This window comes from Nocardiopsis sp. NPDC058789, assembly GCF_042745575.1.
Classification (GTDB): Bacteria; Actinomycetota; Actinomycetes; order Streptosporangiales; family Streptosporangiaceae; genus Nocardiopsis; species Nocardiopsis eucommiae.
The window spans coordinates 1-57,671 of record NZ_JBHYOW010000014.1; the positions used below are offsets into that span (position 1 = coordinate 1).

At 71.3% G+C, this 57,671-nt stretch carries 43 protein-coding genes (1 of these 43 running past the window's edge); 24 read left to right on the forward strand and 19 right to left on the reverse strand.

The features are described from left to right. Positions 1–143: 143 nt before the first annotated feature. Positions 144–1,220, reverse strand: a complete 1,077-nt coding sequence (locus tag ACFW3L_RS20545; protein ID WP_378742848.1) for a trypsin-like serine peptidase — start codon at positions 1,218–1,220, stop codon at positions 144–146. Positions 1,221–1,415: 195 nt separating this feature from the next. Continuing rightward, a complete protein-coding gene (locus ACFW3L_RS20550) occupies positions 1,416–3,071 on the reverse strand; it encodes a CocE/NonD family hydrolase (protein WP_378742850.1) in 1,656 nt (551 codons plus the stop codon). Positions 3,072–3,501: 430 nt separating this feature from the next. Here ACFW3L_RS20550 and dxr point away from each other — a divergent pair, with 430 nt between their 5' ends. The 6 genes from dxr to ACFW3L_RS20580 all read left to right on the forward strand — a co-directional run bounded on the left by dxr (position 3,502) and on the right by ACFW3L_RS20580 (position 12,207). Continuing rightward, positions 3,502–4,704: a 1-deoxy-D-xylulose-5-phosphate reductoisomerase gene (gene dxr / locus ACFW3L_RS20555; protein WP_378743073.1), complete on the forward strand. Its 1,203-nt coding sequence runs from the start codon at positions 3,502–3,504 to the stop codon at positions 4,702–4,704. A 28-nt stretch (positions 4,705–4,732) separates the two neighbouring features. After that, positions 4,733–6,088, forward strand: coding sequence for a M50 family metallopeptidase (locus ACFW3L_RS20560; RefSeq protein ID WP_378742852.1), 1,356 nt, complete (start codon positions 4,733–4,735; stop codon positions 6,086–6,088). 267 nt (positions 6,089–6,355) lie between these two features. After that, positions 6,356–7,510 carry a flavodoxin-dependent (E)-4-hydroxy-3-methylbut-2-enyl-diphosphate synthase gene (ispG, locus tag ACFW3L_RS20565; protein ID WP_378742854.1) on the forward strand — a complete coding sequence of 385 codons (1,155 nt, stop codon included), beginning with the start codon at positions 6,356–6,358 and terminating at the stop codon, positions 7,508–7,510. A 401-nt stretch (positions 7,511–7,911) separates the two neighbouring features. Next, the gene (locus ACFW3L_RS20570; protein ID WP_378742856.1) at positions 7,912–9,372 is read left to right on the forward strand and encodes an amino acid permease; all 1,461 of its coding nucleotides are present in this window, start codon (positions 7,912–7,914) and stop codon (positions 9,370–9,372) included. Between the two features lie 250 nt (positions 9,373–9,622). Next, positions 9,623–10,420 carry a carbon-nitrogen hydrolase family protein gene (locus ACFW3L_RS20575; protein ID WP_378742858.1) on the forward strand — a complete coding sequence of 266 codons (798 nt, stop codon included), beginning with the start codon at positions 9,623–9,625 and terminating at the stop codon, positions 10,418–10,420. 62 nt (positions 10,421–10,482) lie between these two features. Then, a complete protein-coding gene (locus ACFW3L_RS20580) occupies positions 10,483–12,207 on the forward strand; it encodes a flavin monoamine oxidase family protein (RefSeq protein WP_378742860.1) in 1,725 nt (574 codons plus the stop codon). Positions 12,208–12,260: 53 nt separating this feature from the next. On the opposite strand, the gene ACFW3L_RS20585 is transcribed toward ACFW3L_RS20580, so the two are convergent. Then, positions 12,261–12,746, reverse strand: a complete 486-nt coding sequence (locus ACFW3L_RS20585) for an Lrp/AsnC family transcriptional regulator (protein WP_378742862.1) — start codon at positions 12,744–12,746, stop codon at positions 12,261–12,263. Between the two features lie 120 nt (positions 12,747–12,866). Between ACFW3L_RS20585 and ACFW3L_RS20590 the strand changes: the two genes are divergently transcribed. From ACFW3L_RS20590 to ACFW3L_RS20600, 3 genes are all read left to right on the forward strand, one after another. After that, positions 12,867–14,519, forward strand: a complete 1,653-nt coding sequence (locus ACFW3L_RS20590; protein WP_378742864.1) for an alpha/beta fold hydrolase — start codon at positions 12,867–12,869, stop codon at positions 14,517–14,519. Between the two features lie 108 nt (positions 14,520–14,627). Continuing rightward, positions 14,628–15,467, forward strand: coding sequence for a GNAT family N-acetyltransferase (locus tag ACFW3L_RS20595; protein ID WP_378742866.1), 840 nt, complete (start codon positions 14,628–14,630; stop codon positions 15,465–15,467). 101 nt (positions 15,468–15,568) lie between these two features. After that, a complete protein-coding gene (locus ACFW3L_RS20600) occupies positions 15,569–16,798 on the forward strand; it encodes a multidrug effflux MFS transporter (protein ID WP_378742868.1) in 1,230 nt (409 codons plus the stop codon). Positions 16,799–16,855: 57 nt separating this feature from the next. Here ACFW3L_RS20600 and ACFW3L_RS20605 read toward each other — a convergent pair whose 3' ends face one another. Genes ACFW3L_RS20605 through ACFW3L_RS20620 form a run of 4 tightly spaced genes read right to left on the reverse strand, consistent with a single transcriptional unit; the run spans position 16,856 to position 21,996 of the window. Next, on the reverse strand, positions 16,856–18,532 hold the full coding sequence (locus ACFW3L_RS20605) for an ABC transporter ATP-binding protein (protein WP_378742870.1): 1,677 nt from the start codon (positions 18,530–18,532) through the stop codon (positions 16,856–16,858). Next, complete coding sequence (locus tag ACFW3L_RS20610) at positions 18,529–19,413, reverse strand: ABC transporter permease (protein WP_378742872.1); 885 nt, start codon at positions 19,411–19,413, stop codon at positions 18,529–18,531. The genes ACFW3L_RS20605 and ACFW3L_RS20610 overlap by 4 nt, the downstream gene beginning before the upstream one ends. Next, positions 19,410–20,345 (reverse strand): ABC transporter permease, encoded by a 936-nt coding sequence (locus tag ACFW3L_RS20615; protein WP_378742874.1) that lies wholly within the window; start codon positions 20,343–20,345, stop codon positions 19,410–19,412. Before ACFW3L_RS20615 ends, ACFW3L_RS20610 begins: the two co-directional genes overlap by 4 nt. A gap of 46 nt (positions 20,346–20,391) precedes the next feature. Further along, positions 20,392–21,996: an ABC transporter substrate-binding protein gene (locus tag ACFW3L_RS20620; RefSeq protein ID WP_378742876.1), complete on the reverse strand. Its 1,605-nt coding sequence runs from the start codon at positions 21,994–21,996 to the stop codon at positions 20,392–20,394. A gap of 717 nt (positions 21,997–22,713) precedes the next feature. On the opposite strand from ACFW3L_RS20620, the gene ACFW3L_RS20625 reads away from it, so the two are divergent. Beyond that, entirely contained in the window at positions 22,714–23,250 is a 537-nt protein-coding gene (locus ACFW3L_RS20625; protein WP_378742878.1) for an ATP-binding protein, read from the forward strand. Positions 23,251–23,589: 339 nt separating this feature from the next. On the opposite strand, the gene ACFW3L_RS20630 is transcribed toward ACFW3L_RS20625, so the two are convergent. The 4 genes from ACFW3L_RS20630 to hisS all read right to left on the reverse strand — a co-directional run bounded on the left by ACFW3L_RS20630 (position 23,590) and on the right by hisS (position 31,458). Then, entirely contained in the window at positions 23,590–24,438 is an 849-nt protein-coding gene (locus tag ACFW3L_RS20630) for an AMP-binding protein (RefSeq protein ID WP_378742880.1), read from the reverse strand. A 413-nt stretch (positions 24,439–24,851) separates the two neighbouring features. Beyond that, entirely contained in the window at positions 24,852–27,377 is a 2,526-nt protein-coding gene (locus tag ACFW3L_RS20635) for a LuxR C-terminal-related transcriptional regulator (RefSeq protein WP_378743075.1), read from the reverse strand. A 166-nt stretch (positions 27,378–27,543) separates the two neighbouring features. After that, positions 27,544–29,994, reverse strand: coding sequence for an ATP-binding protein (locus ACFW3L_RS20640; protein ID WP_378742882.1), 2,451 nt, complete (start codon positions 29,992–29,994; stop codon positions 27,544–27,546). A 150-nt stretch (positions 29,995–30,144) separates the two neighbouring features. Beyond that, positions 30,145–31,458, reverse strand: coding sequence for a histidine--tRNA ligase (gene hisS, locus ACFW3L_RS20645; protein ID WP_378742884.1), 1,314 nt, complete (start codon positions 31,456–31,458; stop codon positions 30,145–30,147). A 1,233-nt stretch (positions 31,459–32,691) separates the two neighbouring features. On the opposite strand from hisS, the gene ACFW3L_RS20650 reads away from it, so the two are divergent. From ACFW3L_RS20650 to ACFW3L_RS20660, 3 genes are all read left to right on the forward strand, one after another. After that, the gene (locus ACFW3L_RS20650) at positions 32,692–33,306 is read left to right on the forward strand and encodes an ATP/GTP-binding protein (protein WP_378742886.1); all 615 of its coding nucleotides are present in this window, start codon (positions 32,692–32,694) and stop codon (positions 33,304–33,306) included. A gap of 129 nt (positions 33,307–33,435) precedes the next feature. Continuing rightward, positions 33,436–35,742, forward strand: a complete 2,307-nt coding sequence (secA2, locus tag ACFW3L_RS20655) for an accessory Sec system translocase SecA2 (protein WP_378742888.1) — start codon at positions 33,436–33,438, stop codon at positions 35,740–35,742. A 180-nt stretch (positions 35,743–35,922) separates the two neighbouring features. Next, on the forward strand, positions 35,923–36,192 hold the full coding sequence (locus ACFW3L_RS20660; RefSeq protein WP_378742890.1) for a DUF6406 domain-containing protein: 270 nt from the start codon (positions 35,923–35,925) through the stop codon (positions 36,190–36,192). Between the two features lie 797 nt (positions 36,193–36,989). On the opposite strand, the gene ACFW3L_RS20665 is transcribed toward ACFW3L_RS20660, so the two are convergent. The 6 genes from ACFW3L_RS20665 to ACFW3L_RS20690 all read right to left on the reverse strand — a co-directional run bounded on the left by ACFW3L_RS20665 (position 36,990) and on the right by ACFW3L_RS20690 (position 43,221). After that, on the reverse strand, positions 36,990–37,331 hold the full coding sequence (locus tag ACFW3L_RS20665) for a hypothetical protein (protein WP_378742892.1): 342 nt from the start codon (positions 37,329–37,331) through the stop codon (positions 36,990–36,992). A gap of 565 nt (positions 37,332–37,896) precedes the next feature. Further along, positions 37,897–38,820 (reverse strand): cytochrome d ubiquinol oxidase subunit II, encoded by a 924-nt coding sequence (locus ACFW3L_RS20670; protein ID WP_378742894.1) that lies wholly within the window; start codon positions 38,818–38,820, stop codon positions 37,897–37,899. Between the two features lie 48 nt (positions 38,821–38,868). After that, the gene (locus ACFW3L_RS20675; protein ID WP_378742896.1) at positions 38,869–40,206 is read right to left on the reverse strand and encodes a cytochrome ubiquinol oxidase subunit I; all 1,338 of its coding nucleotides are present in this window, start codon (positions 40,204–40,206) and stop codon (positions 38,869–38,871) included. A 196-nt stretch (positions 40,207–40,402) separates the two neighbouring features. Then, on the reverse strand, positions 40,403–41,077 hold the full coding sequence (locus ACFW3L_RS20680) for a response regulator (protein WP_378742898.1): 675 nt from the start codon (positions 41,075–41,077) through the stop codon (positions 40,403–40,405). Further along, the gene (locus ACFW3L_RS20685; RefSeq protein WP_378742900.1) at positions 41,074–42,267 is read right to left on the reverse strand and encodes a sensor histidine kinase; all 1,194 of its coding nucleotides are present in this window, start codon (positions 42,265–42,267) and stop codon (positions 41,074–41,076) included. The genes ACFW3L_RS20680 and ACFW3L_RS20685 overlap by 4 nt, the downstream gene beginning before the upstream one ends. A 102-nt stretch (positions 42,268–42,369) precedes the next feature. Then, positions 42,370–43,221, reverse strand: coding sequence for a spermidine synthase (locus ACFW3L_RS20690; protein ID WP_378742902.1), 852 nt, complete (start codon positions 43,219–43,221; stop codon positions 42,370–42,372). A 165-nt stretch (positions 43,222–43,386) separates the two neighbouring features. Here ACFW3L_RS20690 and ACFW3L_RS20695 point away from each other — a divergent pair, with 165 nt between their 5' ends. Then, positions 43,387–45,120 (forward strand): proline--tRNA ligase, encoded by a 1,734-nt coding sequence (locus tag ACFW3L_RS20695; RefSeq protein ID WP_378743077.1) that lies wholly within the window; start codon positions 43,387–43,389, stop codon positions 45,118–45,120. Positions 45,121–45,207: 87 nt separating this feature from the next. Here ACFW3L_RS20695 and ACFW3L_RS20700 read toward each other — a convergent pair whose 3' ends face one another. Both ACFW3L_RS20700 and ACFW3L_RS20705 read right to left on the reverse strand, forming a co-directional pair. Continuing rightward, positions 45,208–45,693, reverse strand: coding sequence for a ferritin-like domain-containing protein (locus ACFW3L_RS20700; RefSeq protein WP_378742904.1), 486 nt, complete (start codon positions 45,691–45,693; stop codon positions 45,208–45,210). A gap of 113 nt (positions 45,694–45,806) precedes the next feature. Further along, positions 45,807–46,367 (reverse strand): hypothetical protein, encoded by a 561-nt coding sequence (locus ACFW3L_RS20705; RefSeq protein ID WP_378742906.1) that lies wholly within the window; start codon positions 46,365–46,367, stop codon positions 45,807–45,809. Positions 46,368–46,727: 360 nt separating this feature from the next. Here ACFW3L_RS20705 and rimP point away from each other — a divergent pair, with 360 nt between their 5' ends. From rimP to ACFW3L_RS20755, 10 genes are all read left to right on the forward strand, one after another. Further along, on the forward strand, positions 46,728–47,210 hold the full coding sequence (gene rimP / locus ACFW3L_RS20710) for a ribosome maturation factor RimP (RefSeq protein WP_378742908.1): 483 nt from the start codon (positions 46,728–46,730) through the stop codon (positions 47,208–47,210). Positions 47,211–47,234: 24 nt separating this feature from the next. Beyond that, positions 47,235–48,257, forward strand: a complete 1,023-nt coding sequence (nusA, locus tag ACFW3L_RS20715; protein WP_378743079.1) for a transcription termination factor NusA — start codon at positions 47,235–47,237, stop codon at positions 48,255–48,257. Between the two features lie 13 nt (positions 48,258–48,270). Beyond that, positions 48,271–48,576: a YlxR family protein gene (locus ACFW3L_RS20720; RefSeq protein WP_378742910.1), complete on the forward strand. Its 306-nt coding sequence runs from the start codon at positions 48,271–48,273 to the stop codon at positions 48,574–48,576. A gap of 237 nt (positions 48,577–48,813) precedes the next feature. After that, positions 48,814–51,912 (forward strand): translation initiation factor IF-2, encoded by a 3,099-nt coding sequence (gene infB, locus ACFW3L_RS20725; protein ID WP_378742912.1) that lies wholly within the window; start codon positions 48,814–48,816, stop codon positions 51,910–51,912. An 86-nt stretch (positions 51,913–51,998) separates the two neighbouring features. Next, the gene (locus tag ACFW3L_RS20730) at positions 51,999–52,295 is read left to right on the forward strand and encodes a DUF503 domain-containing protein (RefSeq protein WP_357762419.1); all 297 of its coding nucleotides are present in this window, start codon (positions 51,999–52,001) and stop codon (positions 52,293–52,295) included. 2 nt (positions 52,296–52,297) lie between these two features. After that, positions 52,298–52,741, forward strand: a complete 444-nt coding sequence (rbfA, locus tag ACFW3L_RS20735) for a 30S ribosome-binding factor RbfA (RefSeq protein WP_378742914.1) — start codon at positions 52,298–52,300, stop codon at positions 52,739–52,741. A 57-nt stretch (positions 52,742–52,798) separates the two neighbouring features. After that, positions 52,799–53,677 carry a tRNA pseudouridine(55) synthase TruB gene (gene truB, locus ACFW3L_RS20740; protein WP_378742916.1) on the forward strand — a complete coding sequence of 293 codons (879 nt, stop codon included), beginning with the start codon at positions 52,799–52,801 and terminating at the stop codon, positions 53,675–53,677. Positions 53,678–53,770: 93 nt separating this feature from the next. Continuing rightward, positions 53,771–54,718 (forward strand): bifunctional riboflavin kinase/FAD synthetase, encoded by a 948-nt coding sequence (locus tag ACFW3L_RS20745; protein ID WP_378742918.1) that lies wholly within the window; start codon positions 53,771–53,773, stop codon positions 54,716–54,718. A gap of 255 nt (positions 54,719–54,973) precedes the next feature. Further along, positions 54,974–55,243 carry a 30S ribosomal protein S15 gene (gene rpsO / locus ACFW3L_RS20750; protein WP_017542637.1) on the forward strand — a complete coding sequence of 90 codons (270 nt, stop codon included), beginning with the start codon at positions 54,974–54,976 and terminating at the stop codon, positions 55,241–55,243. A 285-nt stretch (positions 55,244–55,528) separates the two neighbouring features. After that, positions 55,529–57,671: the 5' portion of a polyribonucleotide nucleotidyltransferase gene (locus ACFW3L_RS20755; protein ID WP_378742921.1), read on the forward strand. 170 nt of this gene lie beyond the right edge of the window; only the first 2,143 of its 2,313 coding nucleotides appear in the window; its start codon is at positions 55,529–55,531; its stop codon lies beyond the right edge, outside the window.

The following is a 57,671-nucleotide window of genomic DNA, read 5'->3' on the forward strand; positions in this document are numbered from 1 at the left end:
CCACCCCGGCGGGGGCCCTCGGCCCCCGGGGGACCGACCTTTGGGGCCGCCGGGCGCCGGGGGGGGGGGGGGGGGGGGGGCGGGGGGCCGGCCGCCCCCCGCCCCCGTCGTGACCCCGGGGCCCCGGGCGCCGCAGGGGCCCTCTAGAGCCGCGCCGCGTGGTCGTAGAGGCGCTTGGCCTCGGCGCCCAGGCGCGGGCCGTACTGGGTGCTGCGGTCGTCGGCGTACTTGAAGCTCACCACCGAGGAGATGGTGCCCTGGCCGGTCGCGGTGTCGAAGTCGGTGAACCAGGGGCCGCCGCTGGAGCCCTGGGTCATGGTGCAGCGCACCCCGTTGGCCGTGGTGCCGCCGGTGTCCGGGACGGTCCGGCCGGAGCAGTAGTGCAGTTCGCGGCCGTCGTAGGGGGAGGCGGACGGGTAGCCGAAGGTGTAGACCTGCACCCCGTTGTTCACGTTCTGCTCGGACCACGTGGAGAAGGACAGCTTCTGCGCGCCGACCCGGTCCTGCACCGGGGTGCCGCCGTCCTCGTTGAGCACGACCATCGCGAAGTCGTAGCTGTCGTCGGCCCGGTCGGACCACTGCGGGGCGACCATGAGGTCGCGGGCGGTGAACTTGCCGTGCGGGCTGTCGCCGGAGGAGTACCCGGGGACGAAGGTCCAGTTCTGGGCCCAGGAGCCCCTGCCGTCCTTGGCGCAGTGCCCGGCGGTCACCAGGGTGCTCTTGTTGGCGGAGTCCACGACCGAGGCCGAACAGGTGAAGTCGCGGCCGTCCATGGTCAGGTACACCTTGCCGGTGGTCTGGGTGACCTTGCCGCCGTCGTTCCAGCGCTCGCCGTCGCTGTTGGGGCTGGACGCCTGCGGCTCGACGTCGGCGGTCCCCTGGAGCGGGTCGGTCAGCCCCAGGGTTGACTCCACGAGGCTGGTGATCGGCTGGGCGGCGGCCATGCGGTCGCTGGTCCAGTAGTCGAGGACGGCGGTGCGCTGTTCGCCGGTCACGGCCCCCGCCTGGTGGTGGATCCCGTCGGTCCTGGAGACCGGTGTCCGGTTCTCGGGAGCGGGGAGTTCGGGGGCGAGGGCGTCCGGAAGGACGGCGGAGGCGTGGATGGCCTGGGAGACGGCCGAGGCCGGGGCGGGCAGGTGGTCGATGAGGGCGAGGCCCCCGAAGGCGACCGCGGCTGCGGCCAGCGGGGCGAGGATCCTGCGTGCGGTGGGCGAGGTCATGACCACGATCTTCGCACACTTGGAGTAACTCGATGACTACTTTGGGTTTGTGTCGCGGCTTTCTCGGGCATGCGACCGGCCGACCCCGCGCGAGGCGGGTCGACCGGTCGCCCGGCCCGTGGTGTCCGGTTGACCGGAACACGGGGTTTCGGCGCCGATCAGGGGTGAAAACCCGGGACCGGCGCCCACCGCGGCCTAGCCGATCGGAATGGTCACCCGGGTCGGCGCCTCCTCCGGAGAGGACACCGTGACCCGGTTCCCGATCCGGCTCTCACTGACGTAGCGGGGGTCCTTGCTGTCCACCACCACGGCCAGACGGTGACCGGCCGGGACGTCCCACACCACCGACGAGAGCTCGGTCTCGACCGTCACCGGCGCGCCCGGGGTCGCGTCGCGCAGGGTGTACGGGGCGTGGCTCAGCAGGGAGCCGGTGCCGCGCTCGTTGATCGCGTACAGGTACACGAAGACCGACTGGTCAGCGGCGGTGGGGGTCACCGTGAACGTCACCTCGGGGGTCCCCGCCACGCGGACGCCCTCGGGGTGGGCGGGGCTGGTCCACACCGCGGCCCGGTAGCGGTCGACGGTGGGCAGCAGGACCCCGGTGGGCACGTCGAAGAACTGCTGGAGCGCCCCCGAGAGGATGACCGTGCCGCTGTGCGCGGTCGTGCCGATCCCGGTGCGGAAGCCGTAGTCCCAGCCCGTGGCGGGCTCGTCGCCCATCGCGCCGTCGCTCTGCCAGCGGCCCCAGGTGGAGCGGGGCTCGTCGAGGTGGTACTCGTCGGTGGACGCCGTCACCGAGGGCCAGTCGGCGTGCGAGGTCCACCCGCCGTTCCCGTTGTTGGGCCGGACACGCACCGGGTCCTCGGCGCCGACGCCGTTGTCCTCGCCCTTGAGGTGGTGGTCGAACCAGCGGCCCAGGTCCTCCCACACCTCGTTGGGCAGCCCCACCGCGCCGAACGCCTCGGGGGTGGCGTGGTCGCCGGGGGTGAGCATGAGCCGCTTGGGGCCGGACAGCTCCTCGTAGAAGTCCGCGATGTGCCCGACGGGGAACATGCCGTCGTTCCATCCGTGCGCCATCATGACGGCGGTCCCGTTGGCGTTGATCTGGTCCACCTTGGTGGCGGCGGAGCGGTCCGGGGCCATCTCCAGGATGGGGTCGACGTTGCCGCGCCGGTACTCGCGCTCCATCTCCCGGAGGGAGTCCCCGGGGGTGCCGAGCAGGTTCCCGGCCAGGAGCAGCAGTTCGGCCGACTGCACGTCGATGGTCCGGCCGGGGTAGAGCGAGGCCTCCAGGTCGGCCCAGCCGCTCATGGAGCCGACCGCCCTCACCCGGTCGTCCTCGGCGGCGGTGAGCAGGCTGATCCCGCCGCCGTAGGAGATGCCCGCCATGCCGATCCGGTCGGCGTCGGCCTCGGTGTTCTCCAGGGCCCAGTCGATGACGGCGCTGGCGTCGGCCCGGTCCTCGGGTCCGGCCACCTCGACGCCGCCGCCGGAGTCCCAGAACCCGCGCGAGGTGTAGGCGACGACCTGGTATCCGGACTCCTCGGCCAGCTTCTTGGCCGCGCCGACGTACAGGATGTGCGGGGTGGCCCAGGCGGAGGGCATGACGAGCAGCGGGCGCGGGCCCTCGGCGTCGGTGGGGGTGATGACCTTCGCCTTCAGTTCGGTGCCGTCATGGCTGACGATCGTCTCGTAGCTGATGGTCGAGGAGATCGTCACCGCCGAGGCGGGGGCCGGTGACAGCGCGGCCACGGCGACGGCGGCCGCCACGGCTGTGGCGGAGAGGGCGTGGAGTCGCGTGCCGAAGGGGGCGCGCTCTCGGGGTGGGGGAGAGATGCTGACTGAGGGCATGGCGGGAACCTCTGGGGTGGGGGCGGGGGAGGCTCCGATGGTCGCTCGCGCCAGCACCATCGGGGGAGCCGGACGCACCGGCGGTGATCGGCGTCGCACTGTACTGTGAGGTAACTTACTCGCCAGTCAAGTTAGGCGATCCACCGCCCTTTGTAAAGACCCGGGGCGCGCGCCTCCCCGGAGTGCGCTCCCGCGCCGCTGTCGCACTGTGAGGGTTTGTCCCCGTGCCCGCCGCCGGGGTGCGCTCGTGCGGCGGACCGGCTTCCACCTCGGTGCCTGCCACCGGGGCTCCCCCTCCCCGCTGCCCGCCGTGCGCCGCCCACACCGAGGGTTCGCCCGGCCGTACCCGGGGGTTGTCCACAGGGCCCCGGCGCTGGGCCGCCGGGTGCGCGACAATGGAGGGGTGCGAGAAGAACAGCAGCGAACAGTAGTGATCCTCGGCTCCACGGGCTCGATCGGGACCCAGGCCGTCGACATCGTCCAGCGCAACCCCGCGCGCTTCCGGGTCGTGGGCCTGGCCGCCGGGGGAGGCCGCGCCGACCTGCTCGCCAAGCAGGCCGTGGAGCTCGGGGTCGGGCACGTGGCCGTGGCGGACCCCGCCCGCGCCGCCGACCTCACCCGCCTGCTGCGCGAGCAGGGCAGCGACGCCGAGGTCCTGGTCGGAGCGGAGGGTGTCGCCGCGCTGGCCGCGCACCCCTGCGACGTCGTCCTCAACGGGATCACCGGCGCCCTGGGGCTGGAGTCCACCCTGGCCACGCTGCGCGCGGGGACCACCCTCGCCCTGGCCAACAAGGAGTCCCTCATCATCGGCGGGCCCCTGGTGCGCGACCTCGCCGCGCCCGGCCAGATCATCCCGGTCGACTCCGAGCACTACGCCATCGCCCAGTGCTTCCCCCACCTGCCCGAGGACGAGCTCACCAGCCCGGCGCAGGGCCTGGTCCACGCCGCCCGCGCCGACGTGCGCCGCCTGGTCGTCACCGCCAGCGGCGGTCCCTTCCGGGGCCGACGCGCCGAGGAGCTCACCGGCGTCACCCCCGCCGAGGCGCTGGCCCACCCCACCTGGAGCATGGGACCGGTCATCACCGTCAACTCCGCGACCCTGGTCAACAAGGGCCTGGAGGTGATCGAGGCCAACCTCCTGTTCGACGTGCCCTTCGACCGGATCGACGTCGTCGTGCACCCGCAGTCGGTCGTGCACTCCATGGTCGAGTACGTGGACGGCACCACCCTGGCCAAGGCCAGCCCGCCCAGCATGATGATCCCGATCGCCTACGGGATCGGCGCGCCCGACCGCGTCCCCGACGCCGCCCCCGGCATGGACTGGACCCGCGCCCAGAGCTGGACCTTCGAGCCGCTGGACCACGAGGCCTTCCCCGCCGTGCGGCTGGCCGCCGAGGTCGGCGCGGCGGGCGGCACGGCGCCCGCCGTCTACAACGCCGCCAACGAGGAGGCGGTGGACGCGTTCCTCAAGGGAAACCTCGCGTTCCCGGCCATCATGGACACTGTCTCCCAGGTAGTCTCTGAACACCGGCGGGCGGACCATCCGGGTACCTCGACCCTGACCCTGGACGACGTGTACGCCGCTGACACCTGGGCCCGAACCCGCGCGCGCGAGCTGCTCACCCGCGGCTGAGGACCGACATCGGCTTGAGGAGAGATGCATGGTCGTTCTGCTGACCGTGGTCGGGATCGTCCTGTTCGTCGTGGGACTGCTGTTCTCGATCGCCTGGCACGAGCTCGGCCACATGTCCACGGCCAAGATGTTCGGGATCAAGTGCACCGAGTTCATGGTGGGCTTCGGCAAGACGCTGTGGTCGGTGCGCAGGGGCGAGACCGAGTACGGCATCAAGGCCGTCCCGCTGGGCGGCTTCGTGCGCATGGTCGGCATGCTGCCGCCCGCCAGGGAACGGCGGGACACCGGGGCCCGGAAGATGTCCCGCTGGCGGGCGATGGCCGAGGACGCCCGCGAGGCCTCCTACATGGAGCTCTCCCCCGAGGACCAGGACCGGCAGTTCTACCAGCGCGCCCCCTGGAAGCGCCTGATCGTCATGTTCGCCGGTCCGGGCATGAACCTCGTGCTCGCGATCATCCTGCTCGGCGTGCTCTTCATGGGCATCGGCGTGCACCAGGAGACCCCGCAGATCGGGTCGGTCCGCGAGTGCGTCGTCCCCGCCGGAGTGACCGCCACCGAGTGCACCGACGAGTTCGCGCCCACCCCCTCCCACGAGGCGGGCCTGGAGCCGGGCGACGTGATCGTCTCGATCGACGGCCAGCCGGTGACCGGCGACACCGTGAACGGACAGATCCGTCAGTCCCTCGGCAGCACCGAGTTCGAGATCGAACGCGACGGCGAGCGCTTCACCACCGACGTCGACATCGTCGAGAACGAGCTGCCCGCCCGGAACTCCCAGGGCGACATCGTCTACGACACCGACGAGCGGGGTGACCTCGTCTACGACGAGCAGGGGCGCCGGGTGGCCGCCACCGAGGTCGTCGGGTTCCTCGGCGTGGTGTTCGTCCAGGAGCGCCAGCCGCTGACGGTGGGGGAGTCGGTCTCCGAGGTCGGCACCATGCTGGTCGGTGTGGGTGAGGCGATCATCGCCCTGCCCAGCCGGGTCCCCGAGGTGTTCGGCGCCGCCTTCCTGGGCGAGCAGCGCACCGAGGACTCCCCGGTGGGCATCGTCGGCATCTCCCGCATCGGCGGCGAGATCATGTCGCAGGGCCTGCCGGTGATCGACACCGTGGCGATCATGATCAGCATCCTGGCCAGCGTCAACCTGTTCCTCTTCGCCTTCAACATGCTCCCGATCCTGCCGCTGGACGGCGGGCACATGGCCGGGGCGCTCTGGGAGTCCGTCAAGAAGTGGACGGCACGGCTGTTCAGGAGACCGGACCCGGGGCCGGTGGACGTGGCGCTGCTGACACCGGTGGCCTATGTGATCGTCGGCTGCTTCTTCGTCTTCAGCGTCATCCTCCTCGTGGCCGACCTCATCAACCCCGTGCGGTTGTTCGGCTGACCCCTCGGGGGCGGCTCGGAGCCGCCCCCGAACCGTCCCCGAGGGATGAACACCGGTTGAACTGGTGTGAGCGCGGCCACGAAGGGCCGTGTGTCGCCCCAAGGGCGGGTAACCTGGAGGTCGCGTACCGGGATCGCCGCCGTGGCGGAGGCCACCGAGACGGAGCACCCGGACACGCCTCCGGGCGCCGCCGTGCGCGCCCTTCTCCACGAATCGGACGACATCAAGTGCCGCCCTCCCTCCGGCGGCAGACGAGGTGAACCAAGCGTGACCATTGATCTCGGTATTCCCGCCACCCCGCCGCGCCCGCTGGCGACCCGGCGCAAGACCCGGCAGATCATGGTCGGGAACGTGCCCGTGGGCGGGGACGCGCCGGTGTCCGTGCAGTCCATGACGACCACCCGCACCTCCGACATCAACGCGACCCTCCAGCAGATCGCTGAGCTGACCGCCTCCGGCTGTCAGATCGTCCGCGTGGCCGTCCCGACCAACGAGGACGCCGACGCGCTGCCGATCATCGCCAGGAAGTCGCAGATCCCGGTGATCGCCGACATCCACTTCCAGCCCAAGTACGTGTTCGCGGCGATCGACGCCGGGTGCGCCGCCGTGCGCGTCAACCCGGGCAACATCAAGAAGTTCGACGACAAGGTCGCGGAGATCGCCAAGGCCGCCTCCGAGGCCGGCACCCCGATCCGCATCGGCGTCAACGCCGGTTCGCTCGACAAGCGTCTGCTCGCCAAGTACGGCAAGGCCACCCCGGAGGCGCTGGTGGAGTCGGCGCTCTGGGAGTGCTCGCTGTTCGAGGAGCACGGCTTCCGGGACATCAAGATCTCCGTCAAGCACAACGACCCGGTCGTGATGGTCAACGCCTACCGGCTGCTGTCGCAGGCCTGCGACTACCCGCTGCACCTGGGCGTCACCGAGGCCGGTCCGGCCTTCCAGGGCACCATCAAGTCGTCCGTGGCCTTCGGCGCCCTGCTGTCGGAGGGGATCGGTGACACCATCCGGGTGTCCCTGTCCGCCCCGCCCGCCGAGGAGGTCAAGGTCGGCGCCCAGATCCTGGAGTCCCTGGGGCTGCGCGAGCGCGGCCTGGAGATCGTCTCCTGCCCGAGCTGCGGCCGTGCCCAGGTGGACGTGTACACGCTCGCCGAGGAGGTCACCGCCGGGCTGGAGGGGCTGGAGGTGCCGCTGCGCGTGGCCGTCATGGGCTGCGTCGTGAACGGTCCCGGCGAGGCCCGCGAGGCCGACCTGGGTGTGGCCTCCGGCAACGGCAAGGGCCAGATCTTCGTCAAGGGCGAGGTCATCAAGACCGTGCCCGAGTCCAAGATCGTGGAGACGCTGATCGAGGAGGCCATGCGCATCGCCGAGGAGATGGGCGAGGCCGGGGTCGAGGGCGAGCCCAGCGTGTCCGTGGCGAGCTGACCCCCTCCCCGTCGGGGGAGGAACCACGCTTCGAGGGGAGTACGGCGGCGGCCGTGCTCCCCTTTGTCGTGTCCTGACGCCGCCTTGACGTGGAACCCGCCGGACGGGGTGGGAACACCCGGGGCGATCGGACGCTTACACCTACGGGCGGGACCCGCGTCGTCGCTGGTCACGAGAGCCTGATCACCGTGAGTCATGTCATGTGGCACGAGTCACCACGGCGTGCGTTTTCTTGCGTCGGTGCGCATGATTCGGGCCCGGAAAGCGGACATGGGCAACGAATGTGGGTCATGTTACTCACGCAACACCATTAACGTTGCCCAAGGCACAAGTGGGGTCCCGTTGGTTCGCGACGGCGCCGATCCGGTGTGCCCACCCGCAGAACGTCGAGGAGTCATTTCGTGGTGGACCAGAAGAGCCCCGCGCGGGCGGACGCTTCCGCGCCCACGCTGGGGCGGCGTCTGAGCCGACGCAAGCCGGTCGAGAAGCTCGTGGCCGAGACCGAGGGCGGCCACGGCCTGCGCCGCACCATGGGGTTCTGGCAGCTGTCCATGATCGGTATCGGCGCCACCCTGGGTACCGGCATCTTCGTGGTCCTGGGCGAGGCGGTCCCGATCGCCGGACCCGCCGTCATCCTCGCGTTCGTCCTGGCCGGTGTGACCGCGCTCTTCTCCGCGCTCGCCTACGCCGAGATGGCCGGGATGATCCCCGCCTCCGGCTCGGCCTACTCCTACAGCTACGCCACCATGGGCGAGTTCATGGCCTGGGTGTGCGGCTGGTGTCTGATGCTCACCTACGGGGTCTCCGTGGCGGCCGTCGGCGTCGGCTGGGGCCAGTACATCAACGAGCTTTTGCACCTGACCACGGGTCTGTCGCTGCCCGGCGCGCTCCTGGCCGGACCCATGGAGGGCGGCCTGGTCAACGTGCCCGCGGCCGTCGTCGTCCTGCTGTCGATGTTCGCCCTGCTCGCCGGGGTGCGGGAGAGCACCCGCGCCAACGCCGTCATGGTCACCATCAAGATCGCCGTGCTGGTGATGTTCGTGGCCATCGCGGTCACCGCCGTCCAGCGGGGCAACTTCGCGCCGTTCATGCCGATGGGCATGGCGGGTGTCTCCGCCGCCGGCGCCACCCTGTTCTTCTCCTACATCGGCTTCGACTCCGCCTCCACCGCCAGCGAGGAGGCCCGGAACCCGCAGCGCGACCTGCCGCGCGCCATCATGTTCTCCATGATCGTGGTCACCGCGATCTACTGCCTGGTGGCCTTCAGCGCGGTCGGCGCCCTCAACTGGACCGAGTTCGCGGAGGGGCGGACCTCCCTGGCCGGGATCCTCACCGTGGTCACCGGCACCCCGATCTGGGCGGTCATCTTCGCTGCGGGCGCCGTCCTGGCTCTGGCCAGCGTCGTCCTGGTCGTCCTCTACAGCCAGACCCGCATCCTCTTCGCGATGTCCCGCGACGGGCTCATCCCGGCCGCCTTCTCCAAGGTGGACGACCGGGGCACCCCGCGCGCCAACACGATCATCACCTCGGTGTTCATCGCCCTGCTGGCCGCCCTGATCCCGCTCGGCCCGCTCGCGGACGCCACCGCCATCGGCACGCTCTTCGCCTTCGCCCTGGTCAACGTCGCCGTGCTCGTGCTGCGCAGGAACCGCCCCGACCTCACGCGCGCCTTCCGGATGCCCGGAGCCCCGGTGACCCCGGTCCTGGGCGTCCTGGCCTGCGCCTACCTGATGCTCAGCATGCCGGTCAGCGTGTGGGTCGCCTTCGGCGCCTGGCTCGTGGTGGGTCTGGCCATCTACTTCGGCTACAGCATGCGGCGCTCCGCGCTGGAGGACGAGCCCACGGTGCGGGTCGGCTCCTGACCGGGACCGGGCACACGTCGGACGTGTGAGCACGGGCGGGGCCGGGGCAATCCCCCGGCCCCGCCCCACGTTCACTCTGGGACCGTGGACGCGAGCGAACGGAGCGTGACACCGCGATTTCGCGCAACGAACCACGACGAATCGCCGCGAACTCGCAACGGAGTGCACGTCGTACACACGGTTCCCACGCACTGCTCCACCTAGAGTGGACGCGGCCGACCAGCGGCGACGCACCAGGAGGTACGCAGCGATGCCCGCACCACTGCGCGTGGCCCTCGACCAGGGCACGGGACGCAGCGGCGACCCCGCCTCCTCGCTCCAGCGGCTCCGCGAGCGGGCACGCGAGGCCGCGGCCGAGGGCGCGACCCTGCTGGTCACCCCCGAGATGTCGCTGACCGGCTACAACATCGGCAGCAGGGTCCGGGACCTGGCCGAACCGGCGGACGGGCCGCTCCTCGCCGAGGTCTCCCGGATCGCCGCCGACACCGGGGTGGCCATTGTCCACGGGTTCCCCGAACTGGCCGACGGCGACGTGTACAACGCGGTCCGGCTGGTGGACGCCACGGGGGCCTCCCGCGCGCTCTACCGCAAGACCCACCTGTTCGGAGACCTGGACCGGGACCACTTCCGCGCCGGTGACGCACTGGTCGTCCAGGCCGACCTCGACGGCCACCGCATCGGCCTCCTGGTCTGCTACGACGTCGAGTTCCCCGAGGCCGTGCGCGCGCACGCGCGGGCCGGGACCACGCTCCTCGTCGTGCCCACCGCCCTGATGGCGCCGAACACGTCGGTGGCCACCCTCCTCGTCCCCGCGCGGGCCATGGAGAACCAGATCCACGTGGCCTACGTGAACCGCTGCGACACCGAGGGCGAACTCGACTACGTCGGGTTGAGCGCCCTCGTGGGCCCGGACGGCGCCGAGCTGCTGCGGGGCGGGCCCACCGAGGCCCTGCTCGTCGGTGACGTCGACCCGGCCGCCACCGAGGCCTCCCGCGCGGAGCTCTCCTACCTGGGCGACCGCCGACCGGACCTGTACCCCGACGCCTGACATCCATCCCACCCCGCCGCGCCCGCGGCGGTCCACACCCTGCCCCAGTGAAGGAGGGCCCCATGACGTCCGCCGTGCCCACGTCCGCCGGTACCGCACCCGTGTCCGACTCCCGGACCGACGACCGTCCGCTGACCATGTCCGGGCCCGACTTCCCGTTCGCCTACGACGCGTTCCTGGCCCACCCGGCCGGACTGGGCCAGGTGCCGGCCGAGCACCTCGGCACCGAGGTCGCGGTGATCGGCGGCGGGCTGTCCGGAATCGTCACCGCCTACGAGCTCATGAAGATGGGGCTGCGGCCGGTCGTGTACGAGGCCGACCGGATCGGCGGGCGCCTGCGCACCGAGCGCCTGCCCGGCGCCCCCGACGACGTGGTCGCGGAGATGGGCGCCATGCGCTTTCCCCCGACCTCCACGTCCTTCTGGCACTACGCCGACCGCGTGGGCCTGCGTACCAGCCCCTTCCCCAACCCGCTCTCGCCCGCGACCCCGAGCACCGTCGTGGACCTCAAGGGGGAGTCGCACTACGCGACGCACCTCGACGACCTGCCCGAGCTCTACCGCGACGTGGCGCGCGCCTGGGACCGGACCCTGGAGAGCGTGGAGCACACCCGGATGCAGCGGGCCATCCGCGACCGCGACGTGGCCACGCAGAAGGAGATCTGGAACCGGCTGGTCGAGCGGTTGGACAACCAGACCTTCTACGGCTTCCTGTGCGAGTCCCCGGGGTTCGCGTCGTTCCGCGACCGCGAGGTCTTCGGCCAGGTGGGCTTCGGCACCGGAGGCTGGGACACCGACTTCCCCAACTCCATCCTGGAGATCCTCCGGGTCACCTACACGGGCGCCGACGACGACCACATGGGCATCGTCGGGGGCGTGGACCAGCTCCCGCTCCGTCTGTGGGAGGACGCCCCGGACAAGCTCGTGCACTGGGCGCGGGGGACGTCGCTGGCCTCACTGCACGGTGGTGAGCCGCGTCCGGCCGTGACCGCGCTGCGCCGCACGGCGGCCAAGGGGTCCCCGGCGGGCAACCTCACCGTCACCGACGCCTCCGGTTCCACCCGCACCTACCCGGCGGCGGTGTTCACGGCGCAGTCCTGGATGATGCTGTCCAAGATCGACTGCGACGACGACCTGCTGCCGATCGACCACTGGACCGCGATCGAGCGGACCCACTACATGGAGTCCTCGAAGCTGTTCGTGCCGGTGGACCGCGCGTTCTGGCGGGACCGGGACCCGGAGACCGGCCGTGACGTCATGAGCATGACGCTCACCGACCGCATGACCCGGGGCACCTACCTGCTGGAGGGGGAGGACCCGGACGGCCCGGCGGCCATCTGCCTCTCCTACACCTGGTGCGACGACTCGCTGAAGTGGTTGCCGCTGTCCGCCAACGAGCGCCTGGAGGTCATGCTCGCCTCGCTCGGCAAGATCTACCCGGACGTGGACGTGCGCTCGCACATCACCGGTGACCCGGTCACGGTGTCCTGGGAGGACGAGCCGTACTTCATGGGCGCGTTCAAGGCCAACCTGCCCGGGCACTACCGGTACCAGCGCCGCCTGTTCACGCACTTCCACCAGGCGGACCTGGCCGAACGGCACCGGGGTCTGTTCCTCGCCGGTGACGACGTGTCCTGGACCGCGGGGTGGGCCGAGGGCGCCGTGCAGACCGCCCTGAACGCGGTGTGGGGCGTCATGCACCACTTCGGCGGCGAGACCGACCCGACCAACCCCGGCCCCGGCGACCTGTTCGACGAGCTGGCCCCGGTCGCCCTCCCCGAGGACTGACGGGGCCGGAGGAACTCCGGCGCCCCCGATCCCCGGCGTCGGGCCGGGTGGGGTCAGGGGGTGTTCTGGTCCGACGGGTCGGGGTCGGCGGTACCGGCGAGGATGGGCTGGTCCACCAGGCGGGAGAGCACCAGGGTGCTCTTGGTGCGGACCACGAAGGGCTCGGCCCCGATCCGCTCGATGACCTCCTCCAGGTGCTGGGTGTCGCGGGCGCGCACCTGCACGATGGCGTCGGCCTCCCCGGTGACGGTGCAGGCCGAGGTGACCTCCGCGTACCCGGACAGGCCGATCCGGATCTCGCCGGGGGACGTGCGGGCGCGGCAGTACAGCTCGATGAAGGCCTCGGTGGTCCAGCCGATCGCCTGGGGCTCCACGACCACCGTGAAACCGCGCACGGCCCCGGACTCGATCAGACGGTCCACGCGGCGCTTGACCGCGGAGGGGCTGAGGCCGACCCCGCCGCCGATCTCCGCGAAACTCGTCCGCGCGTCCGCGCCGAGCATCGCGATGATCCGCTCGTCGACACGATCAAGCCGCATTCTGCCCCTTTGTCCATTTCTGATCTGACCAGGGCACATGTTACCGGGGGAGTGCTCGAATGGGGCCCGTGTCGCTTCCGGAGGTCACGCCGGGTAGCGGTGAGAATGCATGAGGACATCATGGCCGGTATCGGGGGTAAGCGAGTGCGTTCATCGGGCACACAGTGGGCAGCCGTCTCCGTCGGGGTGCTCCTGGCCTCACTGGTCGCCGTGCCCACGGCCACGGCCGGGACGGCCGCACCGCCGACCACCCGGATCGACCAGAGCGCGCTCGACTGGCGGCCCTGTGAGGACCTCGCACCGGTGAGCGGCACGGAGATGGAGTGCGCCACCCTGACCGTGCCCATGGCCAGGACCACCGGCGGCCAGCGCGTCGGCGACCTCGCGGAGACCCTCCAGATCGCCCTCTCCCGGGTCCCCGCCACCGGCACCGCCGAACACACCCTCCTGGTCAACCCCGGCGGGCCGGGCAGCGCCGGACGCGCGTGGGCCGCCCACACCCACAACCGCATGCCCGAGGAACTGCGCGAGATCTACGACGTGGTCTCCTTCGACCCGCGTGGCATGGGCGCCTCCACACCCAACGTCACCTGCGACCCCGGTTACTTCGCCCCCGTCCGCAAGGACTCCGTCCCGGCCGACGCCGCTGAGGAGCGGGCCCTGCGTGAGGACGCCGAGGCCTACGCCGCCGCCTGCGCCGAGAACACCGGGCCGCTCCTGGACCACATGCGCACCGAGGACACCGCGCACGACATGGACGCCATCCGCGTCGCCCTCGGCCTCGACCGGATCGACTACCTCGGCTACTCCTACGGCAGCTACCTGGGCACGGTCTTCGCCTCGCTGTACCCCGACAGCGTGCGCGCCGTGGTGCTGGACAGCGTCGTCGACCCGAGCCTGCCCTGGTACGACAGCAACCTCCTCCAGAGCCGGTCCCTGGACCACGCGGCCGTGAACTTCTTCGACTGGATCGCCCGCCACGACGCCGTCTACGGACTGGGCACCGACGGCGAGACGGTCGCCGCCGCCTTCTACGACCTGCGCGCCAGCCTCCGCGAGGCCCCGCTGGAGGACACGGTCGGCCCCACGGAACTGGACGGCGCCGTCTCCGTCGTCGCCTACAGCGGCAACTCCTGGCCCACCGTTGCCGCCGCGCTGGCCGCCCGGATCAACGACGCGGACTCCGCCCCGCTCCTGGAGCTCCACGGGAACTACGGCGACGACGCCGACAGCGACCCCGGCTTCGGCGGCTACCTCGCGGTCCAGTGCACCGACGCCCCGTGGCCGCGTGACTGGGACACCTGGAACAGGGACGCCCGGCAGGTCCACGCGGACGCGCCCTTCCTGGGGTGGCACAACATCTGGTACAACGCGCCGTGTGCCTCGTGGTCCAGCGAGTCCGACCCCTGGTTCAAGGTCGGTGACGGCCCGGACGAACACCCCGCCTACGACGGCGACGCGCTCGTCGTGCACGCCACGGAGGACGGCGCGACCCCGATCGCGGGCGCCTACTCCCTGCGCGAGCGCCTGCCCGGCTCCGCGCTGGTGATCGAGGACGGCGGCATCACCCACGGCGTCGCGCTCACCGGGAACGCCTGCGTGGACGAGACCGTCGTCGCCTACCTCCGGGACGGGGTCCTGCCCGAACGCGGCGCGGACGCCCCCGACGTCACCTGCGAGGCCCGGCCCGAGCCCGCCCCGCGTGACGCCCCGGGCACCGAGGCCGCACAGGTGGACCGCCTCGGACCGATCGGACTCGAAACATCCAGGTGAGTCCGGACAGACGGTCTAATAGGCTGGAATCGGCGCGAATTCGTCGTGGGCCCATGAACCGATCCGGTGACCGCCGGAGACGGTGACCGGGAAGATGGGGGAGATGCGATGCTGCGGACCTCGGCGGTACGGATTCTGGGAGAACGCGACCGGGAGGCCGTCCGCGCGCTCCTGGACGCGGACCCCGTGGGCAACGTCTTCGTCGCCTCACGACTGATGACCACGGGCATGACCGGCGGAGCCGGGGCCGAGGTCTGGGGACACACCGAACGCGGCAGACTCACGGCCCTGTGCTACTCGGGGGCCAACCTCGTCCCGGTCAACGCCGGACCCGCCGCCGTGCGCGGGTTCGCGGACCACGCGCGCTGGCGCGGCCGACGCTGCTCGTCGATCGTCGGCCCCGTCGAGGCGGTCAGGGACTTCTGGGAGCAGATCACCCCCGCCTGGGGGCCGGCCCGCGCCATCCGCGCCAGCCAGCCGGTCCTGGAGATCAACGGCCCGCCCGTCGTCGCCCCCGACCCCCTGGTGCGCCGGGTCCGCGTTCACGAGATCAACACCCTCGTCCCCGCCTGCGTGGCCATGTTCACCGAGGAGGTCGGTGTCCCGCCGGACTCCGGCGACGGCGGCGCCCTCTACCGCGCCCGTGTCGAGGAACTGGTCCGCACCGGCCGCGCCTTCGCCCGGATCGAGGACGGCCGCGTGGTGTTCAAGGCCGAGATCGGCGCCGTCACCCCCCAGGCCTGCCAGGTCCAGGGCGTGTGGGTCCACCCCGATCTGCGCGGTCAGGGGTACGCGAGCGCGGGCATGGCGGCCGTGGTCAACTACGCCCGCGCCGAGATCGCCCCCCGGGTGACCCTGTACGTCAACGACTTCAACGCCCCTGCCAGGGCCACCTACCAGCGCGTCGGCTTCCGCCAGGTCGGGGAGGTCATGTCGGTGCTCTTCTGAGCCTGACGCATCACCGTCAGGTTGCGGACCGACCGGGGCCCGGCGCCGAGGTCGCTGGGTACCGTTGACGGGCTCCCTCACCCTCGCCGCAGAGAGGCCCCATGCTCCGCAATCCGACCGGCCGCGCACGGCTGGGGCTGGCCCTCCTCCTCGCCCTGCTGACGGTGCTCGGCCCGCTCAACATCGACATGTACCTCCCGGCCTTCCCGGAGATCTCCGACGACCTCGGCGCCAGCGCCTCCCAGGTGCAGCTGAGCCTGACCACCTGCCTGGTGGGCCTGGCCGTCGGTCAGGTGGTGATCGGACCGATCAGCGACGCGCGGGGCAGACGCGGGCCGCTCCTGGTCTGCGTGGCCCTGTTCGTCCTCTCCTCGGCCCTGTGCGCGCTCGCTCCCAACACCGTGATCCTGGTACTGGGCCGCTTCCTCCAGGGCTTCACCGCCAGCGCCGGGGTGGTGCTCTCCCGCGCCGTGGTGCGGGACGTCTTCGACGGCACCGCGCTCACCCGGTTCTTCGCCCTGATCATGGTGGTGGTCGCGGTCGCCCCGATGGTCGCCCCGATCGTCGGTGGCGGGGTCCTGCTCCTGCCCTCGACGACCTGGCGGAGCGTCTTCTGGGCGCTGGCCCTGCTCGGCGCCGTGATCCTCGCGGTCTCGGCGGCGCGCCTGCCGGAGTCCCTCTCCGTGGAGCGGCGGATCCCCGGCACGCTCGGGGGCAGCCTGCGCACCATGGGCGCTCTGTTCCGGGACCGTCGCTACCTGGGGTACACGCTCATCGTCGGCCTCCTGCACGGCGGCAGCTTCGCCTACGTCGCCGGGACCCCCTTCGTCTACCAGGACCTCCACGGGGTGTCCCCGCAGGTCTTCGGGTTCCTCTTCGGGGTGAACGGCGTGGGGATCATCCTCGGGAGCACCGTCGTGGGCCGTCTCAGCGACCGCCACGGCGAGCGCTCCCTCCTCGCGGTCGCCGTGGTCACGGCGGTGGCCGCCACCGCCGTGGTGCTCGCCACCGCGCTCCTCCACGGGCCGCTGGTCCTGCTCGTCGTGCCGATCTTCGTCTACATGACCTGCATGGGAGTGGTCCTCACCGCGTCCTTCGCCCTGGCCATGGAGGGCCAGGAGAACCGTGCCGGGAGCGCCAGCTCCCTCCTGGGCGCCCTGCCGATGCTCATCGGCGCCGTGGTCGCGCCCATGGTCGGCCTGGACGAGACCACGGCGGTTCCCATGGGCCTGCTGCTGTTCGCCAGCTCCGCCCTGGGCCTCCTGGTCCTGGTCACGCTGGCCCGCCCCGCCGAGCACTCCGCCACCCGTGAGGCCGACCCCCTGCCCTGAGCGGGGTCGGGGGCGGGGCGCGTCGCGCGCCCCGCCCCCGTCACCTCCGCGTCCGGGTCAGCCCTCGGAGACGCGGTCCGTCGAGCCCTTCCGCTCGGCGTCCATGCCCAGGCGCTCGGGGGCGCCGGGGAAGGACAGCTCGAAGTCCGGGGTGTCCGCGATCAGCGCGCGGGTGTACTCGTGCCGAGGCGACGACATCACCTCGCCCACCGGTCCGTACTCGACGATCTCGCCCTTGTTGAGGATGGCGACCCGCTCCGCGATGTTGGAGACCAGAGCGATGTTGTGCGTGACGAACAGAAGCGCCATGCCCTGGTCCTGGAGCTCGCGCAGCAGCTTCACGATCTCCGCCTGCACCGACACGTCCAGCGCCGACGTGATCTCGTCGCACACCAGCAGGTCCGGCCCGGTGGCCACCGCGCGCGCGATGCACACGCGCTGGCGCTCGCCGCCGCTGAGCTGCTCGGGGAAACGGTCCGCGTAGGAAGCGGGCAGGGAGGCCCGTTCCAGGGCCCGGGCCACCACCGCGTCCGGGTCGTCGGGGTTGCCCACCAGGTGCCGGTAGGGGCCCAGGATCTGTTCGCGCACCCGCTTGCGGGGGTTCAGCGCCTCGTACGGGTTCTGGAACACGTACTGCACCCGGCGGCGCTGCTCCGCCGTCCTGCGGTAGCTGCTGGTGGCCAGCGGCTCCCCGTCGAAGAGGATCTCACCGGTGAACTGGTGGTGCAGACCCGCCACCGAGCGCGACAGGGTGGTCTTGCCCGAACCGGACTCGCCCAGCAGTGCCACGCACTCGCCTCGTGAGACCGACACGTCGATCCCCTCCAGCACCTGCGTGCGCCCGTACCCGGCGGCCAGCCCGGAGACCCGCAACAGCGGCTCCTCCACCGGTTCCGGCTCCTCGTGCCCGGAGGTCCTCAGCAGCGGCACCGCCATCAGCAGCTGACGGGTGTACGCGTGCCGGGGGGCGGACAGCACCGTCTGGGCGCGCCCGTGCTCCACGACCTCGCCCCGGTACATCACCGCGATGTCGTCGGCCAGGTCGGCCACCACGGCCATGTCGTGGCTGATGTACACACCGGCGGTGCCGTAGTCGCGGGTCATCGACCGGATGGTCTCCAGTACGTGCGCCTGCGTGGTCACGTCCAGGCCGGTGGTCGGCTCGTCGAGCACGATCACGTCCGGGCGGCCCACGAACGCCATCGCGATCGCCACCCGCTGCTGTTGCCCTCCGGAGAGCTGGTGCGGGTAGCGGCGCAGGAAGGCGTCGTCGTCGGGCAGGGCCACCTCGCGCATGACCTCGCGGACCCGGTCCCGGGTCTCCTGGGCCGTCAGCGCGTCGTCGTGCAGGGCCTCCGTGAGCTGCGTGCCCAGCCGCAGTGCCGGGTTGAGGGCGGAGGCGGGCGACTGCGGGATGTAGGCCACCGCGCGGCCGCGCAGCTCCCGGACCTCGCGCTCGTTCAGCGTGGCCAGGTCCCGGTCACCGACAAGCACCTGACCGCCGACGATCTCCGTGGCGCGCTTGCAGTGCGCCAGCAGGGACAGCCCCAGGGTGGTCTTGCCCGAACCGGACTCACCCACCAGCCCGAGGATCTCGCCGCGCCTCACGGTGATGGACACGCCGCTGATGATCTCGACGTCCGAGGGGCGGCCGATCACGGTCAGCCCGTCGACCACCAGCACGGTCTCGCCATCGTGGCGCCGCGCGCGTTCCGTGTTCTCGTCCAAGGTCACTTCTCGACCCCCCTGTCGATGCCGATCGCCGCGCGGGAGAGCCCGTCGGTGATGAGGTTGGCGCCGACGGTGAGCACCGCGATCGCCGTGACGGGCAGCGCGACCGCCCACGGCTGGATGGCCATGCCCTGGCGGTTCTCGTTGATCATCAGCCCCCAGTCCGCCGTGGGCGGCTGGAGCCCCATGCCGAGGAACCCGAGCACCGCCACGACACCGATCGAGTAGGTCAGACGCAGACCCAGCTCCACCAGCAGCGGGCTGGTCACGTTGGGCAGGATCTCCACCGTCATGATCCGCCAGCGGGGCAGGCCGATCGCCTCGGCCGCCTTCACGTAGTCCTGTTCGATCACCTTGCGGGTGGCCTCGCGGATCACCCGGGCCACGCGGGGCATGTGCGAGACCGCGATGACCGCGACGATCAGCCACACCTTCGGGCCGAGGATCGACATCACCAGCAGGGCGGCGATGAGCTGGGGGAAGGCCAGCAGCACGTCGTTGGTGCGCATGAGGACGTCGTCCACCCAGCCGCGACGGTAACCGGCGATCACGCCGATCACCGTTCCTGCGGCCACGCCGATCCCGGCGGACGCGGCGGCCAGCAGCAGCAGTGTCCAACCGCCCCACAGGAAGCGGGTGAACACGTCACGGCCCCGGTTGTCGCCGCCGAACAGGGTGCCGTCGACACCCGTCTCGAACGGCTTGGACACGAACTCGGTGGCCGTGTAGGGCGCCAGGAACGGCCCCAGCACGGCGATCAGGACGATCAGCCCGGTCAGGGCCACACCGACCTTGGTACGGCCGAACCGCCAGGCGGTCCGGAACAGTCCCGGACGCCGCCGGGGCGACTCCGTGACGGGTGTGCTCGTCGAAGGTCCAGTCATCGGTTCGCGACCCTCACCTTCGGGTTGGCGGCCAGCCCGATCACGTCCGCGACCAGGTTGACGAGGATGTAGATCCCCGCGATGAGCAGGACCACGGCCTGGATCAGCGGCACGTCACGGTTGCCGATGGCGTCCATGAGGACCTTGCCGACACCGGGGAAGTTGAACAGGAACTCGATGGCGACCACGCCGCCGGCCAGCCAGGCCAGCTGGAGGGCGACCACCTGGGCGACCGGGCCGATCGCGTTGGGCGCGGCGTGGCGCCACAGCACCGTGCGCTCGCCCATGCCCTTGAGCCGCGCCTGCTGCACGTACTCGCTCTCCAGGACCTCGATCATCGTCGCCCGCATCATGCGCACGATCGGCGGTGCCACGGCCAGCGCCAGGGTCAGCACCGGCAGGACCCACTGTTCGGGCCCGCCCTCACGGGCGTACACGGACGGGAACACGCCGAGGCCGCCCGGACCGAGGAGCAGGATCAGCAGGATGCCGACCACGAACTCGGGGACGGACGCCAGGACGAGCGTGCCCATGGACGACGTGTGGTCGAAGGCGCGGTCGCGGCGCAGGGCGCTGAACGCCCCGACGAACAGGGCGATCGGGGTCGCGACCAGGGCCGACAGACCCATCAGGGTCAGCGAGCTCCGCACCGGGTCGGTGAGGTACTCGGCGACGGGCAGCCGGTTGGAGAACGACGTGCCCAGGTCGCCCTGGAGCAGTCCCTGGAGCCACTGCATGTACTGCACGGCCACGGGCTCGTGCAGGTTCAGCTGGTCGCGGAGCGCCTCCAGCCGTTCCGGGGTGGCGTCGCGGCCCAGGATGAGCTGGGCTGCGTCGCCCGGCAGCGCCTGCGTGGCCGCGAAGACCACGAGGGACACCGCCCAGAGCGTCAGCGCTCCGAAGAAGAGGCGGACGACGATGAGTCGAGTCATGGTGAGCTTTCGATAGCGGTCTGGAGGTTCGGGAACCGGATGTCCGCTACTGCTCCAGCCACATGGTGTGGAAGGCGTAGGAACCCAGCGGATGGCCGGAGACCGCCGGCTCCAGCCCGTGCACCGAGACGTGGTAGGCGTCGAGCAGGTTCACGAAGCCCCACACGATGTAGCCGCCCTCCTCGTGCTCGATCTCCTGGGCCTTGCGGATGAGCTCGTGGCGCGCGTCCTCGTCGGCGGTCTGACGCGCCTCCTCCAGGTGCTCCAGCCACTCCTCGTGCTCGCCCCACATGGTCTCGTTGTAGGGGGCGCCCACGACCGAGCCCTGGGCGGTCTGGGTGATGTAGTTCCGGGCGCTCCAGAAGTCCTGGCCGAAGGCGTACGGGAAGCCCTCCTCCGGGTTCCAGTAGTCGCTCGGGTTGACCCGGCGCAGGGTCACGGTGACCCCGGCCTCGCGGGCCTGCTCCTGGAAGACCTCGGCGGCGGCGACCACACCGGCGCTGATGTCGGAGGTGACCAGTTCGACCTCCAGGCCGTCCTCGTGACCGGCCTCCGCGAGCAGGCGCTTGGCCTCCGCGATGTCCTGGTCGCGCTGGGGGAGGTCCTCGGGGTAGGACGGGTCCATCCGCGCGTACATGTCGTTGCCGACCTGTCCGTACCCGGCCAGTGCCTGGTCGATCATCTCCTGGCGGTCGACGATGAGACGGAAGGCCTGGCGGACGCGCACGTCGTCGAAGGGGGCCTCCTCCACGTTCATCGTGAAGGGCAGCCACATGCCGGTCTCGGACTCCAGGATGTTCACGTTGGGGTCGCCCTCCATGATGGCGACCTGGACGTGCGGGACCTGGCTGATGACCTGGACGTTGCCGCTGTTGAGGGCGTTGACGCGGGCGTCGTCCTCGGGGAAGTTCACGATCTCCAGCTCGTCCACGTAGGGCAGGCCCTCGATGTGGAAGCCCTCGTGGCGCTCGAAGACGCTGTACTCCCCGACCTTGAACTCGGAGAACTTGAAGGGGCCGGCCCCGATCGGGTTGGCCGGGTCGTAGTCCACCGGGACGACGCAGTTGTAGTACTCGGCGAGCGCCTCGGGCAGGGTCACCAGGGGCTCGTCGACCGGGATCGTCATCTCCAGGTCGCTGACGACCTCGAGCTTCTCCGGGTCGACGCCGGGCATGTCACCCGCGCCGCGCATGGGGTTGTCGGGGTCGAGGATGCGCTTGAGGGAGTACACGACCGCCTCGGTCGTGACCGGGGTGCCGTCGTGGAAGGTCAGGCCCTCCTTGAGCACCAGCGTCCACTCGGTGCCGTCCTCGTTGGGCTCGAGCGACTCCGCCAGGTAGGGCTCGATGGTGCCGTCGTTGTCGAAGCGCATCAGCGCCGCGTACAGCGCGTGGTTGCGCGCGATGTCGACGTTGTCGGTGGGGTCGTGCGCGTCCAGGGTGTCGCTGGCGCCGCCACCGGCGACACCCACCTTGAGGCGGCCGCCGGTCTGGGGCTCGCCGTCGCCGGAACCACCGGAGCCGGAGTCCCCGCCGCCGCACGCGGCCAGGACCGGGGCCACGGCCGCGCCGGCGGCACCGGCCTTGAGGAGGCTGCGGCGGGAGGTGAGGTGGTTCAGAGCGGTGGTGGGGTCTTCGGACTGGGCTGGCACGGGGACACCTCGTGTGGGGACGGGAGCTTCGGAGAGGCCGGGACCCTGGTGACAGACGGTGGCTTGGGGTGCCCCCGGGAGGGAATGTCGGGATCGGCCCCAATCGATACTTGTTCGCACTACAGGAAGCGTCAAACGAGGTCGGGGCGGTCCCGGAGGCGCTCAGGGGATTTCTTACGGAGTGTCCGGGATGGTGTGTGAGGGATTGGTGACATCTGCTGTGGCCTGGGGGTTTCAGGCCGGATGGGAGGGCGTCCGGCGTGTCCGTTCGCGAGCACCGTCCGCGCCGTGGTAGGCACCCCGGATGCGTTTTCGGCGCCCCCTGTTGTGTCCTCATCGTTGCCTGTGAGTAGTGAAAACGTGGCGTTTAGTCGTCGGTTTTCCGTCTTTACCAGGCGCTCGATCACGTAGGGTGACTCTCTCGGGGTGGCGCGGTCGGGTCTCCGGAGACCTCGTGCCCAGCGTTTCGGGGGAGTGCGCGCGCCGTGCGCGGCCGGATATGGCCACGCATTGCCTGGGTGTGGCACGTCACATGGTCCGTCCTGGGGGCCGGGCTGTTTCCTTTGTCCACATCGGGGAGGACACGGGACGAGGTTTTGTGACCAATCCCCGGCGAGAGGAACCCAGGTGTGCTGTTCTGGACCCGGCACACCCTTGTCTAAGGTGAGTGCGGGCGGCGCAACCCGCGCGCCCGTCGCGGGTGATTGGAGTGACCGGATGGCTGAGGCGAGGCAACTCCGGGACTACGTGCCCGCGGAGGCCGCAGACGCCGTGACGTCGACCGCCCCGAGGATCGACGTCGGGGACCTCACGGGTGGGGTCACCGACCACACCGTGTGGAGCTGCGCGGGAAACCTGACCGCCGTGCGGTCCATCCGCGCGCGGGTCCGTGAGTTCCTCACCAGGAACGGGCACGGCGACGGGGCCCTGGACGACGCGGAACTGGCCGTGAGCGAGCTGGCGACCAACGCCCTGCTGCACTCGCGCTCGGGGCAGAGCGGAGGCGTGATGACGCTGTTCATCCGCTCCGACGCGAACAGGCTCCGAGTGGCTGTGGCGGACCAGGGCGAGCGCGACCCGGTGGACACCGAGAGCGGGCACACCCGCGAGGACGGCGACGACTTCGGGCGCGGCAGGTTCATCGTCGACAGCTGTGCCACGCGCAACGGTGAGTACTGGAGCGAGGCCACCCACGTGACCTGGTTCGAGATCGATGACGAGACGGGCGGGAACGCGGTCGGCGAGACCGCCTGAGAGCCCCCTCAGAGGGCGTACACGGGGCCACCGGGCCCGGAGTAGCCCTGCCCCCTCCATGACGCGCTCCGTGTCCCTCCAGGGTGCGTTCAGGGACGTACGTCCCCCCAGGCGTGGGTCGGACGGCACTGGCGTGGTGTCTCCGCCTGCCGGTGGCCCGCTCTCCCCGCGGACGTCCGGCCGTGTGACCGACTTCCGAGAGGCGGCGTGCGAGACCCCCGGTCCCGCTCCTCGGGGCGCGACGTCGCGGCGAGCGGGTCCGCCCGGCCCTCCCGTCGGCGGCCACGCCGCCGGAGGAGACCGCACGACGCGGACCCGGAACTCTCCGTGGAACCCGAGCTAACGCGCGACGTCGGACTGCGGGTGGGCGATGCGTGTGGGGACGGGGTCGCAGGTGACCGTCATCCGCCGCCCCTCCGGCGGCGGGCAGTCCTCGCCCGCGACCACGCACGACCCGGTCCACAGGGCCAGTGCCACCAGGGCCAGCCTGGTGGCCTCGTCCCCGGACTCGCCCACCGCGACGACGTCGTCGGCGGTCAGGGCCAGCTCGCCCCGCAGCTCCGCGAAACGGGCCAGGAGGTCGTGGTGGGTGTGCAGCGTGGTGAGGATGTCGTCCCCGGCGGGCTCGTAGCCCAGGTGGCCGTTGTCGAAGAGGCCCCGCGCCGGGCTGTACACGTTCCCGTCCGGACTCGGCAGCAGCAGCTCCCGGAACGGGGTGGTGCCCAGGGCGCTGCCGAAGGTGATGACCTGCCGCACCCGCGAGCGCTCGGCCAGTTCCAGCCCGCGCTCCGCCAGGTCCTCGCTCACCATCAGCAGCCGGGCGTCGGTCTCGGCCAGCGCACGGCACTGGGTACGCAGGTCGGACTCGGGCGTGACCGTCAGAGCCCGGCCCCCCACGGCCATGACCGTGTACGAGGCCAGGAAGCGGTCGGGGGAGACGGGAGCCAGGACGCCGACCACGTCCCCGAGACACATCCCGCGGCGGCTCAGCCCCGCGGCGGCCTGCTCGACGGTGGCGGCGAAGGTCAGCGCGTCCATCCGTCCGGAGGCGCCGCGAATCGTCCCGCCGCGCGCGGTCCGCAGACGCAGCCGCTCACACAGCCCACCGGTGAGCGATCCGATCGGGTCGTCCCGACGCGGCAGATGACGGCCGGGTCGTCCGGTTCCTGAAGTCAGCCCTACCCCCATGCGATCCCCCACTCGAACGGTCTCCGTGTGGGCCCGCTGCCCGGGCTCGTCACGCCCCCTCCACGTGGCGAGCCCGGAAGCGCCGCGCCGGACGTTCGCCGCGAGGGACCTCCCCAGGTCTCCCCTCGCGCCAGCACGGTTGCCCACCGGTTCCGGGAACCCTCCCGGTACCGACGGCGCGACGATCCCCGGGGGTTCGGCCCGGGATTCGACGGCCGTTTCTGGGACCGGCCGAACACCGTTCGCACGGTGCCGGGAGCCCGAAGTCCCATGGCTTCGAGCCTAGCGCGTTCATGGCAATATGCACATGCATCTGGCCATGCAGATGCATATGTAGATTCGTGGTCGGGCGAGAACTACACAACCCGCGCGAGAACCGGGAGTCCCGTCCGCGCGGAGTGTTCGCGGCCCGGTCAGCCCGTACGGTGCCGCTTGATCCACGCGGTGATCTGCGTGCGGGAGTTGAAGCCCATCTTCCGGTTGATGTTGGCCACGTGCCGGGCTGCCGTCGACGACGTGATGAACAGGGTCCGGGCGATCTCGGGGTTGCTCTTGCCGGTGCTCACCAACTGGGCGATCTCCAGCTCCCGTCGGGTCAGGAGCTTCCCCGGGCTGGCCGACTCCGGCGAGGGCGGCACCGGCACGGGCGCCGGCTTGGTGGCGGCCGTCGCGGTCGCGTCCCCGCCGCGTTTCCTGCGCGCGGGCCGGGGAGCCGGGTACCGGCCCTCCTCCGCCAGCAGTTCCGCCTCACGCACCGCCTCGGACTGGCTCAGGGCGTACCCCTGCTCCCACCAGGTCACCAGCTGGCGACGGCGCCGACGTCCCCGCTCCTCGTCCTCGAAAGGCCACGGGGCCTGGCGCACGGGCAGTCCGACCCGGGAACGCAGCGCCGTGGCGGCCCCGGCCAGACGGCAGGCGGGCTCGCGCCGTCCGGAACCGAAGGCCACCCGGGCCAGCGCCACCAGACTCCGGGCCGCCTCGGCCCGCTGCCCGCTGGCGTGGCTGAGCAGCAGACCCTCGCTCAGGTAGTCGTAGGCCTGGCTGGTGTGGCCCTGGGCGTGCGCGACCCGGCCGATCCCGGCCAGGCAGCGGGCCTCCTCCGACACCGCGCCGATCAGCCGCTGGGTGTCCAGGGCCTCCCGGTAACAGCGGTCGGCGGTGATCAGGTCGTCGTTGGCCTCGGCCGCGCGTGCCTGGTTCATCAGGGTCACCCCCACCCCCCAGCGGTGGTCGATCCCCCGCAACAGGGTGAGCGCGGCGTTGTAGTGGTGGTCCGCGGTGGGGTAGTCCCCCTGCTGGGCGACCAGGGCCGCCCGGCAGCCCAGGGCGATCGCCTCGCCCCACAGGTCTCCGGCCTCCCGGCACAGGCGCAGGGCCTCCTCGACCCGGACGGAGGCGCGGTCGAGGTTGCGTTCGCGCACCTCCACCAGCGCGAGCAGGCTCAGGCAGGTGCGCACGAACACGTCGTCGCCGGCCTCGCGGCACAGCCGCAGCCCCTCCTCGCCCGCCTCCAGGGCCAGCTCGTGGTCCCGGCGCACACGTGCCAACTGGGCCCGGCCGACCAGCGCCCGCGCCCGCGAGGGCGCCTTGGCGCTCTCCTCCAGCGCCAGCAGGCGGTCCATCCAGTGCGCGCCCTCGGAGTAGTTGTTGTGGCTCACCCAGTGGGCCACCAGGCTCACGCAGAGCCGCAGTCCGGGTTCGGCGGCGCCCTTCTGGAGGGACCAGCGCAGCAGCGAACGCAGTGTGTCGTACTCGGCGATCACCCGTTGGCGGCCGGAGTCCCGCTCCGACCACGGCATGGACCGGCTCGACTCCAGGCGCCGCCCCAGGTCCTCCGCCAGGCGCAGCATGCGCGCCAGCAGGCGTTCCTGGAACACCTCGTACTCGCCCGACGCCACCAGCCGCTCCTGCGCGAACCGGCGCACCGCCTCGGGCAGCCGGTAACGCACCCGGCCCTCGAACTCACCGGTCACCGTGATCAGGGACCGGTCCAGCAGCGAGGTGAGCAGGTCGAGGATGGTCGGCTCGGGCAGGGACTCGTCCGCGCACACCTGCTCGGCCAGTTCCAGGTCCCAGCCCCGGAACACCGAGAGACGGCGCAGCAGCACGCGTTCGGGTTCGGGCAGTCCCCGGTAGACGAAGTCCAGCACCAGCGGCAGGACCTGGCTGCGCGAGACGGCCTGCCCCGGGCCGGGTTGGAACATCGGTGAGGCGAGGTGGGCGCGGAGCCCGTCCGTGAGCGCGGGGATGCCCTCCTCGGGTGCCCGGGCGCCCAGTACCTCGATCCCCAGCGGAACCCCGCCGCCCAGGTCGCACAGGGTCGCCACCGCCTCCAGTTCGGGGCCCGAGGCGGTGAACCGGGGGTCGCGGGCACGGGCGCGGTCCATGAACAGACGCACCGACTCCGCGTCGGCAGGGTCCGGGGGAGGGGCGTTGCGGGGGGTCACCGGCAGGGCCATGGCGGGCACCCGCCACACCGTGCCCCCGGTCAGCCGCACCGGCACTTCGCTGGTGAGCAGGACCGACACGGCGGGGCACTCCGCGAGCAGGGTCTCCCCGACCTCGGTCACCTCGTCCGCGATGTGTTCACAGGAGTCCAGCACCAACAGCAGTCTGCGGTCCCGCAGCGCCTCGGTCACGGTCACCCCGAGCGGCAGCCCGGGTTCCTCGACCACCCCGACCGCCTGGGCGATGCGCGCGTGCACCTCCAGGGGGGTGCGCACGTCGGTGAGATCGGCGATCCACACCCCGTCCGGGAACGACACGGTGGACTGCTCGGCCACACGCAGGGCCAGCCGCGTCTTGCCGATGCCGTCGGCGCCGCAGAGCGTCACGGATCTGCTGGAGCCGAGCAGGCGGAGCAGATCGCTCAGATCTCGCTCCCGGCCCACGAAGCTGGTGCCCGGCAGGGGGAGGTTGTGCCGCGCAGGCGCGGTCAGAGGTGCCATGGCCTTCACAAGTAGGGGCTGTTGGGGGTTGTTCTCACCACGGAGGATACGAGGGGGACGGGGACGGTCGTCATCGAGGTGGGCGAAGGGGCTTGGGCTTTCTGGTTTAGCGGGTGCACGCGCACTGTGCAAGTGCTTCGGCACGAACACCCCTGGTTCAGCCGGGTTCTCTCGGTGAAGCCCAGCCGGTCAACTGCGTCCTCGAGGAAATCGAAAGTTTTCTGAAGATGTTCGCGATATGGCGTGCCGCGGTGGCCTGGCTGATAGTGAGCCGGGTCGCGATCTCCCGGTTCGACAGACCTCTCTCGGCCAGTGTGGCGATCTCCCGTTCCCGGGGAGTGAGCGACCCCGGCCCGGTCAGTCGTGACGTGGGCGGACGGGGGAAGGCCAGGGCCCGGTCCCGTACCTGTTCGAGGGGGAGCGAACGCCAGGCGTTCCACGCCTCGGAGGCCCGGCCCGCGCCCACCCGCCGCTCCACCGCCGACCGCAGTCGCACCGTCTCGGCGGACGGTCGGTCCAGCGCGGTCCGCAGGTCGGACGCCACCCCCGCCAGGGCCGCCGCACGCGTGGGCTCCTCCTCGGCCAGAGCGAGTTCGGCCAGGGCCTCCAGGGCCTCGGCCACCGCGATCCTGCGGCCGGAGGTGAAACTCACCCGCAGGCACCGGCTGAGCGGCTCCCGGGCGGCCAGGGTGTCCCGTGCCGCCAGGTGCAGGCGGCCCAGATCGGCGGCGCACCGGACCGCGTAGGGCGCGGAGGGCAGCTCGACGAAGACCTCCAGGGCCTCGGAGAACAGCTCCCGGGCGCGGTCGTGGTCACCGGCCTCGGCCGCGATGGTGCCCAACCCGTACAGGGCGCGTGCCTCGCGCCAGCGGTCGCCCAGTTCACGCGAGGCCGCGGCGCTCTCCTCCAGGTGCGTGACGGCCTCCTCGGTGGCGCCCCGGCGCTGGGCCAGCTCGGCCAGGACGCCCCGGGTGCTCGCCTCGGTCATCGGGTCACCGGACTGGCCCGCCCAGTCCAGCGCCCGCGCGGCCTGCCGCTCGCCGTCCTCCAGGGCTCCCGTCCGCAGGGAGAGCGTCGCCAGGGTGGCCAGGGCCGAGGCGGCCGCGATCGGCTCACGGCAGGCCCGGGCGGCCTCCAGCGCGCAGGAGGCCAGGGTGTCGACCCGGGGCGCGGGGTCCACGTCCAGGCGCAGCTCGGCGTGCAGGGCCAGGGCGCGGGCACGCAGCGCCGGCTCCTGGTCGTCGGGCTGGTGCGCCAGCACGTGTTCCAGGAGCCGGCTGCCCTCCGCCGACAGGTCCCGCATCAGCCAGTGGGCCCGCAGCGCCACGCACACCCGCAGGGCGTCGTCCACGCGCCCCCGGGACAGCGCCCACTCCACCAGCCGGGCGTGGTTCTCCCGGTGGTGGTCGTACATGCGCAGTCGCCCGAGCCACTCGTCCCAGGTCTGGGAGGAGGCGGAGCTCTTGGCCGACTCCTCCAACCGGTCCACGGTGAACCGCAGGTACCGGCCCCACCGCAGGTCCGCGTCGGCGCCCAGGCGCTCGGCGGCGTAGGCCCGCACCGTCTCGGTCAGCCGGTAGTGCGCGGTCCCGTCGATCTCGGAGTCCATCACCACCAGGGACTTGTCCAGCAGGGAGAAGTGCAGGGAGAGCACGTCCGTGGAGTCCACGCCCTCGCCCGAGCACACGTCCTCCGCGACCTCCAGGTACCAGGTGGAGAACAGCGACAGCCGGTGCAGCAGGAGCCGCTCGGTGTCGCTGAGCATGTCGTGGCTCCACTCCAGCACGGCCCGCAGGGTGCGCTGGCGTGCCGGGAGGTGGCCCGTGCCGTCACTGGTCAGGAGTTGGAAGCGGTCGTCCAGTCGGCGCAGGATCTGCTGGACCGACAGCACCCGGACCCGGGCGGCCGCCAGCTCGATCGCGAGCGGCATGCCGTCGAGCATGCGGCAGATCTCCGCCACGTAGCCCGAGTTCTCCCGGGTCATCTCGAACCCGGAGCGCGCCGCGTGCGCGCGGGTGAGGAAGAGGCGCACCGACTCGTACCGCTGGGCGTCCCGACGGGGGATCGGCGCGGGGACCGCCGCGTAGGGGTCGGTCGGGGTGGGCCGCGCGGGCAGCGAGAGCGGGGGCACCCGCCAGATGTTCTCCTCGGGGACGTGCAGCGGCTGGCGGCTCGTCACCAGGACGCGCACCCGGGGGCAGTCGCGCAGTACCGCCTCACAGAGCTCCGCCATCGGTTCCACGGCGTGCTCGCAGGTGTCCAGCAGCAACAGCAGGTGCTGGGTGCGCAACGCCGTGATGACGCTGTCCATGAGCGTCGTGGAGTCGGCCGTGACCGCCTGGAGGCCCGCCGCGACCGCGCGCAGCGCCTGCTCGCGGGTGGTGGCCTCGCTGAGGTCGATGAACCGCACACCGTCCGGGAACCGGCGCAGGACGCGCTCCGCGAGATGGAGCGCGAGTCGTGTCTTGCCGATGCCGCCGGTTCCGGTGAGCGTGATCATCCTGGCCGTGCCCATGAGGCGGCTCAGGTCGACGATGTCGCGTTCACGTCCGACGAACTGGATGAACTCCCCGGCGGACAGGGGGAGGTTGTGGCGAGGAGGAGACATGGCCTCGATTACTAGGACAATCGGCCCGTGCCTGAGGTACGGCACGGAGAACAGCCTCTCCCAGTCTGGCACCCGGGCGCCGAAGCTGTCTCGCGAATGGCCGGTTCCGGCACGGGAGGTCGAAAACCGCCCGTGCCGGGCCAGAACCTGCTAAGTGGCGGGGGACCACACGGCCGGGTCGGCCGCGCCCTGCTCACCCTGGGCCATGTTCTTCACCTCGTGCTCGCCACCCTCCTCGAAGGGCGGGAACCAGACGAAGGGGATGCCCTTCTTGGCGGCGTACTGGATCTGCTTGCCGACCTTGGCGGTCGAGTGGAACACCTCGGTGTTGAAGCCGCGCTCCCGCAGCAGCTCACCGGTGCGCAGCGCGTCGGCCCGCCGCTCGGCGCTGGGCACCACGACCATCACGTCCGTGGGGCAGATCCGGCCGCCCTCGATCCGGCCCTCCGCCACCAGTTTGGCGAAGATGCGGGTCAGGCCGATGGAGATGCCCACGCCCGGCAGCCGCTTGCGGATGAACTGCCCGGCGAGGTTCTCGTACCGGCCGCCCGCGCAGATGCTGCCGTAACCGGGGTCGTCGTCGAAGGAGGCCTCGTACACGGTGCCGGTGTAGTAGTCCAGGCCGCGCGCGATGGACAGGTCCGCGACCACGCTGCCCTCGGGCAGGTCGGCCAGGTCGTCCAGGACGAAGGCGAGCTCCTCCAGTCCCTCCTCCAGCAGTTCGGAGACGACTCCGAGCGCCCGGACCTGCTCGATGACCCCGGCGCCCCGGATACGGGCCAGCGCCAGGCAGGGGTCGATCTGCTCGGCGGTGAGCCCCTCGCCCTCCAGGATCTCCCGGACGCCCTCGTCACCGATCTTGTGGAGCTTGTCCACGGCGCGGATGACGGCGATCGGGTCCTTGACGCCGAGCCCCTCGTAGAAGCCCTGGAGCACCTTGCGGTTGTTCACGTTGAGCGTCCACGCCGGGATGTCCAGTCCGCTGAGCACCCGGTACACGATGCGGGGCAGTTCGGCGTCGAAGTGCAGCGGCACCGAGTCCACGTTGATGACGTCGATGTCGCACTGGGTGAACTCGCGGTAGCGGCCCTCCTGCGGGCGCTCACCGCGCCACACGCGCTGGGTCTGGTAACGCTTGAACGGGAAGGTCAGCTCGTTGAAGTGCTGGGCGACGTACCGCGCGAAGGGCACGGTCAGGTCGAAGTGCAGACCGAGCCTGGCGTCGGAGTCGTCCTTCGCGTCGGCCTGCAACCGGTGCAGTGTGTAGACCTCCTGTGAGGTCTCGCCCTTGGCCATCAGCACGTCCAGGTTCTCCACGGAGGGAGTCTCGATGGACGCGAAGCCGAAGGACTCGAACCCGGCGCGGATATGGTCCAGCCAGCGCTGCTCCACGGCCCGGACCTGTGGGGTCCACTCGGGGAAACCGCTGATGGGAGTGGGGCGGACGACGCGCTGATCGGACATGTGGGGTACTCGGCTCCCTTGGGAGTGTTCGGCCTGTTCGGGAAGGTGCCCCTCGACCCGGACCACGGCTATCGCCGCTCGGGGAGGGGCCCGTCCATCCTACGCACCCGGGTCGCACCCCAGGGCCCACCCCGAAACCCAGCCACAGGTCGTAGGCCGGGAGCTTCCCCTCGGCCACCGTTCGGAGTGCTGTCCGGCCTCGGGTGTGAGTCCTGCCCGTGCCCCCAACCACAGCCGTGAGCCCCACCTGTCCGCCTTGGCCACCGGGGGGTGCCCGTTCGAGCGCCGGAGAGCCCGGGTCTCAGCAGGCACAGTGCAAGACGAGTCAAGCCGCCAGCGAGGAACGAGCCAGGCGTAGACGAGGATGCTGTGTTGCCTAAACCCAGATCCCTCTGCAAAGGCGCCGAACCCGGGCCGAAGCGAAGCGGAGGCCCAAAGAAAACACGTCTGAACCCCAACCACAGCCGTGAGCGCTGCTCGCCCACCTCGCCACCGGGGGTGCCCGTTCGAGCGCCGGAGAGTGCGGGCTCCAGCAGGCACAGTGCAGGACGAGTCAAGCTGTCAGCGAGGAACGAGCCAGGCGTGGACGATGATGCTGTGTTGCCTGAACCCAGATCCCTCTGCACAGCAAACACAGGGTCCCACCGGCCCACGTGGACGGTTGTGGGCCGGTGGGGCTGTGGGGGCGCCCGTCGGTGGGGTGTACGGCCGGTCCGACGTCGAAGAGCGAGGCGTCGGTGGTGGTCGTGCGCCCCGGGGCGCCGCCGGGGCCCCCGTGGTGGTCGCGTCCTCGTGCCAGGAGTCCGTGGTGACCGCGCTCAGGCGGGTGCCCTGCCTTCCACCGTAGATGGCGGGGAGGACGCCGGACAGGGATCGACGCGGCCGAAAGCGGCCGAAAATGACCGCTCTCAATGTCGTAAAGTCGACGTGCCGGGGTACAGGAGTGTGCTTGTCTGACTACGTTCCGTCGGACAGGGCGGACTCCCCGCCACGAGGTGGACATCGGACCTCGGGGCCTCTTCTGGTGTGTTTTGACCCGCTTGGGCCGACTGGTCGGGGATGTGACGTGTTCCCCCACTGTGTCGAAACCCCGGATTCCAGTGTCGGCCGGTGTTAGGTTCCAGTTGCGGTGGTTTCCGTGAAGGTTCGGAACCGGGAGCGCCGCGCCCCTCCAGCCCGGGTCGTGTGCGCCCGTCCGTTCGTGCAGGCCCGGCATTCTCGCTAGGACTAACAGTGATCCACTCAGCTAACAGTACGAACGACGTCCACGCACCCAGTGAGCTGTCCACCAAGATCATCATCGCCGGTGGCTTCGGTGTCGGCAAGACCACGTTCGTCGGGGCTGTCTCGGAGATCCCCCCGGTCCGCACCGAGGCCGCCGTGACGGCGGCCAGCGCGGGTGTGGACGACCTCTCGCACACTCCGGACAAGACGAGCACCACGGTGGCCATGGACTTCGGCCGTATCTCCCTGGACACCGACCTCACCCTGTTCCTGTTCGGTACCCCGGGCCAGCAGCGCTTCTGGTTCATGTGGGACGACCTCGTCCGTGGCGCCCTGGGCGCGGTGATCCTCGCGGACACGCGGCGCCTGGAGGACACCTTCCAGGCCCTGGACTACTTCGAGCGGCAGTACCGGCTGCCCTTCGTGGTGGCGGTCAACGAGTTCGACCCCGAGGCGGCCTACAGCGCCGACGAGCTGCGTGACGCCCTGGACCTCACCCCGGACGTGCCCGTGGTCTACTGCGACGCGCGTGACCGCAGGTCCGTGGTGAAGGTTCTGGTCACCCTCGTCAAGCACGGCATGGCGTTGGAGGCGCGTCAGCGCAACCGCCAGCTCGTGAACTGACCGCGCCGCCCCGGGCCCCCGACGAGTCCCTGGTCCAGGGTGTTCTGTCCCCGTTGGAGCCGACAAGCAGGTACCCGAGAGGAACCATTCGCTTGTGTCCGGCGTTACTCTGGCGTGGTGTTCGGACGAATGGCGGAAAGCGTCCGCCGCCTACTGGGCAAGCCCGGTGCGGTGGACCTGCGGCCCTATACCAAGCTCCTGCCGGCGATCGAGGCCGAAGAGGAGGGTCTGCGAGAACTCAGCGATGGTGAGCTGACGGAGAAGGCCATCGACCTCGGCTACGCCGAGCTTCCCTACTCCCAGAACGACCTCGTCAGTCTGTGCGCGGTCGGCCGTGAGGCCGCCCGGCGCACCCTCGACGAGCGCCCCTTCGACGTGCAGTTGCTCGGTGTGATGGCCCTCCTCGACGGCCACGTCGCGGAGATGGCGACCGGTGAGGGCAAGACCCTCGCCGGAACCCTCGCCGCCGCCGGGTTCGCCCTGCGGGGCAAGCGGGTCCACGTCCTCAGCGTCAACGACTACCTCGCCCGGCGTGACGCCGAGTGGATGGGTCCCCTCTACGCGATGCTCGGGGTCACGGTGGGCTCCGTCAGCGAGGAGTCCACCGTTGACGAGCGAAAGCAGGCGTACGGCTGCGACGTCACGTACGCCGCCGTGAGCGAGCTCGGGTTCGACGTGCTGCGCGACCGCATGGTGACCGACGTGGACGACCGGGTGGTGCCCGAGCCGCATGTCGCCATCATCGACGAGGCGGACTCCGTGCTCGTCGACGAGGCCCGGGTTCCGCTCGTCCTCGCCGGTGCGGCCGAGGCCGTGGCCGCCGACGTCGAGATGGCCGACGTCGTGCGCGGCCTCAAGCCGCGCCTGCACTACGAGGTCGACGGTGAGGGGCGCAACGTCCAGCTCACTGACGCCGGTATCGACGCGGTCGAGAAGGCCCTGGGCGGCGTGGACCTGTACTCCGAGGACGACACCTCGGTGCTGCCCCAGGTCAACCTGGCCCTGCACGCCCACGTGCTGCTCCAGCGGGACGTGCACTACGTGGTGCGCGACGGCGAGGTGCGGCTGATCAACGAGTCGCGCGGACGCATCGCCCTCCTCCAGCGCTGGCCGGACGGCCTCCAGGCGGCGGTCGAGGCCAAGGAGAAGGTCGCGGTCAGCCAGACCGGCGAGGTGCTCGACTCGATCACGGTCCAGTCCCTGGTGCTGCGCTATCCCACGCTGGCGGGGATGACGGGTACCGCGATGAGCGTCGCGGAACAGCTGCGCGAGTTCTACGAGCTCGAAGTGGCCGTCGTGCCCTCCAACAAGCCGAACGTCCGCGAGGACCACGGCGCGCTCCTGTACGCCACGCGTGAGGAGAAGGAGGACGCCCTGGTCGCCAAGGTGGAGGAGATCCACAAGACCGGGCGCCCGATCCTGATCGGCACCCAGGACGTCGCGGAGTCGGAGCTGCTGGCCGAACGGCTGCGCGCCGCCGGTCTGGAGAGCGTGGTCCTCAACGCCAAGAACGACGCGGACGAGGCGTCCATCATCGCGGAGGCCGGCACCTACGGCGCGATCACCGTCTCCACCCAGATGGCGGGCCGCGGTACCGACATCCGGCTGGGCGGCAGCGACATGACCGACCGCGACCGGGTGGTCGAGACCGGCGGTCTGTTCGTGATGGGCTTCGGCCGTTACCCCAGCAGCCGTCTGGACGGTCAGCTGCGCGGGCGGGCCGGGCGCCAGGGCGACCCCGGCGACTCCATCTTCTTCGTCAGCATGGACGACGACCTGCTGGTGAACCACGCCCCCGAGACGACCGGCTACAAGACCACGGCCGACGGTGAGATCACCGACGAGGGCTGGCTGGCCATGGTCGACCACGCCCAGCGGGTCTCCGAGGGCCAGCTGCTGGAGGTCCACCGCAACACCTGGCGTTACAACAAGCTCATCGACGTCCAGCGCGAGGTGGTCCTGGAGCACCGCGAACTGGTCCTGTCCTCGGGGCAGGGCGACCGGCACGTCGCCGCGGACCGCAGGGAGCGCCACGAGGAGCTGGTGGAGGAGCTGGACGCGGACGAGGTCGCCCGCGCCGCCAAGCTCATCACGCTCTACCACCTGGACCGGGGCTGGACCGACCACAACGCGTTCCTGTCGGAGCTGCGGGAGGGCATCCACCTTCGGTACCTGGGCCGCCGTGATCCGCTCGACGAGTTCAACCGCGAGGCGGTCCCGGTCTTCAAGGGCTTCCTGGACGGTGCCCGGGCGCGCGCCGCCGAGAGCTTCGAGGAGCTGGAGGTGGTGGACGGCGAGCTGGACGTGAGTTCGGTCGGCGTCAAGCGGCCGTCGATGACCTGGACCTACATGGTGCACGACCACCCGTTCAGTTCGGCCCTGGAGACACTCGTGGGCAGGCTCAAGGGCGGCCGGGGCACGTCGAACGGTGACTGATTAATTCGCTGTACCGCGACTCGCGCGGGTCAGGACTAAAGTCCTGGCCCGCGCATTACTTTTGTCGGCTAGTCTGCTGAAGCGCTAATCTTACCCGTTGGTTCCCTGTTTAATTGGTGCACGCGGGTTAATATGGATGCGTTTTCCAGGTTATTCGAGACGGTTGGGACTGAATCCACGGTGGTCCACGAGATCGGCGCGCAGGAGAAGATCAGTTACGGGCGCAACGACCGCTTCGCCGGCGGGCCCGTCGGCGGAGGGAGCTTCTGGGTCGACGACGACGGTCAGCCGGTCGCCAAGATCGGCGGCCCGAAGGAGTGGCGGCCCACGCCCATGATCGACGTCCGCGTCAATGACGTGTTCAGCGTCGGTGGCCAGGCCTGGCGGGTGACGGAAATCGTCGACGCCGATTCGCCCGGTGCGTATCTGCTGGCCACACGGATTAGCTGAGGTCACTCCCCGGGGCGGACCCGGGGAGGCTTTTTTCTGGCCCTCGTCGGAATCCCCTCCTGTCGCGACCGTTCCCAGGTCGTGTGTGGAACGATTCCTGTTTCGGGTTTCCCGGCGGGGGCTTCTCTGTTTTCCCGCGACGATAACTCCCGCCCCGAGGCGTCCACACGTGTGTGCGACGCCTCGGTCGCGGTGCGTCGTCGCAGGTCGGGGCGGGTCGGTGAGAGACCTCCAGGGGCAATCGAGACATTCCGGTTACCCGAAGGGGGGGTGTTCGCGTGACCGGTGCCTCGTTAACGTCTGTGGTGAAGGCGCGCCCCGGAGCGTGTGGGAGGGTCCATCGTCCACCAGGGGTACGGGTGGTCGCGCCGATCATCGTCGGTCCCAGGGGCTGTCCCCCGCCCCTGGGCCTGGCCCACTCTCCCTGCCGCGCCGGTGTGTCCCGCCCGGTGCCGCCTCGCGCCCGCCCCCGTGCCATCGCCCCGGCGCCCCCTGCCCGTCGGCATGGACCGGGCTCAACGGGATCAGGTTGCAGGGGAGTGCTGTGCCCGACGGGTCCGTACCGCTACCGTGCACGCTGGGTTTTCGAGGAGAACCGAGCGGCGTTCGGGTCTTGCGGTAGAACGTGTTCCAGTACTAGCCTCGGGGTGTGCCTCGCTCGGCGGGGGCGCCCGACCGTTCGGTCGTGAGCGTCGTCGGCGACAGGTGAGACCGTCGCCCGTCGATGTCGGATCGCGCCCCGACCTCGGCGGGCGTCGTCCTTTCCCGGGGCTTTCCGGGTGTGCTCCGGGTCGGGGTCAGCCGAGGAGCCGCGTGATCTCGCCGAAGGTCGGACAGGGCCAGGGCAGGCGACACCCCTGGCAGTGCGGGTCGTCCTGATCGTCGGGGCTGTGCAGGCCGAGCAGGTCCAGGCAGAGCCCGGCCAGGGCGGAGACCTCGTTGCGAGCGTTGGCGTAGAAGGCGACGTCGTTGATCCGCGCCAGGGCGCTGTCGGTGCGGGCGTCGGGGAGCCCGACCGTATCCGGCTCCCAGGGCACCGCGCGGTCCGAGCGCTCCAGTATCGCCTCCACGCACTGGAGCAGCCGGGCGTGTTCGGAGTCGTGGACCCTCCGTGTCGCTGGTCTCGTGAACGGCGGCATCGCTGATCGCCCCCAACGGGTGGATACGCAGCGGCTCATCCCCCAAGGAAAAGCACTGTGACATAGCGTACACACCTCGTCGCGTATTGTCGCGACTTGGGACTGTGGTCCGTCCTGGTCACGTGGCCGCCGGACCGTGGGGAGTGGGGGCGCGGGCTGTCCCCAAGGGGAGGGACAGCCCGCAGGTCGGGGAAGGCACCCGTCGCACGAGCGCGGGGCCCCGCCTGGGGAACCGGTCAGCCGCAGCGGCCGCCGCAGCCGCAGGAGCCGCCGCTCTGGCAGCCACAGCCGCAGCTCGATCCGCAGCCGCATCCGCTCAGGCCCGGCGGTCTGGTCAGGGGGTCGGTCACAGTCCCTCCTCAAGGGCTCGACGCCGTCACCCGTGCGCGATCTCGCCGGGTCCGGGATCGGATTCGGCGCCACGGGCGAGTTTCCCGCCCCAGGAAGTGCCCGCTGACCGGCTTTTCCAATCGGAGACGGGAACCTTGCCCTCCCATGACCCGGCGGGGGCTGACCGGCCCCCTCACCGGGTTCCCGGTCTGACCTGTACCTTCCGGCCCGGGGGTCAGGCGAAGAAGGTCGGGGTCGTGGCCGGGCGCCGTGTCATTCGGTAGAGCCAAACCTGGCCGAGGAGCATGACCGGAACCACGGGCAACAGCATCGACCAGACGAACGCACCGGTCATCCCGGGAGGGGCCGACAGGGGAGTCCCGACGGAGAGCGCCACCACCAGCCCGGGCACCGCGATCGCCAGCGCCGACGTGTGCCGGGACAGCATCGGACCGGTCAGCCCGCTGGTCGCGGCCAGCGCCGCCGCGAGGATGCCGACCAGGACCGCCGCGACCTCGGGGCGGACCAGGGCCGGTCCACCGAGGCCCACCCCGACCAGCACGGTCACCGCCAGGGCCGCCAACGCCGTCCTGGCCAGGGGACGGGTCGCCCGGGCCGCGGCGTCCGCGCTCTCCGCCTCCGAGGCCCCCACCAGACGCTCCGCGCCGAAGGCCGCGCCGCGCAGCGCGAACAGCGCGACGACTGTCACGGTGCCCAGGACGGTGAACGGGTCCGGGGCCAGTCCGTCACCGACCAGGGCGGTCAGGACCAGCCCCCAGCAGACGGCCAGCGTCCAACTGCCCGCCACGAGCGCCGTGTCGCACAGGGACCTCCACCGCCGGTCGTCCACCCGGGAACGGAACCACAGCCCCGCGTCCCGGACCAGCCACCCGAGCGCCAGGGCCACGAGCACCGGCCACAGGGCACCGACCAGCTCGTGCTCCAGGTCGGGGAAGAGCCCGGCCAGCACGCCGAGAGCGGCGACCAGCCACACCTCGGAGGCCAGGAAGTAGGGGGCGACGGCCGCCACCACACGGCGGCGCTCGGCCGGGGTGCGCGCCACGTGGGGCACGAGCATGCCCAGACCGACGTCGGACCCGGCGAGCACCAGGTAGCCCACGACGAACAACGCGAGGAGCGCTGTGGACAGGAGTTCCATGATGGCTGCTTCCCTTGACCGTTGACTCTCGGAACGTGCGCGTGCGGTTCAGAACGTGGGGACGGGGTCGGGGTCCTTGGATCGCTCCTCCTCCCAGTGCTCGGCGAGCGGACCTCCCTCGGGGCCGCGTCGGGCGAACCGGACCAGCAACCAGCAGGTCACGCAGGCCAGGACCCCGAAGGCGACCGTGAACAGGGTGAACGAGGTCACCGCGGCGCCCGGCGACAGAGGCGTCACCGCGTCGGCGGTGGTCAGGTGGTGCACCACCACCCAGGGCTGCCGGTTGGTCTCGCGGTACACCCAGCCGCCCACGCTCGCCAGGTAGGGCAGGAAGGGGGAGAACAGGAGCAGGGCCAGCCCCCAGCGACGCGGCCGGAACCAGGACGGCACCCGGGGCGCGGAACCCGGACCGTCCGCGCCGGTGGCCGTGCTCCCGCGCCCGTTCCCGAACCACCGCCGGGGGTTCAGCGGTCCCCCGTACCGCGCCAGCAGCATCACCGGCCCGAGGAGGAACATGACCGTCCAGGCGGTCATCATGACCAGTTCACCGGCCGTGTTGACGGCGGACACGAAGGCGCTCGGACCGGCGGCCTCGATCGCCTCGATCCGCTCGGCCGTGTAGGTCAGCCCGCTGGTGGGCGGGTCCTGACCGAAGATCCGGAACTGCGCGCCACCGAAGCTCACCACGACCATCGGCATCACGGTCATGGTCACGGCGGCGAAGCCCATGCCGCGTCGGAAGATCCCGTGCGGGTCGTCCCCCCGCAGCAGGTGGTGAGCGCTGGCGGCCGCCACGACCAGCGCACCGACCAGCATGGCGCCGCTGACCACGTGCAGGAAGGCGAACACCGCCGCCGGGTTGGTCACCAGGGCGACCGGGTCGGTCAGGTGCGCGACCCCGTCCACCATCGCGAACCCCACCGGGTGACGCAGGAACCCGTTGGAGACCAGCACCCACCACGCGGAGGAGTACGCCGTCGCGGTGACCACGGAGAAGCAGAACAGGTGCGCCCACCGGCCCATGCGGTCCCAGCCGAAGATCCACAGCCCCAGGAACGTCGACTCGACGAAGAACGCCGTCATCGTCTCGACGGCCAGGGGAGCGGCGAAGGTGTACCCGAAGGTCTCGTGCAGCCCGCTCCAGTTCAGCGCGAGCTGGAGCTCCATCACCAGACCGGACAGGACGCCCATGCCGTAGTTGACCAGGTACAGGCCGCCCCAGAAGCGCACGGCGACCATGCGGGACCGGTCCCCGCGCAGGGTCGCCACGAGCTGGGTTCCGAGGATGTACGGAGCCAGCCCCAGCGTGAGCGCCACGAACACGTAGTGCGTGGCCGCCGTCAGCGCGAACTGGAGCCGGGCGAGCACGAGGGGATCGTCGAACACGGGAGGGCCTCTGCGGTCGTCGGTGGGGACGCCCCAGCCTCCGCCGACGGTCGGGGGCGGCGCATCGCCCCCAGGGCGGCATCCGAGGGCCGTCCGGAGGGGTACTCCGCCGTCCGCTCCTACTCCCCGGGGCGTACGGGACGACCCCGAGGCGCCCTCAGGGTCGCCCGGGTGCGCGGTGGCGCCGCCCCCGCCGCTACCCGTCCCGCGACCAGCCGGGGGTCACCAACGCCGTCTCGTAGGCGAGGACCACGAGCTGGGCCCGGTCGCGCACGCCCAGCTTCACCATGGCGCGGCTGACGTGGGTCTTGGCGGTGGCCGGACTGAGCACCAGCTCCCGGGCGATCTCCTCGTTGGACATCCCCCGGCCGACCAGAGCCAGGACCTCCCGCTCGCGGTCGGTGAGCCCGTTCAGCCGGACGGAGGAGGGCGGCGCCCCCGCTGGGCGGCGGGCGAAGTCGGAGATCAGCCGCCGGGTGATCCCGGGGGAGAGCAGCGCCTCGCCCTCGAACACCACCCGCACCGCCTGGAGCAGGTCGCGCGGCTCGGTGTCCTTCACGAGGAAACCGCTGGCGCCCCCGCGCAGCGCCTCGAAAATGTACTCGTCAAGGTCGAACGTGGTGAGGATGACGACCCGGGTCCGCTCCAGCGACGGTTCCGCGAGGATGCGCCCGGTGGCGTCCAGCCCGTCCACCTCCGGCATCCGGATGTCCATCAGCACCACGTCGGGGCGTTCGGCCAGCGCGAGCCGTACCGCCTCCGCGCCGTCGGCCGCCTCCGCGACCACCTGGATGTCGGGCGCGCTGTCCAACAGCGCGCGGAACCCCGCGCGCACGAGCGCCTGGTCGTCCGCGAGCAGTACCCGGATCAACCCGTTCCCCCCGTCTCACCACGGGGGTCACCGTCGATCGGCAACCGCACCCGCACCCGGAATCCTCCACCCTCCACGGGCCCGGCGTCCACCGAGCCGCCCACGAGAGAGGCTCGCTCACGCATCCCGGTGATGCCGTTGCCCACGGCGGGCGGGCCCACCGTCCCGTGTCCGTCGTCCGTGACCTCGACGGTCAGCAGGGAGGGCCCGTAGTCGATCCGCACCCGGGCACCGTCCGCCCCGGAGTGGCGGACCACGTTGGTGAGCGCCTCCTGCACGGCCCGGTAGGCCACCCCCTCGGTGCCCACGGACAGCCGCCGCTCCTCCCCGGTCACCTCCACCTCGGTGGGCAGTCCCGCGCCCCGGGCGCCCTCCACCAGGTCCCCGACCCGGTCCAGCCCCGGGACCGGAGACCGGGGCGCCGCCGCGTCCTCGTCCACCGCGCGCAGCACCCCCAGCATCGCCCTGAGCTCGCTCAGCGTGTCCTTGCTGGTCTGCTTGATGGTGGACAGCGCCTCGACGGCCCTCTCCGGCTGGATCTCCATCAGGTAGAGCGCCGTCCCGGCCTGCACGTTGATCAGCGAGATGTTGTGGGCCACGGTGTCGTGCACGTCGCGCGCCAGCCGCAGCCGCTCGTCGGAGGCCCTGCGCAGCAGCTCCTCCTCGCGGGTGCGGGCGGCCTCCAGCTCGCGTTCGCGGTCCGCCCTCAGGTACTCCTGGCGCCAGCGCACCACCTCGGCGGCGCACAGCAGCAACATCACCCACGCCACGATCCCGACCGCCTCGGGACGGTAGGTGCCCGTGGCCAGGAACTCGTAGGCGTTGACCGCCGCGAACTGCCCGACCCCCAGGGTCCACCCGAAGGCCCGGTACCCCCAGCGCACCACGGTGTACAGCATCACGGCGGTGCACAGCATCACCATGCCGTCGGGGAAGCCCAGCGGGTAGTAGACGGTGGCGGCCACCACCGAGACCACGGCGACCGTGCGGGGGAGGGCGGTCCGCCACAGGACCGGCAGGCAGGCCGCGAGGATCAGGGCGTACCCCCACGGCCGGGGGTCCAGGTCCTCGGGGACCGGGTCGACCACCTCGACCAGCAGGGTGCTGCCCAGCGACAGGAACACGAGGGCGGCCGTCAACCGGAGGTCGGTGCGGGTGGGACGCGGAACGCGTGCGAGGAGTGCTGCCACGCCCACGACGGTACGGCGGCCGCACCGGCGGCGCCGTCCTCCTCAGGGTGACTCTTCGGGGGCGGGCCTACTCCCCCCGGAGTAGTCCGGCCTCGGAGAAGGTCAGAAGAGGTCGGTCGGCGGCGCGGGGGAGTCCTTCGCCTCCGCGTCGTGTACGGGGGAGTGGCCGGAGAGGAACCGGTCCAGGTCCTCGCCCTCCACCAGCCGGGCCATCTCGGGGTCCCGGTGCGCCAGCCGCCCCAGCTCCTCCACCGGCAGCGGCCGGTGGCCCGCCACCAGCACCAGGTTGCCGAACCGGCGCCCGCGCAGGATGCCCGGTTCGGCGGTCATCACCACGTGTGGCAGCACCGAACGCACCGTGGCCACCTGGGCGCGCGTGTGCCGCAGCGCGTAGCCGTCCCCGACGTTCACCACCAGGAACCCGCCCGGCCGCAGCACCCGCGCCGCCTCCGCGTAGAACTCCACCGAGGTCAGGCGGGCCGGGGTCCGCGCCCCGGAGAAGACGTCGGACACGATCAGGTCCGCGCCGTCCTCGTGCCTGGCGCTGATCCACTCCCGGGCGTCACCGATCCCCACTCGGAGTTGGGCCCTGCGGTCCCACGGCAGACGCCGTCGCACCAGCTCCACCAGCGCCGCGTCCACGTCCACCGCGCGCTGACGCGACCCCGGGCGCGTGTGCGCCACGTACCGGGCCACCGTCAGGGCCCCGGCACCCAGGTGCAACGCCTCGACCGGCTCACCCTCCGGCGCGACCAGGTCGACCGCGTGCGCGATCCGCCGCACGTACGAGAAGTCCAGGTATCCGGGGTCGGACAGGTCCACGTGCGACTGCGGTGTGCCCTCCACCAGCAGGAACCACGAGTTGGCGCGGTCCGCGTCAGCGAGCAGGTCGACCCCGGGCACCACCGAGACCTCCTCCTCCGCCTCGACCCTGTCACGCACACGTCTGCCCATGTCCCCCACCCCGGTCCGCACGATCCCCCAACGTTAGGCGCAGTCGGGAGCCTTCGGAAACTGGCGCGCGAACCCCCTCGAAGGAGCGCTAGCCTGGGGTTCCCCAGAAGTCCCAACCCGCGCCCTCCGGGGCGCGATCACCGAGGAGTGGCCGTGCTACTGCGGATGTCGAACCTGTTCCTGCGCACCCTGCGTGAGGACCCGGCGGACGCCGAGGTGCCGAGCCACAAGCTCCTCGTCCGCGCCGGGTACGTCCGCCGCGCCGCCCCCGGCATCTACACCTGGCTGCCCCTGGGCAAGATCGTCCTGGAGAACGTCGCGCGCGTCGTGCGCGAGGAGATGAACGCGATCGGCGGCCAGGAGGTCCTGCTGCCCGCGCTGCTCCCCAAGGAGTTCTACGAGACCACCGGGCGCTGGGAGGAGTACGGCGACACCCTCTTCCGCCTCAAGGACCGCAAGGGCGCCGACTACCTCCTCGGCCCCACTCACGAGGAGCTCTTCACCCTCCTCGTCAAGGGCGAGTACTCGTCCTACAAGGACTTCCCGGTCGTGCTCTACCAGATCCAGGAGAAGTTCCGCGACGAGGCCCGCCCGCGCGCCGGCGTGCTGCGCGGCCGCGAGTTCCACATGAAGGACTCCTACTCCTTCGACACCGACGACGAGGGCCTCCAGCAGTCCTACGACCAGCACCGGGCCGCCTACATCCGGATCTTCGACCGGCTGGGCCTGGACTACGTCATCGTCTCCGCGACCTCCGGCGCCATGGGCGGCTCGGCCTCCGAGGAGTTCCTGGCCGTCGCGCCCACCGGCGAGGACACCTTCGTGCGCAGCACGGAGTCCGACTACGCGGCCAACGTCGAGGCCGTGCGGACCCCTGCCCCGGCTGAGGGCCCCGTGGAGGGGCTGCCCGAGGCCCGGGTCCACCACACCCCCGGCACCGCCACCATCCAGACCCTGGTGGACTTCCTCAACGGCGCCGGGCTCGACCGCGACTTCACCGAGGCCGACACCCTCAAGAACGTCCTTGTCAAGACCCGCGCCCCGGGCAGCAAGGAGTGGGAGCTCCTCGGCATCGGCCTGCCCGGTGACCGCGAGGTCGACCTCAAGCGCCTGGAGGCCGCCCTGGAGCCCACCGAGGTCGCGCTCCTGGACGACGCCGACTTCGCCGCCAACACGTTCCTGGCCAAGGGCTACATCGGCCCGCGCGCCCTGCTGGACAACAAGGTCCGCTACCTCGTCGACCCGCGCGTGGCCACCGGCACCTCGTGGGTGACCGGCGCCGACCGCACCGACCACCACGTGCTCGACCTCGTGGCCGGACGCGACTTCACCCCGGACGGCACCATCGACGTCGCCGAGGTGCGCGACGGCGACGCCTCGCCCGACGGCCGGGGCACCCTGTACACGGCGCGCGGCATCGAGATCGGGCACATCTTCCAGCTCGGCCGCAAGTACACCGACGCCTTCAAGTTGGACGCCCTCGGCCCGGACGGCAAGCCCCGCCGCGTCACGATGGGCTCCTACGGCATCGGCGTCTCCCGCGCCGTCGCCTCCGTGGTCGAGCAGTCGCACGACGACAAGGGCATCGTCTGGCCTCGGGAGATCGCCCCCGCCGACGTGCACGTGGTCGGCACCGGCAAGGGCGGCGAGGTCGAGGAGGCCCTGCGGATCGGCGGAGAGCTGGAGGCGCGCGGCCTGCGCGTGCTCGTCGACGACCGCAAGGCCGCCCCCGGCGTGAAGTTCAACGACGCCGAGCTGCTGGGGATCCCGACCGTGGTCATCGTCGGCCGTGGCCTCAAGGACGGCCTGGTCGAGCTGCGCGACCGCCGCACCGGTGAGCGCACCGACGTGCCGGTCGGCGAGATCGTCGAGAGCACCGTCGCCGCCTGCGCCGGGTAGGGCGCGGCACGAACGGGGAGGGGGCTCCCGCGCCGGTGCGCTCGGGAGCCCCCTTCGTGTGTCCGGAGCGGACTCCGGCAGCGCTGGTCAGCCGTGGTCGAAGGCGGGGAGGGGGTCGAGCTCGGCGCCCCACTCCAGCGAACGCACCGTCGCCTCCTGGAGACTGCGTGCCGCCGTGACCCGCAGGTCGGTGTCGGCGGACGAGCTCAGCCACAGGTAGGCGCTCATGGTGGTCTCCTCCAGCCGAACGGCGAAGTCGTCCATGTCGCCGCCGTCGCGCCCCTCGGGCAGCGGGTAGGAGGCGAGCGCGGCCGGGGGGTCCACACCGCGCTCGACGGAGGCCGCGTGCAGGGAGTCCCGGAGCGCCTTGTGCTCGTAGGCGGACGCCGAGGCCCGCTCACGGCGGGTCCGGTCACCGGCGGCGCCGCCGATGAACTCGTGCCCGTACACGGCGGCGTGCTCGGCCCTCAGGGCCTCCGCCAGGGCCGCGCCGGTGGGGTCACCGCTCTCGGAGGGGGAGGCGTCCGCACCGGTCTCCCCGGAGCCCTGCGCGGGCGTGGGGCTCTCGCTCACCTGACTACCTTCCTTCCACCTTCACGCCGCTCGGACGTCCCTGGGATGTTCCTCGACTTCTTCCGCCGCCGTCCCTTCGGCACCGCGCGCCGCGCCGTCGCCCCCGTGACCGCTCAGGCACGCGCGAGCAGGTGGGCGTGCCCGGCCTCGCAGGCGCCGATCCCGCTCACGAGCTGGGCCAGACCGGGGTCGGTCACGGCCGCGGCCTGGTCGAGCCGGGCGCTGGTCGCGGCGGCGGCGAGGGCGCGCAGCCCCGGGACGTCGGGCACGGCCTCCAGCGCGGGGTCCGCCGCCGAGGTCGGGGCCCCGTCCTCGGCGGCCTCGGTGTCGTCGTGCGCCTCCACCCCTTCGGGCAGGGCGTCCAACAGCGCGTCCAGGTGGGTGGCGTGGTCCTCCAGCAGCCGCTCCAGCAGCTCCGCCGGGCCCGTGCCGTGTGCCAGCGCGGCCTCGTGCCGGACGATCGCCCGCTCCTTCTCCCGGATGAGCGAGCGCAGGACGGCGACGTCCGGCGTGACGTCGAACGGGTACCAGTCGGCCCCGGCGCATCCGGTCACCCCGACCGCTCCCGCGACGGAGCCGGTCACGGCGACACCCGTCAGCACGAGGCTCCGGGCCGCGAAGGACCTCCTCGTCAGCCCGGGCGCCGTGCGACCGCTGGCGTTTCCCTGGTCCACGCGCGCTCTCCTCCCGTACCCCACGGCGTCGACTGGACCGCCGTCACCGGCGGTCAGCCCCCATCTTTCCACGGTCGGGGACGGGCACGGGTCGTACCGGCACCCCCTGCCAGGACGGTGTTCCCGCGGGGCCGACCCCGGTCCGCGACCACCCCCCGTCCGCGTGTACCGACCTGGGCGCCGCTCAGGTGTGGATACCCTTGCACCACAACCGCCGTCGCACGCGACGCGCGGCGCTCACGCTGCCCGCACGGGGGCGTCGAGCGGATTCGACGAAGACTACGTACAGAGCTGGACCGCCCCGTTCAACGGCACACGGCCGAGCGGGCGGGATTTCGCCGTTTGAGGGGCTAATCACGCATGGGAGCGCAGGCGCGCAACGAGCGCATCGCCGAGCTGCTTGAGCCGGTACTGGCCGAGGCCGGACTGGACCTGGAGGCCGTCGAGCTGACACCCGCGGGCAAACGCCGGGTGCTGCGCGTGGTCGTCGACTCCGACGACGGGGTCGACCTGGACACCGTCGGTGAGGTCAGCCAGGCCGTCAACGAGAGCCTGGACGCCTCCGACGTCATGGGCGAGCAGCCCTACGTGCTGGAGGTCACCTCCCCGGGGGTGGACCGTCCGCTGACGCTGCCGCGCCACTGGCGGCGCTCCCAGGGGCGTCTGGTGAAGGTCTCCCTCGTCGAGGGCGGCGACCTCACCGGGCGCGTCACCGGGTCCGACGACCAGGGCGTCACCCTGGACGTCAGGGGCCGCCCCCGCACCCTGGCCTACGACACGATCGCCAAGGCCAAGGTCCAGGTGGAATTCCGTCGCGAAGCCGACACCGACGCGGCGGACTAGAGGGGGAGCCCCATGGATATTGACATGAGTGTCCTGCGCAGCCTGGAGCGCGAGAAGGACATCGCCGTCGAGCTCGTGGCCAAGGCCATCGAGGACGCCCTCCTGATCGCCTACCACCGCGAGGAGGGCCCCGACAAGAAGGCCCGCGTGGAGCTGAACCGTTCCACCGGCCACGTGGTCGTCTGGGTCTCCGAGACCGACGAGGAGGGCGAGGTCGTCGGTGAGTTCGACGGCACCCCCACCGGGTTCGGTCGCATCGCGACCTCCACCGCCAAGCAGGTCATCCTCCAGCGTCTGCGCGACGCCGAGGACGAGCTGACCCTCGGCGAGTTCGCCGGACGCGAGCACGACATCGTCTCCGGGATCATCCAGCAGGGCAACGACCCGCGCAACGTCCTGGTCGACCTCGGCAAGATCGAGGCCGTCCTGCCCCCGCAGGAGCAGGTCCCGACCGAGGACTACACCCACGGCGAGCGTCTGCGCGCCTACGTGGTGCAGGTCCGCAAGGGCCACCGCGGTCCCTCGGTCACCCTCTCGCGCACCCACCCCAACCTGGTGCGCAAGCTCTTCGAGCTGGAGGTCCCCGAGATCGCGGACCACACCGTGGAGATCGCCGCGATCGCCCGCGAGGCCGGCCACCGCACGAAGATGGCGGTCCGATCCAACCGGGGCGGCGTCAACGCCAAGGGTGCCTGCATCGGCCCGCTCGGCAGCCGGGTCCGCAACGTCATGGCCGAGCTCCACGGAGAGAAGATCGACATCGTCGACTACTCCGAGGACCCCGCCGTGTTCGTCGCCAACGCCCTCTCCCCGGCCCGGGTCAACTCGGTCGAGATCCTCGACATGGCCGCCCGGGTGGCCCGCGTGGTCGTGCCGGACTACCAGCAGTCGCTGGCGATCGGCAAGGAGGGCCAGAACGCCCGTCTCGCCGCTCGGCTGACCGGCTGGCGTATCGACATCCGCTCCGACGCCGAGCCCGCGCGGGACCCGGCCGAGGACGCGGACGAGGCCGTCCGGGGGGACGAAGACACCCCTTCGGCCGGTTAATCGGGTCGCGCCCATGTCCCGACGCGATAGGGTGGCCGGAGACGGTCCTGACCGCCCCGTGCGTACCTGCGTGGGGTGCCGGTCGCGGACAGTCCAGTCCGACCTCGTGCGGCTGGTGGCCGTGGGCACGGTCATCACGCCCGACACCCGAGGTCGACGTCCGGGGCGCGGCGCCTATCTGCACGACGATCGGCGATGCCTGGAGCTCGCCGAACGCCGCAGAGCATGGTCCCGTGCCTTCCGGAACCGGAACGGTGGTGGCGCCACCGGGTGGGACGTCTCACTTGTGAGGTCCCTGCTTGGTGACGCCCCCGCTTGACCGAGCTCCGCTCGGTTCCGGATAGGGTTGGAATGTCCGCGCCGACTCCGTGGTTGATGTGACCGAGGTCGGCGTGTAGTGCTGTGTCGGCACCTATGAGCTGGCCCATTGTTGTGTAGCGATGAGGAAGCAGGTCGAGATTGCGATGAGCGCCTGATGAGTACGCAGCGATGAGTAACTCGAGCTAACGACGGTCCGGCACAAGCCCATGTCCCGGACCGAAGCTGAAGGAGAAGTGTGGCGAAGGTCCGGGTGTACGAACTCGCCAAGGAGTTCGGTGTAGAGAGCAAGGCCGTGCTGGCCAAGCTCAACGAGATGGGCGAATTCGTCCGTTCGGCGTCCTCGACGATAGAGGCCCCCGTCGTTCGACGCCTGCAAGAAGCTTTCGACAACGGTTCCGACGGCGGCAAGAAGGGCGGATCGGCCAAGCCCGGTCCCAAGCCCGCCGCCGAAGGTTCGGCGCGTCCCGCGGCTCCCAAGCCCGGCCCCGCGCCCAAGCCGGGCCCGAAGCCCGGCCCGGCCGCGCGCCCCGCGGCCCCCAAGACCGAGGCCCCGGCCGAGAAGCCGGCCGCTCCGGTCGAGAAGCCCGCCGCGCCGGTGGAGAAGCCCGCGGTTCCGCATTTCGAGAAGCCCGCCGAGCGGCCCGAGTCCGCTCCGAAGCCCGGCCCCAAGCCGGCTCCGAGGGCTGCCCGCGGCGACGCTCCGCGTCCCGGCGGCCCCAAGCCCGGCGGTGCCCAGGGCGGCGCCCGTGGCGACCGTCCCCAGCGCGGTGACCGTCCGGAGCGTTCCGGCGGCCGTGAGGGTGGCGGACGCGAGGGTGGCCGTGACGGCGGCCGCAGCCCGCGTCCGGGCGGTCCCCGTCCGGGCCCGCGTCCGGGCAACAACCCGTTCGCGTCCAACGCCTCGGGCATGGGCTCCAAGCCCTCCGCCCCGCGTCCCGGCGGTGCCGCCGGTCCGCGCCCGGGTCCCCGTCCCGGTGGCCCGCAGGGCGGCGGCGAACAGCGCGCTCCCCGTCCCGGCGGCGGCGCTCCGCGTCCCGGCGGTGCCGGTGGCCCGCGTCCGGGTCCCCGTCCCGGTGGCCCGCAGGGCGGCGGCGAACAGCGCGCCCCGCGTCCCGGCGGTGCCGCGGGCGCTCCCCGTCCCGGTGGCGGTGCTCCGCGCCCGGGTGGCGGCGGCGCTCCGCGTCCCGGCGGTCCGCGTCCCAGCCCGATGAACATGCCCTCGTCCCGTCCGGCCGCGCCCGCTGGCGGCGGCCGTGGCGGTGCCGGCGGCGGTCGTCCCGGTGGCGGCGGTGGCCGCGGCCGTGGTGGCGCTCCCGCCGGTGCGGGTCCGCGTCCCGGTGGCGGCGGCGGTCGTCCCGGCGGCTTCGGTGGTCGTCCCGGTGGCGGCGGTCGCGGTCGCGGTGGCGGAACGGCCGGTGCGTTCGGTCGTCCGGGCGGTCGTCCCGGGCGTGCGCGCAAGTCCAAGAAGCAGCGGCGTCAGGAGTTCAACGACCTCCAGGCCCCGTCCTTCGGCGGCGTGAAGATCCCGAGCGGCAACAACCAGGTCATCCGTCTGTCCCGTGGCGCCTCGCTCTCGGACTTCGGCGACAAGATCGACGTCAACCCGGCGTCGCTGGTCCAGGTCATGATGCACCTGGGCGAGATGGTCACCGCGACCCAGTCGCTGCCCGACGAGACGCTCCAGCTGCTCGGCGAGGAGCTGAAGTACACGATCGAGGTCGTGAGCCCCGAGGACGAGGACCGCGAGCTGCTCGAGTCCTTCTCCATCGAGTTCGGTGAGAACGAGGGAGGCGACGCCGAGCTGCGTCCGCGTCCGCCCGTGGTCACCGTCATGGGTCACGTCGACCACGGTAAGACCCGACTGCTGGACACCATCCGCAAGAGCAACGTCGTCAGCGGCGAGGCCGGCGGAATCACCCAGCACATCGGTGCCTACCAGGTCGCGACCGAGGTGGACGGCGAAGAGCGCAAGATCACCTTCATCGACACCCCCGGTCACGAGGCGTTCACCGCCATGCGTGCCCGTGGTGCGAAGGTCACCGACGTCGCGGTCCTGGTCGTGGCAGCCGACGACGGCGTCAAGCCGCAGACGGCCGAGGCCATCGACCACGCCAAGGCGGCCGAGGTGCCGATCGTGGTCGCGGTCAACAAGATCGACGTCGAGGGAGCGGACCCGCAGCGGGTGCGCGCCCAGATGACCGAGTACGGCCTCGTGGCCGAGGAGTACGGCGGCGACGTCCAGTTCGTGGACATCTCCGCGCTCAAGGGCGACAACATCGACGCCCTGCTCGAGTCGATCGTCCTCACGTCCGACGCGGCCCTGGACCTCCAGGCCAACCCGGACATGGACGCTCAGGGTCTGGCCATCGAGGCCTACCTGGACCGCGGTCGCGGTTCCATGGCCACGGTGCTGGTCCAGCGCGGCACGCTCAACGTCGGTGACTCCATCGTCTGTGGCGACGCCTTCGGCCGCGTCCGCGCCATGCTCGACGAGCACGGCGAGAACGTGCAGTCGGCCGAGCCGTCCCGTCCGGTCCAGGTCCTGGGTCTGACCAACGTGCCCAGCGCCGGTGACAGCTTCCTGGTCGTCAAGGACGACCGCGTGGCCCGTCAGATCGCCCAGCAGCGCGAGGCGCGCGAGCGCTTCGCCCAGCAGGCGAAGTCGGCCCGCCGGGTCACCCTCGACAACTGGCAGTCCGCCATCAAGGAGGGCGAGCGCTCCGAGCTGCTCCTCCTCATCAAGGGCGACATGTCCGGTTCGGTCGAGGCGCTCGAGGAGTCGCTGCTCAAGATCGACGCCGGTGGCGACGAGGTCAGCATCCGGATCATCGGACGCGGCGTCGGTGCCATCACGCAGAACGACATCAACCTGGCGTCGTCCGCGGACGCGATCATCGTCGGCTTCAACGTTCGGCCCGAGGGCAAGAACAGCCAGCTGGCGGACCGCATGGGCGTCGACATCCGGTACTACTCGGTCATCTACCAGGCCATCGACGAGGTCGAGGCCGCGGTCAAGGGTCTCCTCAAGCCCATCTACGAGGAGGTCCAGCTCGGCAGCGCCGAGGTCCGCGAGGTCTTCAAGGTGCCGAAGATCGGCAACATCGCCGGTTCCATCGTCCGCGACGGGATCATCCGCCGCAACACGAAGGCACGGCTCATCCGCGAGGGCAAGGTCATCTCCGAGAACCTCAACGTCGAGTCGCTGCGTCGGTTCAAGGACGACGCCACCGAGGTCCGCGAGGGCTTCGAGTGCGGTATCGGTGTCGGTTACAACGACATCCGGGTCGAGGACGTCATCGAGACCTACGAGATGCAGGAGAAGCCCCGCGACTAGTCGCGAGGACTGATCCACCTGGGGCCCCGGACGATCGTGTCCGGGGCCCCGCCTTTGACGGCTCACACAACACCACAGGTGATCACTTGTACGTTGGGGCGCTGACACTGGACGTGCTCCTCGGAGACGTCCACTCGCTCAAACAGAAGCGTTCGCTGGTCCGGCCGGTCATCGCCGAACTGCGACGGAAGTTCTCGGTGTCGGTCTCCGAAGTCGGGGAACACGACCTCTACCGTCGGGCCAGGATCGGTGTCGCGGTGGTCGCGCCGACCGCCGCGCACGCCCGGGACCAGATGGACACCTGCGAGCGTTTCGTCGCGGGCCGTCCCGAACTGGAGCTGCTCTCCGCCAGGCAGCGGCTCTTCAACGAAGAGGAAGACTGACGATGGTTGACGCCGCACGCGCGCGAAAGATCGCCGACCGAATCCAGCGGATCGTCGCCGAGATGCTGGACCGGCGAATCAAGGACCCGCGCCTGGGATTCGTCACCGTGACCGACGCCCGGATCACCGCGGACCTGCGGGACGCCACGGTGTACTACACGGTGTTCGGCACCCCCGAGGAGAAGGCGGCCAGCGCGGCCGCGCTGGAGAGCGCCAAGGGCGTGATCCGCAGCGAGGTCGGTCGCCAGACCGGCATCCGCCACACGCCCAGCCTGACCTTCGTCATCGACGAGGTGCAGGAGAACGCCCAGCACATCGAGAAGCTGCTGGTCGAGGCGCGCAGGTCCGACGAGGAGGTGGCCCAGAAGGCCACCGGAGCCAAGCACGCGGGTGAAGCCGACCCGTACAAGGCGCCTCGTGAGGACGAGGACGAGGACGACGAGTAACCCAGACCCCCCGGGGCGGCGGCAGCGGCCGCCGCCCCTCTCCCAGAAGGAGCCCCCATGGCCGACAGCGGTGTCGTGGTCGTCGACAAGCCCGCCGACTGGACCTCACACGACGTGGTCGCGAAGACCCGGGGTCTGGCGCGCACCCGACGCGTGGGCCACGCGGGCACCCTGGACCCGATGGCCACCGGGGTCCTGGTCCTGGGGATCGAGAAGGGCACCAAGCTGCTCGGTCACCTGACCCTGACCGAGAAGACCTACGAGGCCACGATCCGCCTCGGCCTGGTCACCAACACCGACGACGCCGAGGGTGAGCCCGGAGCCCGGGTGGACGCCTCCGCCGTCACCGACTCCGACGTGCGCGCCGCCGTCGCGAAGCTCACCGGCCCGATCCAGCAGGTCCCGCCGCAGGTCAGCGCGATCAAGGTGGACGGCAAGCGCGCCTACAAGTCGGCCCGTGAGGGCAAGGAGGTGGCGCTCAGGGCGCGGACGGTCACCATCTCCCAGTTCGACGTGACCGCCGTGCGGCACACCCCGGACGGCTTCGTGGACGTGGACGCGGTGATCACCGGCTCCAGCGGCACCTACATCCGCGCGCTCGCGCGCGACATGGGCGCGGACCTGGCCGTGGGCGGGCACCTCACCGCCCTGCGCCGCACCCGGGTGGGCCCCTACGACCTGTCCCAGGCCCGCACGCTCGACGAACTCGCCAAGGAGTTCACCCAGGTCCCCCTGGCCCAGGCCGTGGCAGCCGCGTTCCCGGTCCGCACCATGGACGAGGCCGAGACCCGTGCGATCCGCCACGGGAACCGGATCAGCGAGAGCTCCCTGGGCGACGGTCCCGTGGGGTTGTTCGCGCCGGACGGCACCGTGGTCGCCCTGGGCGAGAACCGCCCGGGCCACATGAAGCCGGTCGTGGTCTTCTCACCGGCCTGACCGGGATCCCCCGGCGGACGCGTGGCGGAAGCGGGGGGCCCGACGTGGCACGCTGGACTCTGACCAACCGAACGTGACCGAAGGGGACCGAACGTGCTGCGATGGGACGGGCTGGGGGACACTCCCTCCGACTGGGGACGGTCCGTGGTGGCGGTCGGTGTCTTCGACGGCGTGCACCGGGGACACCAGGCGATCCTGGCCGCCGCGCGCGGCCACGCCGACCGCCTCGGCCTGCCGGTGGTCGCGGTCACCTTCGACCCCCACCCCGAACGCGTACTGCGCGGGTCCACCCCGGCGGTCCTGACACCGGTCGACCGAAGGGTCGAGCTCATGGCGTCCCTCGGGGTCGACGCCGTGTGCGTCCTGCCCTTCGACGAGGCCCTGTCCTCGCTCGGCGCCGAGGAATTCGTCCGCGGCGTGCTCTCCGACCGGCTCGGCGCCGCGGCTGTCGTGGTCGGTGAGGACTTCCGCTTCGGCCACCGGGCGGCCGGGGACGTCGCCGCGCTGGCCGAACTGGGGGAGAAGTACGACTTCGTGGTGGACGGCGTGCGCCTGGTGGTCGAGGGCGACACCATCACCTCCACGCGCGTGCGCGCGCTGCTCGACGAGGGGGACGTGGCCGCGGCCGCCGAACTCCTGGGCCGCCCGCACCGGGTGTCCGGCGAGATCGTGCACGGTGCCGCCCGGGGCCGCGAGCTCCTGGGGTTCCCCACCGCCAACGCCGACCTGCACCCGGACACCGCCGTGCCCGGTGACGGCGTGTACGCGGGGTGGCTCAGCCGACTGGAGCCGGTCGAGGGGCACGAGGCACGGTGGCCCGCGGCGATCTCGGTGGGCACCAACCCCACGTTCGACGGGGCCGAGCGTACGGTGGAGGCCTACGCCCTGGACCGCGACGACCTGGAGCTGTACGGACTGCGCATGGCGGTGGACTTCACCGCGCGCATCCGGGGTCAGGAGCGGTTCGAGGACATCGACGCGCTCATCGTGGCGATGCGCCGCGACGTCGACCGCTGCCGTGAGGTCCTCGGCGTCGCCTGAGTCGGGCGTCACCGGGGAACCGGGTTCCGCGCCACAGAGCCTGCGGTAGGGTGGGGTCCGTCCACGTGTGCCCGCGGTCAGTCACGCCCCCTCCGGGGAGCGGACGCGGCGGGAGCGCGGTGCACCCACGCCATCGGCGGAGGGCCGCGCGCACCACACGCGACGGTGACTGCTCGTACGCGCGGTCACCGCGTCTGAACCCTGCCACGTACCGGGGTTCGCCCCTGCGTACCGACTTCTCAGTGAAGGAGCGTCGTGTCGATCGACACCGCCACCAAGGAAAAGATCATCGCCGAGTACGCCACCGTCGAAGGTGACACCGGCTCCCCCGAGGTCCAGATCGCGCTGCTCACGCACCGCATCACCGAGCTCACCGAGCACCTGAAGGACCACAAGCACGACCACCACAGCCGTCGTGGCCTGCTCCTGATGGTCGGCCGTCGCCGCCGTCTGCTCAAGTACGTGGCCAAGCAGGACATCACCCGCTACCGCTCGCTCATCGAGCGTCTGGGCCTGCGCCGCTAGGTCGTTTCGGAGGGAGTGGCTTCGGCCGCTCCCTCTTTGTTAGTAAGGTGTGACCAGAGTGGTGTCCGCGACGGACGCCACCCGCACCACCCGTGCCGCCACCCCGGACCCAGGGGTCGGTCCTCGGTAGTGGTCTCCGGACATCGCCCGTACGGGCGGGCCGTGGGCTTCGATCGATGACCGACCGTCATCACCTCCGGGGCACGACACGGGATCAGTATCGCCGTGCCACGGACCCGGAGAGGGTCCGGCGCGGCGCCCGCAACGTGTAACAGGAGGTCGCCCATGGAGGGCGTTTACTCGGCCGAAGCCGTCATCGACAACGGCAAGTTCGGCACCCGCACCATCCGCTTCGAGACCGGCCGTCTGGCCCGTCAGGCCGCCGGTTCGGCCACGGTCTACCTGGACGACGAGACCGTCGTCCTGTCGGCCACCACGGCCTCGAAGCGCCCCAAGGAGAACCTCGACTTCTTCCCCCTGACGGTGGACGTCGAGGAGCGGATGTACGCCGCCGGCCGCATCCCCGGCTCCTTCTTCCGGCGTGAGGGCCGTCCTTCCGAGGACGCCATCCTCACCTGCCGTCTGATCGACCGTCCGCTGCGCCCCTCCTTCAAGAAGGGCCTGCGCAACGAGATCCAGATCGTCGAGACGATCCTGTCGCTGCACCCCGAGCACCTGTACGACGTCGTCGCCATCAACGCGGCCTCGATGTCCACGCAGATCGCCGGTCTGCCCTTCTCCGGCCCGCTCGGCGGCGTCCGGGTCGCGCTGATCGACGGCCAGTGGGTCGGTTTCCCCACCCACGCCGAGCTTGAGGGCGCCACCTTCGACATGGTCGTCGCCGGCCGCGTCCTGGAGGACGGCGACGTCGCGATCATGATGGTCGAGGCGGAGTCCACCACCCGGACCCTGAAGCTGGTCGCCGAGGGCGCCGTCGGCCCCAACGAGCAGACCGTGGCCGAGGGCCTCGAGGCCGCCAAGCCCTTCATCAAGGTGCTGTGCAAGGCCCAGCAGGCCGTCGCCGACCAGGCCAGCCGTGAGCAGGGCGAGTTCCCGATCTTCCTCGACTACGAGGACGACGCCTACGCCGCCGTCGAGGGCGCCGTTCGCGAGGAGCTCGCCAAGGCGCTCACCATCGCGGACAAGCAGGACCGCGAGGCCGAGCTCGACAAGATCAAGGCGTCGGCCGCCGAGAAGCTGGCCGAGGACTTCGAGGGCCGCGAGAAGGAGATCAGCGCCGCCTTCCGCAGCCTCAGCAAGCAGCTCATGCGTGAGCGCGTCCTGCGCGACAAGGTCCGCATCGACGGCCGTGGTCCCAAGGACATCCGTCAGCTGAGCGCCGAGGTGGGCATCCTGCCCCGCGTGCACGGTTCGGCCCTCTTCGAGCGTGGCGAGACCCAGATCATGGGCGTCACCACGCTGAACATGCTGCGCATGGAGCAGACGGTTGACACGCTCAACCCGGACAAGACCAAGCGCTACATGCACAACTACAACTTCCCGCCCTACTCCACCGGTGAGACCGGTCGGGTGGGCTCGCCCAAGCGGCGCGAGATCGGGCACGGCGCCCTGGCCGAGCGGGCCCTGCTGCCGGTTCTGCCCGCCCGCGAGGAGTTCCCGTACGCCATCCGCCAGGTGTCCGAGGCCCTCGGGTCCAACGGCTCCACCTCGATGGGTTCGGTCTGCGCCTCCACCATGTCCCTGATGGCGGCCGGCGTGCCGCTCAAGGAGATGGTGTCCGGTATCGCCATGGGTCTGATCAGCGAGGGCGACGAGTTCGTCACGCTGACCGACATCCTCGGTGCCGAGGACGCCTTCGGTGACATGGACTTCAAGGTCGCCGGCACCCGGGAGCTCATCACGGCGCTCCAGCTGGACACCAAGCTCGACGGCATCCCCGCCGAGCAGCTGGCCCTGGCGCTCCAGCAGGCCCGCGGCGCCCGTCTGGCCATCCTCGACGTCATGCAGGAGGCCATCGAGCGTCCGGCCGAGATGAGCCCGAACGCCCCGCGCATCCTCACCGTCAAGGTGCCCGTCGAGAAGATCGGTGAGGTCATCGGCCCGAAGGGCAAGATGATCAACTCGATCCAGGACGACACCGGCGCGGACATCTCGATCGAGGACGACGGCACCATCTACATCGGTGCCACCGACGGCCCCTCCGCCGAGGCGGCCCGGGACACGATCAACCAGATCGCGAACCCGACCATGCCCGAGGTGGGCGACCGCTACCTGGGCACCGTCGTCAAGACGACCGCCTTCGGCGCGTTCGTCTCGCTGCTGCCCGGCAAGGACGGTCTGCTGCACATCTCGCAGATCCGCAAGCTGCACGGCGGCCAGCGCATCGAGAACCTCGACGACGTGATCAGCATCGGTGAGAAGATCCAGGTCGAGATCCGTGAGATCGACGACCGCGGGAAGCTCTCCC

Bases quoted from the DNA above. Each gene is read 5' to 3' on its own strand.
- ACFW3L_RS20545 (WP_378742848.1), bottom strand. From the start codon at position 1,220: ATGACCTCGCCCACCGCACGCAGGATCCTCGCCCCGCTGGCCGCAGCC.
- ACFW3L_RS20550 (WP_378742850.1), bottom strand. From the start codon at position 3,071: ATGCCCTCAGTCAGCATCTCTCCCCCACCCCGAGAGCGCGCCCCCTTC.
- ACFW3L_RS20560 (WP_378742852.1), top strand. From the start codon at position 4,733: ATGGTCGTTCTGCTGACCGTGGTCGGGATCGTCCTGTTCGTCGTGGGA.
- ACFW3L_RS20575 (WP_378742858.1), top strand. From the start codon at position 9,623: ATGCCCGCACCACTGCGCGTGGCCCTCGACCAGGGCACGGGACGCAGC.
- ACFW3L_RS20580 (WP_378742860.1), top strand. From the start codon at position 10,483: ATGACGTCCGCCGTGCCCACGTCCGCCGGTACCGCACCCGTGTCCGAC.
- ACFW3L_RS20585 (WP_378742862.1), bottom strand. From the start codon at position 12,746: ATGCGGCTTGATCGTGTCGACGAGCGGATCATCGCGATGCTCGGCGCG.
- ACFW3L_RS20590 (WP_378742864.1), top strand. From the start codon at position 12,867: ATGGCCGGTATCGGGGGTAAGCGAGTGCGTTCATCGGGCACACAGTGG.
- ACFW3L_RS20595 (WP_378742866.1), top strand. From the start codon at position 14,628: ATGCTGCGGACCTCGGCGGTACGGATTCTGGGAGAACGCGACCGGGAG.
- ACFW3L_RS20600 (WP_378742868.1), top strand. From the start codon at position 15,569: ATGCTCCGCAATCCGACCGGCCGCGCACGGCTGGGGCTGGCCCTCCTC.
- ACFW3L_RS20610 (WP_378742872.1), bottom strand. From the start codon at position 19,413: ATGACTGGACCTTCGACGAGCACACCCGTCACGGAGTCGCCCCGGCGG.
- ACFW3L_RS20615 (WP_378742874.1), bottom strand. From the start codon at position 20,345: ATGACTCGACTCATCGTCGTCCGCCTCTTCTTCGGAGCGCTGACGCTC.
- ACFW3L_RS20625 (WP_378742878.1), top strand. From the start codon at position 22,714: ATGGCTGAGGCGAGGCAACTCCGGGACTACGTGCCCGCGGAGGCCGCA.
- ACFW3L_RS20630 (WP_378742880.1), bottom strand. From the start codon at position 24,438: ATGGGGGTAGGGCTGACTTCAGGAACCGGACGACCCGGCCGTCATCTG.
- ACFW3L_RS20640 (WP_378742882.1), bottom strand. From the start codon at position 29,994: ATGTCTCCTCCTCGCCACAACCTCCCCCTGTCCGCCGGGGAGTTCATC.
- hisS (WP_378742884.1), bottom strand. From the start codon at position 31,458: ATGTCCGATCAGCGCGTCGTCCGCCCCACTCCCATCAGCGGTTTCCCC.
- secA2 (WP_378742888.1), top strand. From the start codon at position 33,436: ATGGCGGAAAGCGTCCGCCGCCTACTGGGCAAGCCCGGTGCGGTGGAC.
- ACFW3L_RS20665 (WP_378742892.1), bottom strand. From the start codon at position 37,331: ATGCCGCCGTTCACGAGACCAGCGACACGGAGGGTCCACGACTCCGAA.
- ACFW3L_RS20670 (WP_378742894.1), bottom strand. From the start codon at position 38,820: ATGGAACTCCTGTCCACAGCGCTCCTCGCGTTGTTCGTCGTGGGCTAC.
- ACFW3L_RS20690 (WP_378742902.1), bottom strand. From the start codon at position 43,221: ATGGGCAGACGTGTGCGTGACAGGGTCGAGGCGGAGGAGGAGGTCTCG.
- ACFW3L_RS20695 (WP_378743077.1), top strand. From the start codon at position 43,387: ATGTCGAACCTGTTCCTGCGCACCCTGCGTGAGGACCCGGCGGACGCC.
- rimP (WP_378742908.1), top strand. From the start codon at position 46,728: ATGGGAGCGCAGGCGCGCAACGAGCGCATCGCCGAGCTGCTTGAGCCG.
- nusA (WP_378743079.1), top strand. From the start codon at position 47,235: ATGAGTGTCCTGCGCAGCCTGGAGCGCGAGAAGGACATCGCCGTCGAG.
- ACFW3L_RS20720 (WP_378742910.1), top strand. From the start codon at position 48,271: ATGTCCCGACGCGATAGGGTGGCCGGAGACGGTCCTGACCGCCCCGTG.
- rbfA (WP_378742914.1), top strand. From the start codon at position 52,298: ATGGTTGACGCCGCACGCGCGCGAAAGATCGCCGACCGAATCCAGCGG.
- truB (WP_378742916.1), top strand. From the start codon at position 52,799: ATGGCCGACAGCGGTGTCGTGGTCGTCGACAAGCCCGCCGACTGGACC.